We start from the raw sequence: 57,671 nt of genomic DNA, 5'->3' as shown, positions 1-57,671 counted from the left end.
TTTTAGCTGATAAACCAGATCCGCTAAGCACTTCCTCGATAGGAATTGGCTCTGCAAATTCGTTTTTATTTTTCTCAACAAATTCTGGTGTTCTGTTTAGTTCTTCTAAACCTTTCCAGTATTTTTTATTGCTGTCCATTTAAGCTATATAAACTGTAATGCTAAATTCTTTTTATTAATAGTGACACTTACCGCACTCGATACCACCTAACACGGCGGCTGTAACTTTCTCACCTTTCTTGATCTTATCGTGTGCAGCCAGGATGCTGTCATAGTAAGCATTGCCTTTACCGTTAACTTCGGTACGTTTGTGGCACTGGATACACCATTTCATGGTAAGCGGAGAGTACTGGTAAACCTCTTTCATTTCCTGTACCGGACCGTGGCATTGCTGACATTTAATACCACCAACTTTTACGTGTTGTGAGTGATTAAAATAAGCTAAGTCAGGCAGGTTGTGGATACGTACCCACTGGATTGGTTTAGCCTGAGTGCTGTCATACTTCTGTGTTTTTGGATCGTAACCCAAAGCGTCATAGATCTTATGTATCTCTTCCGACTCGGTTTTAACAACCTTATGGCAATTCATACATACGTTTAATGAAGGGATTGAAGCATTTTTTGACTTGTATGCACCTGAGTGACAGTACTGGCAATCAATTTTCATGATACCGGCGTGCAACTCATGCGAGTATTTAATTGGCTGTACCGGCTGGTAACCCTGGTGTACGTTAGTGTTCCACAAAGAAACCCAACCCCAGCTGCACATGGCAACTGTACCTGCAACCAATATAAAGAATACCAGTTTTTTGTTTTTAAGGATCTTCCTGATGAATTCCTTTTTAGCGTCAACTACAACAGCGCCTTCGGCAGTAACAACTTCGTCCTCAATAACAAGGTCTTTGTTTTTAAGTAGGATACGCTCTAAAGAACCTACTACCCTATTTAATACCAGGATAACGATGAAGGCGATAACGATGATACCGATCAAACCGAAAACAACCACTTCGCTTGGGCCGCTTTCAACTTTGGCACCAGGAGTTGCAGCACCTGCCGCAGGCTGAGACTTCATGTCTTTCCATGTAGTACGTACATAGGTTAAGATATTGCCTACGTCTGCATCGCTAAGATCAGCGAATACGGTCATGCCCGACTGGTTGTACTCATTATAAATTTTGAGTGCCTTAGGGTTTTTAGCAGCAATCAGCGCCTGGTTGTTCTGGATCCACTGGATAAGATATTTATCATCAGTTTCTTCAGTAAGTTGCGGGCCTAAAGCCGGACCAATTAAACGGGTGTCGATTTTGTGACAGGTAGTACATTTTGATTTGAAAATGGCCTCGCCTTTAGCAGCGTCAGTTTGCGCGAACGCAGTAGATAAACTCCAAAAAGCAAACCCGGCAATCAGTAAAACCGACCTTGAGAATTGTTTAAGAATCAATGAGAAACTTCTCATACAGTGTATTTATGCTAAATAATTTTTATATTAATGATTGAAACTGTTGTAAGATGTATGTTTCATCGGATATTTACAGGCACAAAAGTATAATTTTATACACTATCGGTGACACATAAATGACACCAACCTATAATTTATAATCGTTCTAAATAGTTAAAAAACCTCATTTAAACGCTGCTAAATGCATATTAATGTCATTTGACATTTTTTTAGAATAATTACAATCCAACTTTAATTATAAAATTTTATCTATTGTTTTAGTAACCAGGCAAAAATAAGCGGTGCAACAATGGTTGCGTCACTCTCTACTATAAATTTAGGGGTGTGGATATCAAGCTTACCCCAGGTTATTTTTTCGTTAGGAACAGCCCCAGAGTACGAACCGTATGAAGTAGTTGAATCAGAGATCTGGCAGAAGTAGCTCCAAAAAGGCACATCATGCATTTCCATATCCTGGTAAAGCATCGGCACAACGCATATTGGGAAGTCGCCGGCTATACCGCCACCTATTTGGAAAAAGCCAATGCCTTTGCCCGATGAGTTTTCAGTATACCATCCGGCAAGCCATGCCATATACTCGATACCGCTTTTCATTGTTGATGCCTTTAGCTCGCCTTTAATTACGTATGAAGCAAAGATGTTACCCATGGTTGAATCTTCCCAGCCCGGTACTACAATAGGCAGGTTTTTTTCGGCAGCAGCCAGCATCCATGAATTTTTTGGGTCAATTTCATAGTATTGCTCCAGCTCGCCGCTTAATAATATTTTGTACATATATTCATGCGGGAAATAACGCTCGCCGCTGTCATCAGCATCTTTCCATATCTTGTGGATATGTTTTTGCAAACGACGGAATGCTTCTTCTTCAGGGATACAGGTATCGGTAACGCGGTTATAGTGATTTTCGAGCAAATCCCACTCTTCCTGCGGGCTCAGGTCGCGGTAGTTAGGTACCCTTTTGTAATGTGAGTGCGCCACAAGGTTCATGATATCCTCTTCAAGGTTGGCGCCTGTACATGATATAATAGCAATTTTATCCTGGCGGATCATCTCGGCCAATGAAATACCCAGCTCGGCTGTACTCATGGCACCGGCCAAAGTTACCATCATTTTACCGCCTTCTTCAAGGTGTGTTTCATAGCCTTTTGCTGCGTCCATTAATGCCGCGGCGTTAAAGTGCAGATAATTTCTTTCAATAAACTGCGAAATAGGTCCTCTTGTAGTGCTCATAATATTTCAATAAAATTTCAGCCGCAAAAGTAGACATTTTAGTTAAATTGGATTTTAAATGGAACTTTATCTTTTTATAACCATTTCATCCCTAAAATTAACCTCACATCCCCCCTACCCCTCCTGGATTGTCATCATAATTTTAAAATACTGTCCACAGAACCTTATAAAGCAAAATGGGTTATATTAGCCACTGCAAACACCTATGAAAAAACTTGTTACCTTAATACTGTTCTGCGCTCTTTCAACCAGTGCCTTTTCACAAATATCCCGGGTTGTAAAGCGGATGTATTTTGATAAAGATACCACCCGCAAAAGCAGCTTTGTTATTTTGCCTGTTTTAAGTTCGGCCCCCGAAACCGGGCTTGAAGTTGGAGGTGCCGGTCTGCTGTCCTTTTACACCGATACTTCAAAACTCAACACCCGCGTATCCAACGTTTTTGGCTATGCTTCCATAACAACCAAAGGGCAAAGTCGTGTTAGCCTTACCAGCAGTTACTGGACTCCTGGAAATAAGTATCACCTTACTGCCGGCATTAGTTACATCAATTTCCCTTTTGACTTTTTTGGGATAGGTAACAACACATTAAAGGCCAATACTGACAGAATTGGCCAAAAACGCTTTAAAGTAAACGTTATAGCCGAAAAACGGATAACTAATAACCTATATGCAGGCATAAACGCCGGAGCCTGGGATTACAGCTTCAGGGACGATGACAAAACAGGCATATTTTATACGGATCCACGTGTTGAATACCGTGGCGGCGGCCCAAGCGCCTACATAGGCCCCACCATTGTATTTGATAACCGGAACAACAACACTTATACCACCAAAGGGCTCATCGTAAACACTTATTTCCAGGCCATACACGGCATGTTTGGCAATAACGATTATAAAGGCGGATTTTTCAACATTGAATATTCCCAGTTTTTTTTATTGGCGCCTAAATGGGTACTTGGCCTTGATGTACAGGAACAAAGCCTTACAGGCAGTACTTCACCATTCTATTTACTGCCCGATCTTGGCAGCGATGAGCTGATGCGGGGTTATTACAACGGCCGTTTCCGCGATAGGAATATGTTAGCCGGCCAGGCCGAACTCCGTTATCGTCTCAGCAACCGTATAGGCTTCGCTGGTTTTGTTGGCGGTGGTGAGGTTTTTAAAAGCAGCTTCAGTACTTCCGAACTAAAGCCGAACTATGGTGGTGGTATCCGTTACTTTTTTGATGTGGAAAAAGGACTGGCCGTACGTGTTGATTACGGCGTAGGCCAAAAGATCCCTAACGAAAAAAGGCTAACCGGCTTTTATATCGGGCTGGGACAGTCGTTTTAAGGTTGTCTGAATCAGAATTTGCAGAATTTTAGGATTCACAGAATTTCAAAGCTATCTAAATCACAGAGTCTGGAGGGTTCGCGGGATTCCCTATCAATGTTGACAGAGGTTTAAACATAGCATTATTTTATTCTGAAAATTCTAAAATCCTGTAAATTCTGATTCAGACCCGTTTAATACCTCACCCTAAAATCTTCCTTACTCATACCCTGCTTAAAAAACACCAGGCCAATATAAAACAGGTCAATAGTCACCCTAACGCGTTTATCAGCTTTCAACTGCGCCCAGACGTATTTTGTGTTTTGTGTGCGATGGATATTCGCAAGTATTACAACAGTATCGTCATGAATGGCCGGTATTAGTTTTTCAAGATAATTGGCAGGATCTTGCTTTAATACATCTGCCAAAATCATGTCAGCAAGGCCAACATCCGATAGTCCGGTCAACGCTATGCTTTGTGATTTGAGGGCCGCTTGTTTGATAACAAACTCTATGATATAATCTTTGTTATCAGCAACTACAACGCGTTCGGGCTTAAAATGAACAGCGAAACGATAAAGCAGCTTGTAGACTTTAAGCGGCATGGTTTTTATCATGCGCTTGTCAGGATGTTGTTTTTGGAGGGTGTTTTCAATCTCACGGTACACTTTTTGGTCATGATAATCGTAAATAACCGTATCAATCAGCTTGTAAACAAATGGAGAGTGTATGCCGTGCCTGTTGTTGGCCCCAAAACGGTGCCGCAGGTAATTAAGCCCATACCTTATATTATACATCGCTGTAAAAATAGAAAAGGTTTAGTATTTTAGCATTACAGCGTATGATAAATCCAACCGAAGTAAATTCACTGATCCGGCTGCTGGATGATCCGGACAGCGAGATCTTTGACCATGTGTATAACAAATTGTTTTCATATGGCGCCGAGGCTATAACCTACCTCGAATCGGCTTTTGAGCAGGCTTTTGACCCTATCCAACAGGAACGCATTGCCAACCTTGTGCATGAGATCCAGTTCAGCAACCTTAAAAACGACCTGAAGCTCTGGAACCAAAGCGGTGCGTTCGACCTGCTGCAAGGCATCCTGATCATTAACCGCTATCAATACCCTGATCTTGATGAACAAAAGGTTATAAACCAGATAGAGGCCATTAAACGCGACATATGGATACAAATGATCAACGAGGCCAGTCCGAAAGAACAGGTAAAGCTTATCAACCATGTATTTTACAATATTTACGGTTTCAGCGGTAATACCGCCAATCATCTCGATCCGCAAAACAGCTTCCTGAGCCAGGTATTGGAAACCAAAAAAGGCAACCAGATCTCGTTAGCCATCATCTATTCTATCATAGCACAAAAACTGGATATCCCGGTTTACGGCGTTAACCTGCCTCAGCATTTTATCCTCGCCTATCTTGACGAAAGCATGCACAGCGAGTTTGAAAGCGGCATTCTGTTTTACATTAACGCCTTTAACAAGGGGCTTTTGTTTGGCAGGCGTGACGTGGATATGTTCCTAAAGGGTCTTAATCTTAAGTTTGATAAACAATTTTACGAACCCTGCTCCAATACCGATATTATCAAACGTGTCATCCGCAACCTAATCAGCGCGTATGAAAACCTTGGCTCGGCAGAAAAAGTAAGGGAATTGAATGAGTTGTTAGAAATAATGGATGATGCACCCTCCGCCCCCTAAAGGGCTGACCTTGATTTGCAGGGTATTTTACCTCCAAATTGCAAACTATTGTCCCCCCTTTAGGGGGTAAGGCGCACTTCATCACACCGATCCTGTATTTCATCCCATTTATTTATTCAGTAGTATTGTGCATTATACCTTGCGGGCATAATTCAAAACACTATGAACGATCTGCTTAAAAAAAACCTTAACCTTCGCAAAATTGAATTTTGGGCCGCAACTGTTATTTATGTTTTTGCCGCAATATTATTGCTGGCCAAAGTAGCTAATAGCGGCGAGAGAGAAATCTGGACACCCTACAGGTATATGTTCAATAACTATCACCTGCATTACTCCTATTCTAAATATTACTTCTTCCCTCAAATTTTCAGGTACACCGGCTATTATGGCGCCTTTTTACTTTGGAACTTTGTCATCGTTCCTGCCTTAGCCGAGAAAAGGCGGGTTGCCTGGAACATCATTTTGGGATTAGCACTCCTTACAGCCCTTTGGGGTTTGTTCGGCATCACGGATACCTGGTTAAAAGGTTACCTGTTTTACCATAAATCGGCCGATTATGTATATAACCTTGTTTTTAAAACCAATGTGCTGTACGCGTTATGGGTGATGATGATGCTCACTCTTTACAGCATGATCAAATACTCGGCAAATTTCCTGTTAGGTAATGTGGATAAGATACAGGCAAAATACAGGGTGCTTACCCACGATTGTATCATCGCGATTGTAGTTTTTATGATTATTGCCTTTATGATGGCTCTTTCGGATCTCCCTGTTGAGCTGATCACGACTTTCATAGTAATAGCACCAGTAGCCATAGGCATTTATGCCTTATCATTTTATAGTTTAATACCACAAACGCTGGCCAAAAATCGAGGCATTTTTAATTATCTGCTCAAAATTGCAGGTATTATGTTGATGATCAGCCTACCAATAGGCATTTTAACAAACCTGATATTTGAACATTCGGATTCGATATTTATTATTGGCGGTTTTAATTGTGGCATACAATTACTTATTACAAGTCCGTTTGCATGGATCATTTATAAACGCAAACTGGCAGGTAACCAGGAAATCACGTATCTTAAAACCGCCCTTGGCCGCTCCACTGCCGATCTGGACTTTCTTCGATCACAAATCAATCCGCATTTTTTATTCAATGCTCTTAACACCCTGTATGGCACTGCCCTGCAGGAAAACTCCGAGCGTACCGCCGAAGGGATTCAGCGCCTGGGTGATATGATGCGTTTTATGCTACAGGAAAACATGCAGGAAAAGATCCTGTTGGTACGCGAGATCGATTATCTGAACAATTACATTGCCCTGCAAAAACTCCGCACCCAAACCTCGCCTGATATCAGCATCGTGCTGCAAATTGAAGACCACGTGAATGCCCTGCAAATTGCCCCAATGCTATTAATCCCCTTTATTGAAAATGCATTTAAACATGGCATCAGTCTGCGCGAACCATCACATATCAACATCAGCCTTCAAACCAAAGAGAATACGCTTTACTTTGATGTGCATAACAGCATCCACCCTAAAATTGCTAATGATACCGAGAAATATAACAATGGTGTAGGGCTGGAAAATGTTAAACAGCGGCTCGTTCTTTTGTACCCCAACAAACACGAGCTGGTGATCCGCGAAAGCGCCAAAGATTTTTTCATACATTTAACCATACAACTGCAATAAGCTTTGATTACTGCCATAGCCATTGATGATGAACCCATAGCACTTGATGTGATCCGCTCGCATGCTGCGAAGGTGCCTTTCCTTGATCTCAAGGCCGAATTTACCGATGCCTTTAAAGCAATGGATTACCTGCAGCGCGAGCCGGTAGACTTGCTGCTCCTGGATATTAAGATGCCCGATATTTCGGGCATCGACCTGTTAACCTGCCTCAACAAAAAACCGCTGGTAATATTTACCACTGCCTATACCGAGCATGCCGTTACCAGCTTTGAGCTTGATGCGGTTGACTACCTGCTAAAGCCATTCGCGCTTGCCCGTTTCATCAAAGCCTGTAACAAAGCGTATGAGTTATACAACTTCAGGAACACTGCCGATGTTAAGGATTACATTTTCCTAAAAACAGGTTATGAGCAGGTTCGTGTTAATTTCGACGACATTTACCACCTGGAAGCTACCGGCAACTACGTAAATTTTATTTTAAAGGATAGCAAGGTACTCACCCGCATGACCATTACCGAAGTTGAAGCCCTGCTACCGGCCGAAAAATTCATCCGCATTCATCGTTCGTTTATTGCTGCTGTAAGTAAAATTGATAAGATAGAACGCCACCAGGTAACCATTAATGGCTTTATGCTGCCCGTAGGTGGCGCTTATATTCAGAATTTGGGGATGATCAAATGATATTAGCCGGTCGTGGAGACACAATCGGGGGACATGGACTGTGGAGAATAGAAAGATTGTCCCCGTTGCCCGTGTCCTCACGGGCAGTTATATTTGTACTATGCAGCAACGTGAACTTATCATCAGCAATTATGTCAAAGCCTACAACAGCTTTGATGTTGAGGGCATGCTTAAAGACCTTGCCCCAACCATAAAGTTTGAAAACGTATCTAATGGCGATGTAAATATGGAGCTTGATGGCATCGAAGCCTTTCAAAAACAGGCCAAACAGGCAGCTCAGCTCTTTGAAAGCCGTGAGCAAATTATCCGCTCATTTAAACATACAGGTAACAAAACCGAAATAGCTATTGATTATAACGCCGTTTTGGCCGTCGACCTGCCTAACGGATTAAAGAAAGGTGATGAATTAAACCTGAAAGGACATTCCATTTTTACTTTTAACGGGGAGAAGATTGTTGGAATAATGGATATTAGTTAAGATAATAGGAGCATACAGAGTTAATCAAAACATTTGGTTTCAGAAGGAACGAGTACTTATCCAACACGTCATTGCGAGGCACGAAGCAATCCCTAATAAGCAGAGTAGCTATGCATATTCGGCCTCCAAAGTCGGGGATTGCTTCGTATCTTATAATGACGTGATTGTAAGTCATTGATTATTAAGTATGTTTTTTTGGATCAATTTTATAACATGGGCGTTGCCTGCGGCCCGGGCTTTCCGTTACAAGTCCTCGCTTTGCCTTCACACAAACCCGGCGCACGCTCCGGGCTTTTCACTGCAATCCCTAACGCGGCCCCCGCACACCGTAGCTAAAATATGTTTTATACGTCATCACGGTTTTTTCAGGGTTTCCCTGATGGTTACTCGCAATGACGCTTTTTTTTAATCTACTCTACTACCAATTTCTTCAGCGCGATCCCGATAGTAGCCGTTTTCCGTTTCACGGCCGGGCCATAGCTAAAGGCTATTTTATACATCTTTTTTGATTTGATCCAGTTGATAAATTTCGGGTCGCAAACCGCATTCAGTTTATAAACATACTGCTCGGGCTGGGGCTTGACTTCGGATACTGCTATGTATATCGAACCTGGTGTTTTACAATCGGCCGGGGCATCGGTATTGCCCTGTTGTTCGGCAACCAGGTATACTGCTATGTTAAGCGTTTTATGATCGGTATACACGTAACGCTTTTGCAGGTTATTTAAAACGTAGGCAAGGTCCTGGTTGGGTACGCTTTTGTATTTGATGGATTGGCCGATAACGTTAAAGCAGGCACCGGTGATGAGCAACACTGCTAACAGCATTCTTTTCAACATAAAATGATCATTAAGGTCGAACTTTGTACTTTCAAAAAAGACTGTTTACCTCAACAATAAAATTTGATTACTGTTTTATTGATCTGTTAAAAATCGTCAAGTCTTATTTCGGGCTATCTTCTATAATCTTAATGGCATCTGGGTGGTTGCCTTCTTTCGCAGCCGACAACACCGTATTTCCTTCTTTGTCTGTAAAATGGACATCAGCACCATTTTTTAACAGATAACTGATAATGTTTACATTGCCTTTGTTTGCCGCATACATTAAAGCCGTGCTGCCAAACCAGTCTTTCCAGTCAATTTCAACTTTATGATCAACCAAAAGTTTAACCATTTTAAATTGATCTTGCTGAACAGACAGCATCAGCAAACTCATATCGAAATTCATCACCTTGCGTTTGAAATTGACATCAGCGCCTTTATTGATTAAAGTTTCGGCCAGGGTTGTATCATTTGCATTTACGGCTTTGTACAATTGCTCGTTAATTGCTTGTGCCTTTACCCAAAAGCCCAATAAAATGAAGACCAGGAGCAGGATAAGTTGTTTCATTTATATCTATTTATTTCCCGCTCAAAAAGCCATTCTCTTCCAGCCATGAAGCAGCCCATTCAAACCATTTGCCCTTATTTTTAGAATTATTCATCCCAAAACCATGACCACCTTCCTGGAAAAGGTGCATCTCGGCTTTTACCTTATTTTTTAAAAGCGCGTCATAAAACAGCAGGCTATTTTGTACGGGTACAACATTATCATCCTCGGCGTGCACCAAAAAGGTAGGCGGCGTGTTGGCAGTTACTTGCTTTTCGTTTGAATATAGTTCTAACTGCTCTGCCGATGGGCTCTTACCTATCAGGTTTTCCCTTGAGCCTACGTGGGCATATTCGCCAAAAGAAATTACGGGGTAGATCAGCATCATAAAATCCGGGCGTACGCTGATGTTTTCTTTATCTTCAATAACCCGCTTATCAAAATGTGTTCCCTCGGTTGAAGCCAGGTGCCCGCCCGCCGAGAAACCTATAATACCTATTTTAGACGGATTAATATTCCATTCAGCTGCATTTTTACGTACGGTATATATAGCCATCTGCGCGTCCTGTAACGGGCCGATAGATTTATCGGCCATGATATCATCACTTGGCAAGCGGTATTTCAGCACAAAAGCCGTTACACCAATTTTGGCAAACTCCTGTGCAATTGCTTTGCCTTCATGATCCGAAGCCAGTCCGGAATACCCACCACCGGGGCAAACAACAATTGCAGCGCCGTTGGCTTCACCTTTTTCGGGCAGATAGGGGGTTAATGTTGGCTCCGTAACCAAGGTGATCCAGCTCCTGTCGTCTGTTTTTTCAACGTAATTCGCCGGGGCCTTTTTTGAGTTAGGCGCACCTTTAGGATAAAGCGGCATTGGTTTTTCCTGTGCGAAGGAAGCGAATGTTATAGCGGTCAAAACTAAGGCAGATAAGATGGTTTTCATATTTTTTAAAAGGCAAATTGGATCTGTCCAAAATACAATTAATCTCTTGAAAACAAAATGGAGTATCAGAAATGATACTCCATTTTTATACTATACCGTCATCCTGAACTTGTTTCAGGATCCCACTTGCATGGCCTACGCGTACTGCCGGGATACCGTGCGTGTGGGATGCCGAAATAAATTCGGCATGACCTTAATATTTCATGTCCCCTCGGGGTCTCTCGTAGAGGACCCTGAGGTTCACCGCGCTAAACATCTACAAAGACTATTCAGAATGGATAATCTGCATGGCGTATACCTCAGGGTCCTCTACGAGAGACCCTGTGAGCGCTTTTTGCTTTCTACGTTTTCGGTCCGCCAAATTCCATCAGGTAGGCTTTCAGGAAATCATCCAGGTCGCCGTCAAGCACTGCTGCGGCATTGGAGGTTTCATGATCGGTACGCAGGTCTTTCACCAGTTTGTACGGATGCAAAACGTAGTTACGGATCTGTGAGCCCCACTCTATCTTCTTTTTGTTGCCCTCAATAGCGTTGCTCAGCTCCATACGCTTGCGCATCTCAATTTCATATAACTGCGATTTAAGCAAACGGATAGCGTTATCCTTGTTCTGCAACTGTGAGCGCGATTCCTGGTTTTTGATAACGATCCCCGATGGTTTGTGGTATAAACGTACGGCGGTTTCCACCTTGTTCACGTTCTGCCCGCCGGCACCACCCGAGCGGAAGGTTTCAAACTCGATATCAGCCGGGTTTACCTCAATTTCAATAGTATCGTCAACCAGTGGATATACATACACCGAAGCAAACGAGGTATGACGCTTAGCGTTGGCATCAAAAGGCGATACGCGCACCAAACGGTGTACACCATTTTCTCCTTTTAAATATCCATAAGCAAATTCGCCTTCAAGCTGCAGCGTAACGGTTTTTACACCGGCCACGTCACCTTCCTGGTAATCCTGCTCGGTTACTTTGTAGCCGTTCTTTTCGCCCCACATAATGTACATACGCATGAGCATACCAGCCCAGTCGCAGCTTTCGGTACCACCGGCACCAGCTGTGATCTGGAGTACAGCATTCAGCTGATCCTCTTCGGCCGAGAGCATGTTCTTAAACTCAAGCTCTTCAACCACTTTTATGGCTGCATTATATTGTTCCTGCATTTCGGCCTCAGTGGCATCGCCACCCTGGTAAAATTCAAAAAGCACACCAGCGTCATCAACAGCAGCCACTACTTTCTGAAAGGCATCTGTCCATACTTTTTTTACTTTGATGGACGCCAGCACCTTTTCGGCCTCTTTAGGATGATCCCAAAAATGCGGACCTATGGTTATTTCCTGTTCTGCCTGCAATAATTCCAGCTTCTTATCAATGTCAAAGATGCCTCCTCAGGGAAGTTACTCTATCCCTTAAATCCTGAACTTGTTCTTTAGTCATGCGGCAAATATATATAATTTGAAAAATTGCTATAAATAAAAAGGCCTGCAAATTGTTTAACAATCAGCAGGCCATTCATTAGGCAGATGTAATAGTATGTTAGGCAACCATCAGGTTGTTCACAAGCGGGTTCAGATCAGTACGGTTACCGTTCAGTTTAGTTAGCATGGTTCCCAAAGCAAATTCTTTGGCTTCACCGCTTTTGGTTTCTTTAACCAGCTCATTCATTACAGCCGGGATCAAAGCTTTGGCAACCGCCAAAGCATGCGCCGGATCGATACTGTAAAAATTATTAAGCTTGTTGGCAAAACTGTAAGTTATGCTTGATACTAATGAATTGTTGTACTTACCCGAAAACTGAAAATATTTTATTAGCTCTTTCACCTTGCCACTTTCAAGCTGGCCTTTCAATACTTCAATAATGGAACTTGAAGCTTCATTGATCACTGCTTCATGATATTTAGCAGGAATTACCGGGTTATCAATAACAGCCGTCCCGGCGTTATCTTTTACAAGCAAAAACAGTTTTTCAAACATAGTATTACGTGTTTTTAAAGTAAATTTACAAATTGATGATAAATACCTCATTTGATTACCATCGACACAAATATATCAAATAAAAATTTTAAACTTCAAAATATATTTATAATTTCTTTGTAATATTCATAATTTTTAGGTGTAAAACAAACACTATGCCCGCCGTGTTTAATAAACACTAAGACAGACAATTATTTTATTTAACAAGCACCTTCCAATTAACTTTTTACTTTTGTTAAAAAACAACACAATTATGCTGCCAACTACCGATTTTACAACAACCCAGGCTTACAAATATCTTACAGATCATTACATTGATATTGTATCAAAAAGCCTTAAGGAAATGTTTGATGCTGATGACCAGCGATTTAATAAATTCTCGATCCAGTTTGAGGATATCCTGCTTGATTATTCAAAGAACCGTATCGACGATGAAACCATCGCTTTGTTGATACAACTGGCCAAAGAATGTTCACTAAAAGAGGCGATAAACGCCATGTATTCGGGCGAAAAGATCAACGTTACGGAAGGCCGGCCAGTACTGCACATCGCATTACGTAACCGCAGCAACACCCCTATTTATGTTGATGGTAAAGATGTTATGCCTGATGTAAATAAAGTGCTTGATCAGATGAAATCTTTCAGCGAGGCCATTATTTCGGGCGAATGGAAAGGTTACACGGGTAAAGCTATTACCGACGTAGTTAATATTGGCATTGGCGGCTCTGACCTTGGCCCGGTAATGGTTACCGAAGCGTTAAAAGCATACAAAAATCATTTAAACCTCCACTTTGTAAGTAACGTGGATGGTACACATATAGTTGAAACCCTGAAAGCGGTTGATCCTGAAACTACCCTTTTCCTGGTTGCTTCAAAAACTTTTACTACGCAGGAAACTATGGGTAATGCCCACAGTGCCCGCGACTGGTTCCTGGCCAGCGGTGCTACCGAAGCTGATGTGGCTAAACATTTCGCAGCCCTTTCAACCAATGCCGCAGCTGTTGAAAAATTTGGTATCGACACCAAAAACATGTTTGAGTTTTGGGATTGGGTTGGCGGCCGTTACTCTTTATGGAGCGCTATCGGCTTGTCAATTGCCCTGAGCATTGGCTTTGAAAACTTTGCCGATTTGCTTGCCGGTGCCCACGCTACCGACAATCATTTCAAATCTGCCGAGTTTGACCAAAACATTCCTGTTATAATGGGCTTGATCGGTATCTGGTATAACAACTTCTTTGAGGCCGAAACCAATGTGATTTTGCCTTACGATCAGTACCTGCACCGTTTTTCGGCCTATTTCCAGCAAGGCGATATGGAAAGTAACGGTAAACATGTTGACCGTAATGGTAAAGATGTTGATTACTCAACCGGCCCGATCATTTGGGGCGAGCCAGGAACAAACGGCCAGCATGCTTTTTACCAATTGATCCACCAGGGCACTAAACTGATCCCTGCCGACTTCATCGCTCCGGCACAGTCACACAACCCGCTTGGCGAGCATCACAACATGTTGCTTTCAAACTTCTTTGCCCAAACCGAAGCTTTAATGAACGGCAAAACCGAAGAGGTAGTTATTGAAGAATTGAAAGCAGCCGGAAAATCAGGCGAAGAAATTGCTAAGATCGCTCCTTTCAAAGTTTTTGAAGGCAACCGTCCAACAAACTCATTCCTGATCAAAAAGATCACTCCGTACACTTTAGGCGCACTGATAGCCGCGTATGAGCATAAGATCTTTACCCAAGGCATTATCTGGAATATTTACAGCTTTGACCAGTGGGGCGTAGAGCTTGGCAAGCAACTTGCCGGCAAGATCCTTCCTGAGTTAAAAGATAACGCTGAGATCAGCAGCCACGATTCTTCAACCAATGGTTTGATCAATCAATATAAAGCGTGGAGGTAATCGCTCCCCAGCCCCTTAAGGGGGAGTTTTATAGATAACAAGAAACGCCCTGAAAATAATCCAGGGCGTTTCTTGTTATATGCCTTTCGCTGCCGCTGGTTAGCCATAGTACACAAACGATCTATAAATAAAGATTTATTCTTTTGTTTCTGAATAAGTTTCTGTTGATGATGCATTTTGATCAGGGAACGGGCTTTTGTAATCGTAAGGATCAAATGGGTCGTTTACAGCCTTTGGATTTTCACCATATTGATTTTCGCCAGCCCTTCCTTCCTGAAATATCAGTACAAAAAAATAGAAGGGGATAAGCTGATACCAACCGCTATTGCCTAAATCGTGACAACGTTTGGCTCCCTGCGACCATAAAAACCAAAGCATTGGAACTAATGCAAGAATCCCTACCCCTGCAATTGCGCTTCCCGACTCCATAACAGCGCGCGTCAACACATAACAAATTGCGTAAATAATAAAGCTGATGCCGTATTCGGTTCTGCGAATGCGACCTTCGAAAGAGAATAAATTTCGGAACATGATTTAAATGATTAGGTTAGGATTAAAGATATATTGTTAGACATAAAGCTAAAAATAAAAATTATTTATTTATTGCTGGCTCAACGGTTGAAAGTTAAAATTTTTGCTCAGGCCAATTATAGCAACAACGGCCCGGAAATTCCGGGCCGTTGTTATAAATCCTTCTAAAAATCATAGTCCCCTTTCAGGGGTTAGTGGCTCAAGGGGCAGGTAAAAACTTAACCTGGTACAAATGCGGCCACTTTTTGCCGGTTACAAACAGACGCTTACCTTTTTCATCCCAGGCTATGCCATTTAACACGTTGTTGTTCCAATCCCTGTCTTGCGGGCGGCTGGCTACCGGGTAAATCTCCTTCATATCAATCTTCTGCTCAACCGCGCCGGTTTTAGGATTGATCACCAGTATGTCATCAGTTTGATATACGTTAGCGTATATTTTACCGTTGATATATTCCAGTTCGTTTATCGAATCTATCTGTTTTTTATCATCACATACATCAATGTGGCCTATCTGGCGGTAATTATTCTTATCCAGGAACCAGATGCGGTTAGTGCTATCATCCATGTACAATTTATTACCATCATAACACATTCCCCAGCCTTCCGGGCCAATGTTATTAGCAAAATTATTAAGCAGCTTCAATGTCTTTTTATCATATACAAAGCCTACTTTTTCCCTATAAGTTAATTGAACTACCTTATCACCAACAACCGAAAGGCCTTCGCCAAAGTACTGAGTGTCGAGCTTAGTTTCCTGTAAAACCTTACCGGTATTCAGATCAACCTTGCGAATAGTTGAATATCCTTTTTCACCCGTACTTTCAAACATGATGCCATCAACATATTGCAGGCCTTCAGTATAAGCAGCGGTATCATGCGGGAATACCTTTTCAACCTTATAAGTGTACCTGGCAGGAGCTTTCGCTGCCAGTAACAGAATATTGGTAGATACCTCATTGCTTTTACCATCTGCATAAACCCTGGCGGTGATCATCCTGATACCTAAGCCAATGGTATCTGTTTTAAGGCTGATGCCCGCGGTATCCTTACTGGAAGTGATCTTTGCCGAATCGAGCAGGTAAACTACCGAATCGACTTTACTGCCGGTTGGATAGCCTACTTTAATGTCAATTTTATCGCCGGCTTTGTAGTTAGCGCCGGCATCGGGGGTTATGGTATAATCTGTAGCCCCGCTATCAGGTTTGTGGTTACAGCTGCAGCCGAAAGCCGTTAGGGCAAGGGCGGCAAAAAATAGCTTTAATTTAGTATTATTCATAAGTGTTATGTGGCCGAAGGCCAAAACGCATCTTCTATATGGTTTAGTATATAATTTCCGCTGCGGTCAAACAATATCGCAATGATATCAAACCTCACTTCGCCCTGGTGGTTCATGAGGTATATGTATTCATCAGCTGCCCCGGCAAGGAGTTTCTGTTTACGGTTATCAACAAAGTCTTCCGGTTCGCCAAAGCCATTGCCCGTGCGGGTTTTTACTTCTGTAAATATAATAACCTTGTCTTTATAAGCAATGATATCTATTTCAGCTTTTCCGAAAGTCCAGTTTTCATCAAGGATCTCGTAGCCTGCTTTTTCGAGGTGGGTTTTGGCTAATGCTTCACCGGTACGGCCAAGTTCAAGATGCCGGGCCATTATTTAATAATTACAGAGCCTAAAAAGTCGGATATAGATTTTTCCACTTTTTTCATACGCATATACTGGTTAAGCAGTATTTCCTGGTCGGCCTCTGTATCGGCTTTTTGAAGCTGTGTACGCAGGTCTTCCAGCATCTTGCCAACCTTATGTTTTTTAAGGTGGAAGATAGCGCCGAGGATAGTTGCCTTCATATTTACCTGCTCATCATTCACGGTAATCTTGTGCATTTCATACCAGTTGTCACTGAGCGAATACTTGCTGGCCAGCATGTTAATGGTCAAATCAACTATAGCTTTATCCTTATGGTGAATAAAATAAGCCTCATCCGGCAACACACCGTTTTCTACTTCGCGGCGGTAAATTTCTGTTATCTGCTTGCAAACCTGGTGATCAAAGGTAACATCGCTTAATTCAGCTATAATGAACGGGCCTATGTAGGTATTGGCAATACCATCCCAGTCAATCATACGGCTGCCGTAATGGAGCAGCAAACGCACTATTTCCTTTTCCTGGAAAGCATCATCCTTGGCAATTTGAGGCTCCGGCTCTATCGGCTCATCAAAAAAATGAGGCTCGTCAGGCATTTCGGCAAACCTGTTGTTTTGCTGTTGGCGCTGCTGCTCTTCCTTTTTTGCTTTAGCCGTGCGCATTTTGTTAAGCTCGGATAAAAGGGCGCGCTCATCTATCTGCAATAACCCGCTGCATTCTTTTATAAATACCGATGCTTTAATACTATCAGGAATTTTAGCGATACTTTCAACCACCTCACGGATCACGTCGGCTTTCTTTATTGGGTCGTTCCCAACTTCCTTAAGCAGGATCTGGGTTTTATAGAGGATAAAGTCTTTCTTATTCTCCTCGATATGCTTTTTAAAGGCGCTTGAACCTTTCGACTGTACAAACGAATCCGGGTCGTGGCCATCGGGGAACAATACCACCTTAACATTAAGCCCCGCTTCCAGGATCATATCCAAACCACGCAGCGAGGCCTTGATCCCTGCAGCGTCGCCATCATATAATATAGTGATATTTTGGGTAAAACGGGCAATGAGCTTGATCTGCTCAGCAGTAAGTGATGTGCCTGATGAAGCCACCACGTTTTCAACCCCAGCCTGGTGTACCGAAAGCACATCCGCGTAACCTTCTACCAGGTAACAGTTATCCTGCTCACGAATGGCCTTTTTAGCAAAGTAAAGCCCGTAAAGTACGTTTGATTTATGGTAGATCTCCGACTCGGGCGAGTTAACGTATTTGGCTACGTTTTTATCTTTTTTAAGCGTACGACCACCAAAACCGATTACCCTGCCCGTAAAACTGTGGATCGGGAACATAACCCGGCCGCGGTACCTGTCAAACAGCGCGCCGTTATCCCGCTTTACTGACAGGCCGCTTTCAACCAAAAATTGCTCTTTATAGCCGTTCCGGATGGCCGCGCCGGTAAAAGCTTCCCATTGATCGGGCGAGTAGCCCAGCTCAAATTTTTTAATGGTATCAGCTGTAAAGCCACGTTCCTTAAAATAGCTGAGGCCAATGCTTTGACCTTCCTCCGTATCAAGCATGGTTTCGTGAAAAAACTTAGCGGCAAATGCCGATACGATCATGAGGCTTTCCCGGCGGAGCTCCTCCTCACGGTTTTCAGGCGCTTCGACAGTTTCTTCAACCTCGATGCCGTACTTTTTGGCCAGCCATTTCAAGGCTTCAGGGTAACTGAATTTCTCCAGCTCCATTAAAAATGTAACCGCCGAACCACCTTTGCCTGTAGAGAAGTCTTTAAAAATACCTTTTGCAGGAGATACCGTAAAAGAGGGCGTACGCTCATTAGCAAAAGGTGAAAGGCCTACGTAGTTAGCCCCGCGTTTTTTTAACTGCACAAATTCCCCTATCACCTCCACAATGTCGGTGGCTTCCATAATACGGTCGATAGTGGATTTTTGGATCATGAGTTAGCTGCAAATGTAGGGCAAAACCTTATTGGATAATTAACAATCGTTAAGATACGATTTTATTTGCCTGATTACGTGGCTTTAAAAATGTTACGGCTATGCCAGCCAAAACAATGGCGCTGCCAACAATTTCATTAAAACCCAAACGCTCATGAAGCAAAAAAGCAGCAAGCAGCCCCGCAAAAACTGTTTGACTTAGCAAAGCGATGGATACTTTGGTAGATTCAAGGTACCGCAGCGAGTAGTTGATTGTGAGCCAACCCGCTAACTGGCAAATCAACCCCATCCCTATAAAACAAAGCCACACTTTTAATGTAAGATGAACAATATCATTATGCATATATCCATTTATCATTAATAAAAAAATACTGGCGCTAAGCATGCTGTAAAACATAAAACTAAATACATCAATACCTGCCATAATATTTTTAGTGATCATGATATAGGTAGCATAAAAAAAGCTGGCTAATACGGCCAATAATATGCCGGTATTAAGTTCCATGTGCAGGATATGTTCATAGCCTACCAGTATCACCATACCTGCAATAGCTATGAGCGTACCTATCCAGAACAACAGCCCGGAGCGTTTTCTTAAAAACAGGAAGCTCATCAGGCCCACCCAAACCGGCGCAAGGTTGGCTATAAGTGTTGAAACGGTAGCGCTGATCTTTAACAGCGAAATATTCCACACGGCAATATCAAGCGCAAATACCATTCCCGCGGCTACAGAGATAAGCAGCTGCTTTCTATCTACCTTAAGTTTTCTTTTGAATAAACAAAAAGGCGCAAGGCATATCCAGGCTACAAATACCCGGTAAAATGCCGAACCAATTGGTGATACCCCGGCAAGCTTCACAAATATTGGCGAAAAAGAGATACATAAAATACCAATAACAAGGCTCACCCTGGGATTCATAACGCGGTAAAATTAAATGAGCGGCAAACTTACTGAAAGCCTGCATAATATGCCTTACTTTTAAATACCTTTATATTCCCTGTACAATTTGTTAACCTGTCATCAACAAAGCAATGAGATATCCCTGGTTTATGATAGCCATAGCCGTGATGCTGCTTTTTTCGGCCTGCAAGAAAAAGGACTGCTGTAATTTTCCAGTCGCGCCAGATTTTATGCTCGCGCAAAAAAATGATACCCAATGGGAGGCTGATCCGTCCGGTTCAAACTCATTAGGCGATACCATTACTGTTTCAGGAAAAACCAACACCGGAAGCGAGGAAGAGCAAGTAGGTTTTAAAATTGTATTTGACGGCGTTGGGTATTATACACTTAAAGCAAACGAAAACTTTTACCGCATTACAAAAAACGGAACCTTGTTGGTTGAATACAAGCCAGACCCAACCCATCTTAGCTCGGCAACCATAATTTCGTATAACCGGGCCGATAAAATATTACAAGGTTTTTTTGAACTTAAGTTTCTGAAAGTGAACGACAACCCGTCGGGAACCCTTCCGGATAAAGTTTCCTTTAGCAAAGGCAAGTTTAAAGTCAAATTTAAATATTAATTGAAACAAGCCTTATTTATTATTCGTATTAGTTGTAAATTTAGCATTATGAAAAAAGTTTTATTTACAGCTGCCGCATTATCATTGCTGTTATTTGCAGGTTGCCAGAAAAATGGCGTAGCGCCTAAACAGGATAGCGTTGGTACTAAAAAGAGCATCCTTGACCAGTCGTCGCTAAACAAAAGAAAAGACACAATCATGGTTGGTGGCCAGGCGGCACCAAGCTTAAACCGTCGTGACACCATTATGGTATCAGGCAGGTAAGCGTCAAAAAGCAATGGCCGGGAACACTAATATGTTTCCGGCTGTGTTTTGAATCACAGGTTTCCATTTCCCCATTCCCCTCTTTCCCGATATCTCCCTTCCAATTTAACCGGCTGATGTTTTTTAGCTGACGTTTCAAAGTGTGCTTTGATAATTAATTGTATTTTTGCGACTCTAAAAATTATACATGATATGAGTCAGCGAACTAAGATCAAAGCATTGCTGCAAAGCCAGCAAACCGAAATTGATGTAACAGTTAAAGGATGGGTGCGTGCATTCCGTTCAAATCGTTTTATTGCTTTGAATGATGGCTCAACTAATAATAACATCCAGATTGTTGTCGACTTTGAAAATACCGACCCGGCTTTGCTTAAACGTATCACTGTAGGCGCTGCACTTAGCGTTGAGGGTAAACTCATTGCTTCTTTGGGTCAAGGCCAAACTGTTGAAGTTGTAGCTACCGAAATTGAGATTTTAGGCGACAGTGACCCTGAAAAATACCCTATCCAGCCTAAAAAGCACAGTTTGGAGTTTTTGCGCGAGCATGCCCACCTGCGTTTCCGTACCAGTACATTTGGTGCCATTTTCAGGGTGCGTAACAGCCTGGCATTCGCGGTGCACCAGTTTTTCCAGGAGCGCGGCTTTGTTTACCTGCACACACCTGTAATTACCGCTTCAGATGCGGAAGGTGCCGGCGAAACATTTCACGTTACCAACTTCGACCTGGATAACATCCCGAAAACTGATACCGGCGAGATCGATTTCAAGCAGGACTTTTTTGGTCGTGCTACCAATTTAACCGTATCCGGTCAGCTGGAAGGTGAACTTGGTGCTATGGCCCTGAGCGACATTTATACCTTCGGCCCAACCTTCCGTGCTGAAAATTCAAATACCACACGCCACCTGGCCGAGTTTTGGATGATTGAGCCCGAAGTTGCCTTTAACGATTTGGTTGACAATATGGACCTTGCCGAGGACATGCTGAAATATGTGATCAAATACGCGCTTGATAAAAACGCCGATGATATTGAGTTTTTAACCCAGCGCTTAACCGAGGAGGAAAAAACCAAACCGCAAAACGAGCGCTCAGAAATGACGCTGCTTGAAAAACTGCAGTTTTGCTTAACTAACGATTTCGAGCGCCTTACTTATACCGAGGCCATCGACATCCTGAAGGAATCGACCCCGAACAAAAAGAAAAAATTTGTTTACCCTATTGAAGGCTGGGGAACAGATCTGCAAAGCGAGCATGAGCGTTATTTGGTTGAAAAGCACTTTAAAAAACCGGTGATCCTTACCGATTACCCTAAGGAGATCAAAGCATTTTATATGCGCCAGAATGACGACGGTACAACCGTACGCGCTATGGATATCCTGTTCCCGGGCATTGGTGAAATTGTGGGCGGTTCACAACGTGAAGAACGTTTAGATAAGCTTGAACAACGCATGAACGAAATGGGCATCCCTACCGAAGAGCTTTGGTGGTATTTGGACACCCGCCGTTTCGGTTCTTGTCCGCATGCGGGTTTTGGCTTAGGGTTTGAGCGTTTGGTACTGTTTGTTACCGGCATGGGCAATATCCGTGATGTGATCCCTTTCCCAAGGTTCCCTAAGAACGCGGAATTTTAACCGTTGATTATTTTTTGATTTTTATGATTACGCTGATTATTTGCAAAGCGTAGTACTATATTTAGGCTGTTGTTATACAACAGCCTTTTTTTATACCATATGCCGTCACAGATCCTGCTTGCTACCCATATCAACGCCCCGGTTGACAAAGTTTTTGATATAGCCCGCAACATCGATGTACATGTGGAATCAACCAAACACACCGGCGAGCAGGCCATTGCCGGGCGAACAAGCGGCTTGATTGAACTTGGCGAAACCGTTACCTGGCGGGCCAAACATTTCGGTATTTGGCAAAACCTTAGCTCAAAGATCACCGAGATGGAGTATCCTTATCACTTTACCGATATCCAGGTTGAGGGCGCTTTTAAAAGCTTTACACACGAGCATTACTTTTACCCTATTCTTAACCAAACTATGATGCGGGATATTTTCACGTTTGAATCTCCGGGCGGGATATTGGGCGAAGCGGTGAACTATCTGTTTTTATCAAAGTATATGACGAGGCTGCTATTAAAGAGAAATGAGGTTATAAAGCAAATCGCCGAAGCCGCCCAGCCCCCTAAAGGGGGAGCTTAGCTGCTTTAGCGTCCTTCGGGCGACTGTTTAAAAATCCATATATTGAGCTTTCAATTATTAGAGTATTAGCTTCTTATTGAAACCATGACTTTTAATTCTGACATTCTTATACTTCCAGGGCTGGGCAATTCAGGTCCGCAACATTGGCAAAGCATTTGGGAAAAGCGCTTTAACTTTGCCCGTGTTGAACAGCAGGACTGGGAAACACCCGTTTGTGCAGACTGGGTAAAAACTTTAAATGAATATGTAAACCGATACGATCCGGCAAATGTGATATTAGTTGGCCATAGCCTTGCCTGTGCCGCCATAGCCTATTGGGCTTCACAATATAACATCAGCATAAAAGGGGCACTATTAGTTGCACCCAGCGATACCGAAGCAGATAGTTACCCATCCGGCACAACCGGCTTTGCCCCTGTACCTTTAACCGGGCTGCCGTTCAAATCAATAACTGTAATTAGTAACAACGATTTCTACGTAAGCCCTGAACGAGCACGGCTAATTGCAAACAGCTGGGGAAGTGAGATAGCGGATATAGGCGCTGCCGGCCATATTAATGTATCAGCAGGCTATGGCGAATGGGATGCAGGCCTCGAAATGTTGAAAAAACTGGATGCGGGATATTGAACTCGTGGTAGTTTAACTAAAAATCGTCATTGCTGAGGTACGAAGCAATCCCCAGGCAGCAGAGTAACTAAGCATATACCTCTGTAAACAGGGGATTGCTTCGTACCGCAATGACGCCGGTTTTATTTAGGTTCAAACATTTTCCCGCCTCGTCAAACCAGTGTAAACATCAACTGCTAAAACATAATATCACCCTAATTTGTCGTATCTTTATGTAGATGAAAAGCCGAAAACATTTCCTAATCGGCACAATCATAAAACAAATCGGAGTAATCAAAAAATATGGAATACAATCAATTAACGCCCGATGAAGAGAGGGTAATATTATACAAAGGCACCGAAAGGCCATTCACGGGTTCTTTACTGAACAACAAGGCACAGGGCTTATACGTTTGCAAACGCTGTGATGCACCGCTCTACCGGTCAGAAGATAAGTTTGAATCGTTTTGCGGCTGGCCAAGCTTTGACGATGAAATTGAAGGAGCCGTACGCCGTGTGGTGGATGCCGACGGTCGCAGGGTGGAAATTCTCTGTGCCAATTGCGGTGCCCACCTGGGCCACGTGTTTGAAGGTGAGTATATGACCGCTAAAAACACCCGCCATTGTGTAAATTCAGTGTCGATGAAGTTTGTTCCGGTTGAGGAAGCAAAATAATTCGTAAAACTTTGAGGAATACGCCCGTAGGTTGATGACTTACGGGCGTATTTGTTTTCCACATACCTGCTTGCAAGGGTCTTTTAACCCAGCATTTACATATTGATACCGGTGTAAAGCAAAAGCATTTCGTTATTGGCAATAATTGTCGGTGTTAAGTCAAGTAATTTATAATGTTAAATTATCGTAATCCGCAAGTATAAAGGCCTCCAAATTTCAATCAAATTTTTAATTGACTGTTTTCAAGTCCATTAATTTTTAATCAATATAACAAGTACCGCTAAAGTGTGGATAACTCGGGTGTTTGTGAAAAACTATCATTCACAACTACACATCTCAAACATTAACTTTGCTCTACAAGGTAATAAAAAAGTATTCGGCCGACAGCCTGATGCACTCGTCATCCTCTAATTAAACACCTGGCTGTCAGAAAGTTACAAAATACAATTGCCAAAGGGCAACCTAAAGGCATCAAAATTTAAAGCTTTATTGAAAAGTAAGGCTCGATTTCGTGTCTGAATACGTGATTGAAGAAAAAATTAAAAAAAGGTAGACATCTATGAGTTTGGAAAACGAATTATTACTGCGGGAAAACAAGGACCGGTTTGTTATCCTTCCCATCAAGTATCCCGCAATTTGGGAGATGTATAAAAAAGCGGAGGCCAGCTTTTGGACTGCCGAAGAGATCGACCTTTCGGACGATCTCAAACATTGGGAAAATCTTAATTCGGGTGAAAAACATTTCATTTCACACATCCTTGCATTTTTTGCTGCAAGTGACGGTATCGTGAACGAAAACCTGGCGGTAAACTTCATGAGCGAAGTTCAATTACCCGAAGCACGCTGTTTTTATGGTTTCCAGATCATGATGGAAAACATCCACTCAGAAACCTATGCGCTGCTTATTGATACTTATGTAAAGGATCCGGCCGAAAAAGACCGCCTTTTCCACGCGATTGATACCGTACCATGTGTAGGAAAAAAAGCGGAGTGGGCATTGAAATGGATCAACAACGGCAATTTTGCCGAACGGTTGGTGGCTTTCGCAGCGGTAGAAGGGATCTTCTTTTCAGGTAGCTTCTGCTCCATATTCTGGCTTAAAAAACGCGGCCTGATGCCAGGCCTGACTTTCAGTAATGAGCTGATCTCGCGCGATGAAGGCTCGCACTGTGAATTTGCCTGCTTATTATATGGCATGCTCGAAAACAAACTGCCGCAGGAACAGGTTACCAAGATCATTACCGACGCCGTTGAAATTGAAAAGGAATTTGTAACCGACGCACTGCCGGTTAACCTGATAGGCATGAACGCAAAACTGATGAACCAGTACATTGAGTTTGTGGCCGACAGGTGGCTGGGCGAACTTGGTTACGACAAATTTTACGGCGCAACCAATCCATTCGATTTCATGGAAATGATTTCATTACAAGGCAAAACAAACTTTTTTGAAAAACGCGTAGGCGACTATCAAAAAAGTGGCGTACTAAACGCATCGGCCGAAAGCAAAAGCTTTTCGCTTGATGATGATTTTTAGGGTTAGAGAGATTAGAGACTGGAGATAAGAGATTAGGTAATCCTAAATCAGGAAATCCTCAAATCAAGAAAATCAAGGTTCAGAATAAAATAATCAAATCACAATAATATTAACTTAAAAAAGCTTCGCTTTTAACGGGGCAAAGGAGGGGGAAAATGTTCGTAGTAAAAAGAGACGGTAGAAGAGAGTCCGTAAAATTTGACAAGATCACCGCACGTATTGAAAAACTGTGCTATGGGTTTCAATTAGTTGACCCTATTGATGTAGCTAAAAAGGTAATTGAAGGTTTATTTGACGGCGTCACCACCTCCGAGCTGGATAACCTGGCTGCCGAAACCGCCGCTTCATTAACCACCAAGCATCCTGATTATGCTTTGCTGGCATCGCGTATCGCGGTATCAAACCTGCACAAAAACACCATCAAATCGTTTTCTGAAACCATGCGCCTCCTGCATGAATATGTTGACAAGAAAATAGGTAAAGATGCATCGCTTATTGCTGATGACGTTTGGGAAGTGATCCAGGAAAATGCTGAGCTACTTGACAGCACCATCATTTACGATCGCGATTTTGGTTTTGATTACTTCGGTTTTAAAACCCTTGAAAAATCATACCTGTTAAAAATAGACGGTAAAATTGCCGAGCGCCCGCAGCACCTGTTCATGCGTGTATCTGTAGGCATCCACAAACATGACATTGAAAGCGCCATTAAAACATATCATTTAATGAGCGAGCGCTGGTTTACACATGCTACACCTACTTTGTTCAACGCTGGCACACCAAAACCTCAAATGTCGTCATGTTTCCTGTTAACTATGAAGGATGACAGCATTGAAGGTATTTATGATACGCTGAAACAAACTGCCAAAATTTCGCAAAGTGCAGGCGGTATCGGTTTAAGCATCCACAATGTAAGGGCTACAGGTTCATACATCAGCGGCACTAACGGTACCAGCAACGGTATCATTCCCATGCTGCGTGTATTTAATGATACTGCACGTTATGTTGATCAGGGCGGCGGTAAACGTAAAGGCGCTTTCGCTGTTTATTTAGAGCCTTGGCATGCCGATATCTTCGAATTCCTTGACCTGCGTAAAAACCATGGTAAGGAAGAAATGCGTGCACGTGACTTGTTCTATGCCCTTTGGGTATCTGACCTGTTCATGCAACGTGTTGAAGCTAATGAGGACTGGAGCTTGTTCTGCCCGCACGAAGCACCAGGCCTGGCAGATTGCTGGGGTAAGGAATTTGAGGCTCTTTATACTAAATATGAAAAAGAAGGCCGCCAGCGCCGTATTGTAAAAGCACAGGAATTGTGGTTTGCAGTATTGGATGCACAGGTTGAAACCGGTACACCATATTTATTATATAAGGATGCTGCTAACGGTAAATCAAACCAGCAAAACCTGGGTACCATTAAAAGCTCAAACCTTTGCACCGAGATCATCGAGTATACCGATGCTAACGAAGTAGCTGTTTGTAACCTTGCATCATTAGCATTGCCACGTTACATCAACAACGGTGCGTTTGATCATGATAAATTGTATGAAGTAACTTACCAGGCCACCATCAACCTTAACCGTATTATTGATGGCAACTACTACCCTGTTAAAGAAGCTGAATATTCAAACTTAAGGCACCGTCCTATCGGTTTAGGTGTACAAGGTTTGGCCGATACCTTCATCCAACTGCGGATGCCGTTTGAAAGCGAAGAAGCTAAACAACTGAATATCGAGATATTTGAAACCATCTACTTTGCAGCTATGACAGCTTCAAAAGACATGGCAATTCAAGATGGCGCTTATGAAACATTCAAAGGCTCACCATTGTCACAAGGTAAATTCCAGTTTGATCTGTGGGGAGTAAAACCAGAAAGCGGTCGTTGGGATTGGGAAAACCTGCGTTTAGATGTAATGAACCACGGCGTACGTAACTCATTATTAGTTGCACCAATGCCAACTGCTTCAACATCACAGATCCTGGGTAACAACGAATGTTTTGAACCATACACTTCAAACATTTACACCCGTCGTGTATTAAGCGGAGAGTTCATTGTAGTGAACAAATACCTGTTGCGTGACTTAGTAAACCTTGGTTTGTGGAGCACCAGCATGAAAGATAAGATCATCAGCGCTAACGGTTCAATCCAGGATATAGCTGAGATCCCTGCCGATATCAAGGCATTGTACAAAACTGTTTGGGAGATCAAAATGCGCAGCATTATTGATATGGCTGCCGACAGGGGCGCATACATTTGCCAGTCGCAATCATTGAACCTGTTCATCAACTCACCAAATGCTTCTAAACTGACTTCAATGCACTTCTATGCATGGAAAAAAGGCTTGAAAACAGGTATGTACTACCTGCGTACACAAGCAGCGTCGCAAGCGGTTAAATTCACAGTTGAAAACCAGGGCGGCAAAAACATGGATCCGGTTATCCCGGCCGTTGTTGACGCCGTTGCTGACGAAATCCCTGCGGGCCCTTCATGCTCAATGGAAGAAGGCTGCGTGACTTGTTCGGCATAAGTTTTTTTGTAGTCGGAAAGTCCGTAAGTCGGATAAGTCCGAAAGACAAAGAACAATAGATTTAAAGTCCATAAGTTTTAGCTTATGGACTTTTTTGGTTTAGTGTTATTGCATTGACATTCAACATCCATTTTATCAATACCTTTACCCTTGCTTCCGGACTTATCCGACTTATTGACTTTCGGACTGAAAAAAAATGACCAAACACGAAATTATCCGTTGCGAACGTTGCGAAACACCTTTTGAATGTAAAGCCAATTCATTCACCAAGTGTCAGTGCAGTACCGTGCAGCTTACCCTTAACGAAGTGCAGTACGTAAGCGAGTTGTATGACGGGTGCCTGTGCGCTAACTGCCTGCTCATTATTCAGCAGGAATACAGAGAAAGCGTGGGGTTGGTTCGATTAATTTGAACATAATTTTTACAAACGTCATTTCCTTTAAATCGTATCTTAACAATATCTATGAAATACTTGTTATTATACCTTTTTATAACCTTATCCTTAGCAACGTCAGCCCAAACCGCACCAATTAGGCGAACTTTTCGGTTTAAAATGTTAAATGCACAAACGGGGCAGCCGATGGCCTCTAAATGGTGTAGGATATTAAAAAATGCTGACGAATATGTTGATTGGGCCCATACAGATGCCGAAGGCATAGGAACCTTTACCGCACTCAATTATGATTCTACTGCCACTTACCAGGTCGAGATCGGCAATAGGGCAAACAACTTCGTAAAACCCGGTTTATTTGATATTACAGGCATTAAAAATTCTGTGCCTGTAATTAGCGTTTCACCTGCAAAAACGTCTGCATATTACACCTGCGGCGAAGTATTGTATGGAGGATATTATCCCCTCGAACCCTATGATATAACAGATTTACCCAAATCTATACAAGCAAAAACAAAAGCCGTATTAATCAACAGGGTTGGATATAACTTTTATAAAAGGTTAGTGCTAAACGGCGGGCAAATAGTTGATCTGAAAAAATTTTACGAACGAAACCCGAAAGCAAAAGAAAATGGCTGGATACCGGCGGTTTATTCACTATGCTTTATGGTTTGGGATAGCGTTGCTAATAAAAACCTTTATAGCTTCAGCCTCAAACTCAATCAACAAGGCAAGCTCATAGGTATAGTTGAACTGCCAGACATTAAACACTCTCCGGCCAAGGCGAAGATCATTAGCGAGGAAGAGGCGAAGGCCATCGCCCAAAAAGAAAATTTCGGAAATTCGGACGCGCGAATTCAGTATTCGGCCATTGAGGGAGCAATTTTATGGAATTTTGAACATCATGATCCCGGTCCCGCCGATTCAACCACCGTTACAAACCTTTTCATAAATGCGCATTCAGGAAAAATAGTCAGTAAAACTAAAGCTCATCGTTTATTTATGTACTAGATCATTACACATTTACAATCTCCATTAATCCTTTTCCATTTGCATCAGTCATATATGTGTACATCTTCAATAAAGATGATGATTAAAGATTTTACACCATGAAAAGGAAATTTGTTGCTTTGGCACTATTAATATCAGCAGTAGTATCCGTAACCTCAGGCTGCGTGGTACGTGAAGATTATGGTCACCATCACAGGTACCGTAACGGATATAACAACGGTTATAATAATGGCTACAATAACGGTAATGATCATGGTCATTATCATGATCGCGGTTATTAAGATTGTTAATTTAAGTTTTCCATAAGTAGTTTTTGAGTGATGAAAGAGGGCGCCGGATTTTTACCCGGCGTCTTTTTTTTATATATCCTTCAATTAGCTGTCACCGAATTTTATTGTGCACTTTATCATATAATATAATAAATTCAAAATTAAAAACGATAAAAATAAAAATTAACAGAATTTAATTCTGAATATTTTGTATTTTCAAAATCATTTTTTGTAAGTTTGGGTCATACATTATAAACCTATTAAAAATGACCAGCATTAAAATAACTAAAAGCTATATATGCAGGTTCGCATTTATAGTTGCATTTACTTTACCAATTGCCCCTGGCACCTTCCCCGTTATTGCAAAAGCAGCACATTCAACAACAATTATTGCCGATACGCCACTCAAGGCATTTGAAGGCATTTACCAGCTAAAGGAAAATGAGTTTAGGGTTTATAAGCTGATTGTTGATGGCGATAAATTAGTAGCCCAACAACTTGGTGGAGATGAAAAACTAACCTTAAACCGCAAATCAGATCTTGAATTTGAGCTTTTAGATGGCGACGGAGATGAAAAGATCCCGGTTGTATTTTCAAAGAATGAAGCCGGGGAGATCAGCCAGATTTCTTTGGGCGGCAGACAAGTATTCACAAAGATAAAAAGTTATACACCGCCTACCAAGGTTCAACTGAAACCTGAACAGATAAAAGTTTTAGCAGGCAAATACCAATCGGACGAAAGAGCTGATCTTTTTCTGCAAATCACTGCAACGCCTGCAGGCTTAACACTCAAGCAATCATGGGATGGCAAAGAGATCCATTTCAAACCATTATCGGATGTACTGTTTTTAAATCAACCTTTCGGCTTTCCCTTAAAGTTCACCAAAGATGCAAGCGGCAACCCCACCAAGGTATTGGCTTTTAACCGCGATACCTGGAATAAGGTAAAAGAATAAGCTCCTGATTAAACCATTATATAAAGTATTAAGGGCCGGCCCGCTGTTTCCTAAACCAGGTCACATCGGTAACCGGCCCGTTTTTGTACCTGTGGGTATAATATTAATAGAAACGGATTTCGCAATAGGGATGGAAGTGGATACCGGCCAAAGAGCGTAAGGCCTGCAGGCGTATGAACGTACAGCCCGGGCCGCAGGTATTGCCCTAATTAGTGATTGGAGGATGGATGTTAGTTTGGACTTGGTGTCTGAACTTGAATTAAACAACTAAACCCAGACTTACGAAGTTTTAAAAACTTCGTAAGTCTTTAGCAGCTCTTTTCAGCCTTCATTTGCCCATACTTGTTCAAATTCCTCACTGCTGATTTCAAATTCCGCAAATTCGTTCAGCTCCAGTGGCGCTTCTGAGAGTCCGTACAGATCTTCCTCATGATTTTCATCGTATTTTAAAACAGTTCCATTACTGTAAACCTCTATCTGCCTTACCACATAATCATCTTCGCCGCATTCAAAGTACCATAATGAAGCACCCCAGAAATCAAATTCATCTCCTCTTGATTCGTCTCAATTTCGTTTGTAATATTTCATCGTCTTAATAACTCATTCTAAATATCGCATTTATCAGCAAAACAAATGAGTTATATCAATCACACCCTCAATATCTTCCCTTCAAAAAAACTTTCACACAACTACTTGAAAATCAAAAATAATGTTCGTACTTTTGCAGTCCCGAAATGCGGGATAAAATTATTAGACAAAAAAGCAAGAAATGCCTACTATTCAGCAATTAGTTAGAAAAGGTAGAGTAGCTCTGGTTGACAAGAGTAAGTCACCAGCGTTGGACAGCTGTCCACAGCGAAGAGGCGTATGCACACGCGTGTATACCACTACCCCTAAAAAACCAAACTCAGCAATGCGTAAAGTTGCCCGTGTGCGCTTAACCAACGGAAAAGAAGTAAACGCTTACATCCCAGGTGAAGGTCACAACTTACAGGAGCACTCTATCGTTTTGATCCGCGGTGGTCGTGTTAAAGACTTACCAGGTGTACGTTACCACATCATCCGTGGTGCACTGGATACATCAGGTGTAGCTGGCCGTAACCAACGTCGTTCAAAATATGGTACCAAACGTCCTAAACCAGGTCAGGTAGCAGCAGCGCCAACAAAAGGTAAAAAGAAATAATTAAGGAGGATAGAAAGCAATGAGAAAGTCAAAACCAAAAAAGAGAATTATCCTTCCTGATCCAAAGTTCAATGATACTTTGGTAACAAGGTTTGTAAACAACATGATGTATGATGGTAAAAAATCAACCGCATACGCCATTTTTTACAACGCTGTTGAAATTGTTGAGAAAAAAACAAGCGAAAACGGCTTAGAAACCTGGAAAAAAGCTTTAAACAATGTTATGCCTGCTGTTGAAGTAAAAAGCCGCCGTGTAGGTGGTGCTAACTTCCAGGTACCTACAGAGGTTCGTCCGGAGCGTAAAATAGCTTTAGGTATGAAATGGTTGATCAGCTATGCACGTCGTCGTGGTGAAAAAACCATGATGGAGAAATTAGCAGGTGAGATCATATCAGCAGCTAAAGGCGAAGGTGCCGCTGTTAAGAAGAAAGAAGATACGCACAAAATGGCTGAGGCTAACAAAGCGTTCTCACACTTCAGGTTCTAATTAAGGATTACACCGATATAAAAGGATTACACCGATTATATATTAAGATTATATTGTTTTACTATGATTGCGCCTTTTAGGCATAATCGCAATAAATCAGTGAAATCATAACATAATCGGTGTAATCATAAAAAAACAAAAATGTCAAGAGATCTAAGATATACAAGAAATATAGGTATTGCCGCTCACATTGATGCTGGTAAAACTACCACTACCGAGCGTATCCTTTACTATGCTGGTGTAAGCCACAAAATTGGTGAGGTTCACGAAGGTGCCGCTACCATGGATTGGATGGCACAGGAGCAGGAACGTGGCATTACCATTACATCGGCTGCTACAACCGTTAACTGGAAATACAGGAACCACAACTATCATATGAACATCATTGATACCCCGGGTCACGTGGACTTTACCGTAGAGGTAAACCGTTCATTACGTGTACTTGACGGTTTGGTGTTCCTTTTCAGCGCGGTTGACGGTGTTGAGCCTCAATCTGAAACCAACTGGAGGCTTGCTAACAACTATAACGTTGCCCGTATCGGTTTCGTTAACAAGATGGACCGTTCTGGTGCCGATTTCTTGAACGTTGTTAAACAGGTTAAAAGCATGTTGGGCAGCAACGCTGTTCCGCTTCAGTTACCTATCGGTGCCGAAGAACACTTTAAAGGTGTTGTTGACCTGATTAACTGGAGAGGTATCGTTTGGAATGAGCATGATAAAGGTATGACCTTTACTGAAGTGCCTATTCCTGAGGATATGATTGAAGAAGCTACCGAGTGGAGAGAGAAATTGCTTGAATCAGTAGCTGAGTATGACGAAAGCCTGATGGAAAAATTCTTTGATGCTCCTGAAACTATCACTGAGCGTGAAGTGCTTGACGCTTTACGTAAAGCAGTTTTGGACGCTAAGATCGTTCCTATGGTTTGCGGTTCATCATTCAAAAACAAAGGTGTACAAACCATGCTTGATTATGTGATGGAATTATTGCCATCACCTATGGATGTTGAAGGTATCATTGGTACTAACCCTGATACTGGCGAAGAGATTTTACGTAAACCGGATGTTAAAGAGCCATTTGCAGCTTTAGCATTTAAAATTGCAACCGATCCTTTCGTAGGTCGTTTGTGCTTTATCCGTGTTTACTCAGGTAACCTTGAAGCCGGTTCATACGTTCACAACATGCGTTCAGATAACAAAGAACGTATTTCACGTATCTTCCAGATGCACGCTAACAAGCAAAACCCTATCCCTAACGTAGGTGCAGGTGATATTGCTGCGGTAGTAGGCTTTAAAGATATCAAAACAGGTGATACCCTTTGCGACGAGAAACACCCGATCATCCTTGAGTCAATGAACTTCCCTGAGCCGGTTATCGGTTTAGCGATTGAGCCTAAAACTCAGGCAGACGTTGATAAATTAGGTATGGCTTTAGGTAAATTAGCCGAAGAGGATCCAACCTTCCGTGTAAACTCTGACGAAGAAACCGGCCAGACCGTAATTTCAGGTATGGGCGAGCTTCACTTGGATATCATCATGGACCGCTTAAAACGTGAGTTTAAAGTTGAGGTTAACCAGGGTGCTCCACAAGTAGCTTACAAAGAGTCTATCACAGGTACTATCCAACACCGCGAAACATACAAGAAACAAACCGGTGGTCGTGGTAAATTTGCTGATATCCAGGTTATCCTTTCACCAAATGATGAAGGTAAAGAAGGCTTACAGTTTGTGAACGAGATCAGCGGTGGTTCAATCCCTCGTGAGTTTATCCCATCTGTACAAAAAGGCTTCGAAGCTTCAATGGTAAATGGTGTATTAGCCGGTTATCCGTTAACAAGCTTAAAAGTACGTTTAATTGATGGTTCATTCCACGCAGTCGATTCGGACGCGCTATCTTTCGAGTTAGCTGCTAAGATGGCTTACCGCGAGGCATTGCCAAAATGTAAACCTGTATTGCTTGAGCCGATCATGAAAATCGAGATCCTTACCCCTGAAGAAAACATGGGTGATGTTATCGGTGACATGAACCGTCGTCGTGGCCAGCTTTTAGGTATGGATTCACGTGCAGGTGCACAGGTTATTAAAGCAACTGTACCACTTTCAGAAATGTTTGGTTATGTAACCCAGTTACGTACCATTACTTCTGGCCGTGCTACTTCAACCATGGAGTTTGATCACTATGCTGAAGCACCACGCAACGTACAGGACGAAGTAGTAGCTAAAGCAAAAGGCAAAAAAGCTGCAGGTAATAACTAAAAAATCAGAGAATAGTTGATTGGTGATTAGAGAATAGTTGCCAATCAGCTTTTCAAAATAATAAACCGGCGGGTTATAATTAATAGCTCTTATAATCAGCCATAATAACAAACAAAAATGAGCCAAAGAATCAGGATCAAATTAAAATCTTACGATTACAACCTGGTAGATAAATCTGCTGAGAAAATCGTAAAAACAGTAAAGCCGACAGGCGCTGTAGTTAGCGGACCACTTCCGTTACCAACCGAAAAGAAAATCTTCACCGTATTACGTTCACCACACGTAAACAAAAAAGCACGTGAGCAATTCCAACTTTGCTCATACAAGCGCTTATTAGACATTTACAGCTCTAACTCAAAAACTGTAGATGCCCTGATGAAGCTTGAATTGCCAAGCGGTGTTGAGGTTGAGATCAAAGTTTGATAGACGACCGGCCCACTGAAAGGTGTGGGATCAAAAAATAAAAAGACCATTTGCGTAAGCCGATGGTCTTTTTTTATGGGTATATAATCGCCAGAACCGTCATTCCTGTAAGGGTACGAAGCAATTTTCACCAACCGTCATTGCGAGGTACGAAGCAATCCCCGACTTTACAGAGCAGCTAAGCAGATCCTCCCTGTACAGTTCGAGATTGCTTCGTACCTCGCAATGACGTCAGTTTTAACAATTATTTAGACACGCTGCTTAGGCGTTACCTGCGGCCCGGGCTGTACGCTCATACTGCGCAAGGCCTTAACCACATGGCCGGTATCCGCTTCCATCCCTAACGCAAAATTCGTCTGAATCAAAATTTTCAGAATTTAAGAATTAACAGAATTTCCTTGTTCGACATTTCTCAAAGTGCACTAAACTCAAGAAATCCTTAAATCAAGTGTATCAGGGTTCATAATCAACGGTTATCTTTGCCCCTATGCTGATATCCCCATCTACCCTACGCACATTCACCGAAGATATATTCAAAGCCATAGGCTGCAGCCATGAACATGCAGTATTAGCTGCCGATGTGCTGCTCAAGTCTGATCTGCGGGGTATCGACTCGCATGGCGTGGCCCGCCTGAGCGGCTATGTGCGCCTGTGGGAGAAGAAACGTATCAACCCCACACCCAATATCCGGATAGTACATGAAACGCCCACAACAGCCACAATAGACGGCGACGCAGGCCTCGGCCTCGTAGTTGCTCCCTTCGCAATGGAAGTAGCTATTAAAAAAGCCGAATTATATGGATCAGGATGGGTATCGGTACGTAATTCCAACCACTTTGGTATTGCAGGTTATCATGCACTAAAGGCTGTTGAAAAAGATATGATCGGCTTTGCCATGACTAATGCCAGTCCGTTGGTGGCACCAACTTTTTCCAGCGAGCGGCTATTGGGTACCAACCCTATGTGCTATGCCTTTCCGGCAGGTAAATACCCGCCGGTAATTGTTGATATGGCTACCTCCGCCGCCGCCAATGGCAAACTTGAAATAGCACAGCGTTTAGGCAAGCAAGTTCCTGAAGGCTGGATCCAGGATAAAGAAGGCAACTACACAACCGACCCGCATGCCCTAAAAACCGGAGGCTCCCTCCTGCCCCTTGGCAGTGATCGCGACCATGGTAGCCATAAAGGTTTTGGCTTGAGCGCTACGGTTGATATATTATCAGCAGTATTATCAGGTGCAAACTACGGCCCCTGGGTTCCGCCATTTGTAGCTTTTCTCGATCCGCCGAATGATCCGGTTGGTGCTGGTATAGGCCATTTTTTAGGGGCGATGCGGGTGGATGGCTTCCGCCCGGTTGATGAGTTTAAAGATCATTTAGATAATTGGGTAAGCCGGTTCAAATCATCAGCTACTGTTGATCCCACACAAAAAGTCGTTATCCCCGGCGAACCGGAACTGGAGGCAGAGGCCGATAGAATGGCTAATGGGATCCCGTTAGTTGATGCTGTTGTTGAAGATTTGAATAAACTGGCGGAGAGGTTTGAAATAGATAAACTATAAACTGCCGCGGGTTTAGCGTAGCGTAACCCGTGGGTGCCATCATGTAAGCTTTCAGCTTACACAACCCGCAGTTCAGCTGAAAGCTGAAACCATGGTAAACCACGGGCCGGAAGCCCGCGGCAGCATATACATTAAAGCACAAGGCCTGTTTTGCTTCGCAAAACAGGCCTTGTGCTAAAGTTCCCCATTTAGTGGGTTAGGGGCGTCGCCTAATGGATCACGTTAAACAACCTGCTCCAGCGGATCTTGTGAATGAAAGAGGAAGCGTTATCATCAACACTCATCCAAATGAACAATGCTTTACCCACAATATGATCTTCCGGAACAAAGCCCCAGAAACGTGAATCTTCCGAATTATGACGGTTATCACCCATCATAAAATAGTAGTTCATTTTAAAGGTATAGCTATCAGCTTTTTTGCCGTTGATCAGGATCTCGTTTCCGTTTACCTCCACTTTGTTGCCTTCGTATACCGCTATCGCGCGACCATAGATCGGGAATGTTAAACTATCCAGCTTTACTGTCCAGCCCTTTTTAGGCACAATGATCGGTCCGAAGTTATCCACATTCCATTTATAATCAGGGATGTTAGCCCCTATTTTGTAATTGGAGAAAATGGCAGGATAAACAGGGTTAAGCGGATCAGATGCCCCCCTTGCCGTTAACCTTGGGGTAACCGATTTAATATTTGAATATCCGCGTAAAGCCTTTGCCGATTCTTCGGTAGTATTGGTAATAAACTCGGTGTTATTTATTGACGAGATATCAGATAAATGCAAATCAGTTGCTATCTGCGGGTTAAGCTCATTCCCATCCGTTTTAACGTTATAAGTGATCTCACCGTTTGGCGGCGTAATAGCAGCCTTACTATTTATAAACACTTGGGCATTAACAACGCTCAGCGTATCGCCCGGGGTACCCTGGCAGCGTTTAATATAGTTTTCGCGTTTATCAACAGGCCTGAAATAAGGCGAATCGGCATCCATAGGATAATTAAATACCACCACATCACCTTTTTTAATATCGCTTAAACCTGGCAAGCGGTAATATGGCAGTTCAATACCATCCCAGTAAGCTTTGGTATTAATAAGCGGCATGGTATGATGTGCAAAAGGGAATGCAACGGGCGTCATGGGTAAACGTGCGCCGTAGTTAACCTTACTTACAAACAGGTAATCGCCAATAAGCAATGAGCTTTCCATCGAGGCACTGGGGATCACATAAGCTTCTATAAATAATGTACGGATCAACGTAGCAGCAATCACTGCGAAAATGATAGCATCAGCCCATTCGCGTGCCTGGGTTTTCTTAAGCGCAAGCTTATACTTCTGCCTAAACTCGGGACCTGCCGAGGGGCCAAAATATTTGGTAGTTTTATCATTACCCCATTTAGGGAAATAAATAAAAGGCAGGATCACTCCCTGTACATGTTCAACAAAAGTGAATTTGCCGTATGATTTCAAAAAATCAACTATCAGGCCCAGAGCTACCAAAAAGTTTAAGCCCGGAATCAATAACAAAATGAACCACCATGCCGGCCGGCCGGTTAACTTAATGATGATAAAAAAATTATAGAGCGGTACAACGCCTTCCCAACCTGGCCTACCTGCTTTTTCAAACAGTTTCCATAAACCGGCAAATGGTAATACTATAAAAAGAACAAATGCAATCAATAATCCTATTCCGTTCACTTCAGTGTTTTTATATTTTCAATTAATGTATACCCCTGAACAACCTGTTCCACCTTATTTTATCAAAGAAAGAGGCAGTACTGTCAATACTCATCCAGGTAAATAAAGCTTTACCTACTACGTGATCTTCGGGAACAAAGCCCCAAAAGCGCGAATCTTCCGAATTATGACGGTTATCGCCCATCATAAAATAGTAGTTAAGCTTAAAGGTATAAGTATCGGCTTTTTTTCCGTTAATCATGATATCCTTACCTACAACATTTACTTTATTGTTTTCGTACAGTTCAATAGCACGACCATAAACCGGGAAAGTTAGGCTATCCAATTTAACGGTCCATCCCTTTTTGGGGATAATGATAGGCCCGTAGTTGTCAACATTCCATTTTAAATCGGGAAAATTAGGGGTGATCTTATAACGTGGGTATTTGGCAGGATAAACCGGGTTCAGCGGATCGCTTGTACCTCTAAGTGTTACTGCCGGTACAACTGATTTTACGTTTGAATAGGTTTTCAAAGTAGCTGCCGATTCCTTTCCCATCATCATTTCGTAACGGTTACCAGTATTCCCCCTGATATCAATCTTGAGGTCATTTAAAATAGCGGGGTTAAATTCCTGTCCGTTAGTCTCAACAAAATAACCTTCTTTACCTCTTTCAGGATCAGGGGCAGCCTTGCCGTTGATATACACATGTGCATCAACTACACTCAAAGTGTCGCCGGGGGTGCCCTGGCAACGTTTGATGATATTTTCACGCTTATCTACAGGCCTGAAATAAGGCGAATCGGCCTCTATCGGCGCATTAAAAACCACGATATCGCCCTTTTTTATATCACTTAAACCCGGCAAACGGTAGTACGGCAATTTTACCCCACCCCAGTATGCCTGGGTGCCCCAGGGCGTAGTGTGGTGCATAAAAGGAAACGAAACGGGAGTTATCGGCATCCTTGCACCATAGTTAACTTTACTTACAAACAGGTAATCACCTATTAAAAGCGAATTTTCCATCGAGCCACTGGGAATCACGTAGGCCTCAATAAACAGCGTACGGATCAGGGTAGCGGCTATTACTGCAAATATGATAGCGTCGCCCCATTCACGAAGCGCGCCCTTTTTCTTTTTTACTTTACTTGTATCTTTCTTTTTCCAGAATTTCCAGTTCATATGATGTATCGAATGTGCAAATTTCAGATGTGCAAATGTGCAGATTTTTTAATGTTTATATTTTATGTATAAGATATATGTTACACGTTATATGTTACGCTCCTCAATAATAATTAAAAGATGCCAATCAAATCATTCGTCTACAAATTTTCCAATCATCTGCACATCTGAAATCTGCAAATCCGCATATCCTCTCTTATCTGCACATCTTCTAATTGATCCTCCTGAACACCTTGTCCCACCTGATCTTACACCATGACGGCGAATTGACATCCCAGCTCATCCAAACAAATACGGCCTTCCCTACAATATGATCTTCGGGCACAAATCCCCAAAACCTTGAATCTTCCGAGTTGTGACGATTATCGCCCATCATCCAGTAATAGTTCAGTTTAAAGGTATAACTATTGGTTTTGCTCCCGTTAATTATGATGTTATTGTCTTTAACCTGCACTTTGTTATTTTCATATACCTCAATGGCGCGGCGATAAAAAGGCATGGTCAAACTGTCGAGTTTAACCGTCCAACCCCTTTTAGGAATGATGATCGGCCCTAAATTATCTTCGTTCCATCTGAAGCGCGGATCATGTGGAAAAATCTCCGGATCGTATACTCCCCTTAACTTAATATCTGGCTTTACAGCTTTAATGTAGGGAAATGCCTTTAGCTTTTCAGCCGATTGAGCTGTTGTGTTTACCGTAAAGTCGACCTTGGTAAATTGCTGAAGATCCTCCAGGTGAAGATCATAGCGCGTATGCGGGCCAAATCCGCTTACCGAGCCATCCGTTCGTACCCGGTATTCCATTTCTGCATTTGGCGGCGCAGCCATCGGTTGGTTATTTATATACACCTGCCCGTACTCCAGTTTTATGGTATCGCCGGGAGTACCCTGGCATCGTTTGATATAATTTTCCTGCTTATCTACCGGGCGGTAAAATGGGGAATCAGCATCCATTGGGTAGTTAAACACCACAGCATCGCCTTTTTTAACTTCGCCAAAACCCGGCAGGCGATAATAGGGCAGCTTTATCCCATCCCAATAAGCTTTGGTACCCGTAAGGGGCAAGGTATGGTGTGCGAAGGGAAATGCAACGGGGGTCATGGGCAGGCGTGCGCCATAATTGATCTTACTTACAAATAAAAAATCGCCCACCATTAATGAGCTTTCCATTGATGATGAAGGGATGGTAAAAGCTTCGAGGAAAAGCCCGCGGATAACAGTTGCCGCAATTACAGCGAACAGAATGGCTTCCGTCCATTCCCGCACGGGTGATTTACCGAGGTCGCGATATTTTTCCCTGAAATCGTCACTCGCCGATGGACCAACATAGCGGGTACTTTTATCAAAGCCCCATTTTGGGATAAAAATGAAAGGCAGCAATACCGATACAGTGATCTGCCCGATTCCTACCTTACCGAACGATTTTATAAAATCAATGAGGATCCCGATGCTTATAATGAAGTTTATGCCCGGTATTAAAAGCAGTAAAAGCAACCACAGCGGCCTTTGGCTTAATTTGAGCATAATATAAAGGTGGTAAACCGGGATAAGTGCTTCCCAACCCGGACGACCGGCCTTTTCAAAAAGTTTCCAGTATCCGGCCAGTATTAAGATCAATAGCGGGCTTATCATGATATAAAACCCAATATAGCCCGCTATTGCCATTTATATTAAAGCTATTAGCTGTTAAAATCAAACATGGCCTCTACAGAGTAAAAACCTTTTTTATCGTGCAGCCACTCGGCAGCCAGCACCGCGCCCAAAGCAAAACCATTACGGTTATGTGCAGTGTGCTTAAATTCGATACTATCCACCTCCGAATCATAAATAACAGTATGCGTACCCGGCACGCTGTCTATCCGCAACGATTCTATGAGCAGTTGGTTCGGAGCCACATTAGCATCGTCATCGTTGTCATCGGTAGTTAATACATTAATCCATTCGTTTTTAGTATCGGTATTGTTAATGATACCTTCGGCAATAGTTATGGCTGTACCGCTTGGCGAATCCATTTTTTGAGTATGGTGGATCTCTTCAACCTGCACCTCATAATAAGGGTACCTGTTCATTACTTTAGCCAGCAGTTTATTAACATGGAAAAACACATTAACACCTACGCTAAAGTTTGAAGCCCATAATAGTGATTTATTCCCGTCAACGCACTGTTGCTTCACTTCCGGTAATTTCTCGTACCAGCCGGTAGTACCAACAACAATAGGCACATTGGCATTAAAGCACTGCTCAATATTTGACAACACCGATGCCGGCGTGGTAAATTCAATTACAACATCTGCTTTTTGCAGGTTTTCGGGAGTAAGGTCATGAAGGCTTTCATGATCAATGGTAAGTACAATTTCATGCTTGCGGCTAAGGGCTATCTTTTCGATGATCTTGCCCATTTTTCCGTAGCCAAGTAACGCTATCTTCATTTCAGGTATGCTGGTTTTCCTTATTAAAACGTAAATGTAACTTTTAAACCCGGAATATAAGCATTATTAGCCCCTTGTGCATACAACGGTTGATTAATTAGCCCCGGAGTTACTTTGAACGACAGGTTATTATCAACCGTGTACGAATGGATGAATTTGGCATCGATATAAGCATCAATAGCCTGGATACCCCATACAGCCAGGAAACCAAAAATACTTAAATCACGGTTACGCCTTGAATTTTCGCGCGCATCGCTCAGGTTAGCATCAGGTACATCTTTATACAGGAAATACTCGTTATAATAAGGATCGCCGGGATTAGGCGGGTTGCTTTGCCGGTACCTCGATAGTACCAGGTATTCATGATAATAATGCTGATTATAAATAATGGCCGACGTTAATAAGCCTAAACCACCGTAAATCAAGGGCACTTTCCACCACCTGTGGTTATACACCTGGCCCCAGCCCGGTATCATTAACGAATGTATTACTGCTTTATGGGGGATATGGGTACTATCCGGGTGATAGATCTTTTCTTTAGCAGGATCGATCTTTGGGGCAAATGACCCCGAGGAGGTTTTGACAGGTTGCTTTACTTTCAGCGTATCACTTTTTTTATTCTCCGTACTATCAACTATTTGAGCCTGCGCGGCAAAAACAAAAAAAGTGAATACACCTAAAAAAAACAGGAATTTATACATTTTTTAAATTAACAATTACCAATCAAGCATTTCAAGGATGCGGCCCAGATCATCTTCCGAAAGGAAAGGGATCTCAATAACACCGCTTCCGCGGTTGCCAACTTTTAGCTTTACCCTTGTACTAAATTTTGAAGCAAGATCATCCTGGATCTTTTGCAACTGATATGATACCGGTTCAGGCTGTTTGCCCTCTTTTTTTACCGGCGATTTTTGCATATCCCTTACCAGTTCCTCAACCTTACGAACGGATAAACCTTCCTTTATAATATGCTGATGTATAAATAATTGTTTTGCAGGGTCTGTTAAGGTTAAAATAGCTTTGGCATGCCCCATGGTAAGCTCGCCATCACGAATAGAGGCCTGGATAACCGGCGGCAGCCTTAACAGGCGCAGGTAATTGGTCACCGTCGAGCGGTTTTTACTCACCCTGTCGCCCAGTTCTTCCTGCTTCAGGTTACACTCCTCAATCATACGCTGAAAACTAAGGGCAACCTCAATAGCGTTCAGGTTTTCACGCTGAATGTTTTCAATGAGTGCCATTTCCAGCATTTGCTGATCATTGGCCGTACGCACATAGGCCGGGATCTGGGTTAACCCAGCCAGCTTTGATGCACGAAAACGGCGCTCGCCAGATATCAGCTGATATTTATGCGCACTTATTTTCCGGAGAGTTATTGGCTGAATTAAACCCTGCAGCTTGATCGACTCCGAAAGCTCTATTAGCGCCTGCTCGTCAAAATCGGTACGGGGCTGAAACGGGTTAACCTCAATTTCGGCCAGTTTTATTTCATTAACCGAACCAAGGTCATTAACCTCGGCCGGACTTGCAGTTTCCTTATTTCTGTTTTGGTATGGTTGTACGTTAGGCGTGTCGTTCAATAGCGCACTCAGTCCCTTGCCCAGGGCATTTCTCTTTTCACCACTCATTTACTATACTGTTGCTGTAGCTGTTGCCGATTCACCCTTAACCAGTCCGTTTTTTTCCAAAATTTCGCGGGCAAGGTTTAAATAATTAATTGCACCCTTACAGGTAGCATCATGCATAATTACCGATACGCCAAAGCTTGGCGCTTCGCTTAAACGGGTGTTACGCTGTATAATGGTATCAAAAACCATATCCTCAAAGTGGGTCTTAACCTCATCAACCACCTGGTTGCTCAGGCGTAAACGCACATCATACATGGTTAACAGGATACCTTCAATCTCCAGCTGCGGGTTCAGGCGCGATTGAACAATTTTAATGGTATTTAACAATTTACCCAAACCTTCTAACGCGAAATACTCACACTGTACCGGTACAATTACCGAGTCGGCAGCGGTTAAAGCGTTAATGGTGATCAAACCCAACGAAGGCGAACAATCGATAATAATAAAATCATATTCGTCACGCACCTTGTCAAATACCTGCTTCATTTTAAACTCGCGGCCGGTTAAATTGATCATTTCAATTTCGGCACCTACCAGGTCAATATGTGCAGGTAATAAATCAAGATTAGGGGTTTCAGTTTTTTGAATGGCCTCATGAGGGTCAACCTCATTGATGATACATTCATAAATACTGTTTTTTATATTGCGGGGATCAAAGCCAATGCCCGAGGTTGAATTAGCCTGCGGGTCGGCGTCAACCAACAAGGTTTTATAATCTAATACGGCTAAACTTGCTGCCAGATTTATAGATGATGTAGTTTTCCCTACGCCGCCTTTCTGGTTGGCTAAAGCAATTATTTTACTCATTCTATAGTTTAAAAAAATTTATAGTTCTGTGATTTATAACAACGTTAAATAGAAACAGAAATTTCTACTTTCGTAAAGTTTTTATCCGGTGATAAAGATACGGAATTAAATAATGTAGAATTCCACAGCTTTTGCCTATTTACAAACAAAATTGATCAATTAGTGAATTATCAGCTTAACAATTTGATGGATATTATTGCTTAAATCATATTTAATATTAAAGCACTCATTCACAAAAAATTAGCAGGCAAACCAGTGCCGATAATACTGATCTGATCAGTCAGCAACTTACCAATAATAAATGATAACCATAATATCGTCAACCAACAGGCCCGGAAGTTCAACACTTAAACTTGCCAACGTCTATCAGCAAAAACTGCGCGAAAAAGGTGTGGAAGCCGGCATTTTATCACTTGCCCAACTGCCGCCAAATGTTATTGAAACAGACCTTTATAAGAAACGCAGCCCAGAGTTTGAAGTTATCCAGCAGATAGTTACCAATACCGATAAATTCATATTCCTTATCCCCGAATATAACGGCAGCTTCCCTGGCGTACTCAAGGTTTTTATCGATGCCTGTAGTTTTCCTGAAAGCTTTTATGATAAAAAAGCGGCTTTGGTAGGCTTATCATCGGGTAAATACGGTAATATTCGCGGTGTTGACCATTTTACCGGCGTTTGTCACTACCTGCACCTGAACATCATGGCGCTTAAATTGCACATAGCAGCCATACACAAGGAGTTTGACGAAGAAGAAAACCTGTTTAAACCTGATACCATAAAATTTGTAGACGAGCAGATTGAAAAGATCATTAGGTTCTGATTTTTTGGATTGCACCGATTGTTTTTTGATTGAGCTTGTGGTCGGTGTTACCATTGTCTGAACTCGAATTAAACGAATTATTAGAATTTATTGAATTTGCCTATCATTCTGTTTATTCCTTAATTCGTTTAATTCCAGTTCAAACAAAAAACCTGATCTCTAACCTCTAATCCCGCCAATGGCGTTGCCTGCGGCCCGTGCTATCCGCTCATACTGCACAAGGCATTATCCGTTGGCTAACGGGTGGTATCCGCTACTATCACTAACGCGGCCCCCCGCACACCATCGCTGAAAAACATATATCGAGCCTGCGGTTAGTGAAATCAAAAAACAATCAGTGTAATCCCCCAAAACTATCTCATCAAAAACACCCAGCCCGAGATCCTTTTGGTGCCGATTTTAAGATCAATTACGTAGTAGTAAGTTCCGGTATCAAGGAAGGTTCCGTTGCGCGTGCCGTTCCAGGGGGTGTTATAGCCAATGCTTTTAAAAACAATTCCTCCTCCACGGTCATAAACAGTTAACTCACAACCAGTATAAGCATCAAGGTTGATGATATTCCATACATCGTTAACCCCATCGCCGTTTGGTGAAAACGCGGTTGGGATGGTTAATTTAGGGGCGCTTGTTATAAACTCGATATCATCAAGCAGCAGATCATTGCCAGGCCCGCCGGGTGCCCGGTTACTTATTTTTAAAACAAGGCTGCTTACGTTATCGGGCGTTTTAAAGATCAGGTTATACTTTTTCCAAACGGGGCCCGAAGTTGCGGGAATTGGCCCTGTACGCAATGTTTCAAGTACCTCCCCTGTTGTTGTTTCGATAGAAAAAAGAATATCCGGCTGCTGCACCGTTGGCCCAACAACGGTATTTTTGAGCAGGTTAAGGATATAAGCCGAAAATTCATAAGTTGTAGCCGGGCAAAGAGAGGGCACCATGCGGGTATAAAACGTACTTGGCTCATTTGATGCATTAATCATCATCATATAGCCGTTATTATTGCCCGTGTGATCGTGCTTTACATTATGCCAGGATTCTTCAGCACATCCCTCAGATGCATTAACAAGTGTATAAAAGCCATCGGCCGGGCAATACGGTGTATAAGCCATATTGGTAACGGCTGCCGGTAATGCAGGCCCATGTCCGGTACCCGAACCAAAATCTTCCGTAAACAGCCAATGACCCAACTTGCCGGTACAATCCATACTTTGCGCATAGGCATCCGTAAAAAACACAAACAATATCAACAGTAAAAAAATCGGGGAAAGACGCGCCTGCATGACCGGATCAACACTTAAAACCTTAAAGGTAAGTTGAAACGCCGCGTTTAAGGCAGCAGTCAACGGTCAGTTTTGTACCGATAAACTATAGGGCTAATAACGGAACAATAAAGCAGCGCAAATCAATGTACAATAAGTACCCAGCCTGATAATAACGGTGCACCGCTTTTCAGATCGATCACATAGTAATAAGTGCCCGATGGCAAGATATAACCTTTATAGGCACCATTCCAGGGTTTATCGTAACCTGTTGAGGTGTATACTTTTTGCCCGCTTCGGCTAAAAACATTCATTGTACTTTGCGGATAGGTTGATAAAGCGTCGATATTCCAATAATCGTTTAAACCGTCACCATTAGGCGAAAACGAGGTTGGGATGACAATTTTTTTATAAACCCGTACAAAAACAGAAACATTAACAAATCCACAGCCAATGCCCGATGATGCCTTTAGGGTATAGGTAATATCATCGGTAGGATTGGCAACGGGGTTCAGCTTGGTAGGATCGTCAAGCCCGTCGGCCGGGGTCCATAAATAAGTATCGGCATATTTTGCCTGCGCATCCAGCACTACCGATTGCCCCTCAAAGATCTTTTTTTGCGGACTTACACTTACCTCAGGTACAGGCATAACTGTCACGGTTACCGTTTGGGTAGCTGTACAACCCTCATTACTGGTTACAGTTACGGTATAAGTAGTGGTTTCGGCAGGCTTGGCAGCGGGACTTGCCGCGGTTGGATCGGATAACCCGGTAACCGGCAACCAGCTATAGCTTTTGGCATTGGGCGTAGTTTCATTGAGAATAGTGGCACTGCCCTTACAAATTGGAGCAGGGGTAATAACCGGTATCACAGGTTTTAAATTGACAATCCCCTTTACTTTATCCGATGGGGTTGAACATCCACCAGCCGAAACTACAGTAACCCGATAGTCACCTACTGCTGCAACAGTAGCATTATCAATAACTAAAGGATTTTGGGCTTTATTAGCAGCCGTAACTCCGGGACCAGTCCATTCATAGCTCACCGCCCCAGGTGCATTTGCTGTAAGCGTAAGCGCATCCCCTTCACATACCGGCGGGGCCGTAACAGAAGGTTTGTCCAGGTAAGCATTAACGGTTACAGTGCGCACATCTGAATAAACGCGGCAACTAGGCGAGTTTATATTATCCCCCGCGGCAGCAGCCATCCTATACAGGTAAGTGCCAACCGGTTTATTTGTACCAAATTGAAATGAGTAACTGAGGTTTGTTTCTCCGGCTATATTTACCCAGCTAATACCACCGTCGGTACTGCTTTGCCATTGCACTTTGGGATTGCTGTAACCATTATTCAGATCGGCTACAAGGTTATAGCTTTGAACCTGCCCTTTACAAGTGTTTTGCGGTTCGGTGTTGCCGGTTGTGGTAAATCCCACCTTGATAGTAGGCCCACAGGCCCTGAATTCTATATCATCAAGCAGCAGATCATTTCCATTGCCACCAGGACCATTATTTGAAATTTCCAATACAATTTGAGTAACACCGGCGCCTGTTGAAAATGGCATACTATATTTATTCCATTCGGGGCTGGCGGTAGGTTGTATGGTATTTGTATCATACTGTGCCAGGATTGTCCCGTCAGGCTTTTTTATCGTAAATAATAAATCGGGCTGCCTGATACTTGCATCGCTTGCTGAAAGCTTCATCAGGTTAAGCACATACGCCGAAAACTCATAAGTTGTATTCTCACAAAGATTAAGGTCCTTTGCTTCGGTAAAAAAAACACTCGGATCATATGACGCATTCACAAGCATCATGTAGCCGCCGGCATTTCCTGTATGATCATGAAGGACAGTATGCCAGGTGTCATGGCACGAAGTTTGGCTGCTTACTATTGAATAATACGTATCATTTGGGCAATCAGAAACATAGTTCATATTTGTAATGCCTGCAGCCAGTGGGGGGCCGGTATGATTAACTCCCGATCCAAAATCAAGCTTTACCACCGGGTCGCCATAACTTCCGTTACAAACAGCCGTCTGCCCTTTAACTTGCATACAAGTATTTGCAAACAATAGCAACAGAAATAATTTAATGGGATTGAAACGCATTAACCGGTTGAGAAATATAAACATCGAATTACCAAAAATATATTTTTTTGGCTACGCTGATGCATAAAAACCAGTTAAACCATGAATATATTACACACTGCAAAACAATCACTTATTCCAAACAATCCCCGCCTCTAAAAAGTTAACTATTAGTATATAACCCCCCGCCAAAATGAAAAACAAGCTCATTATATTTCCTTTTACTATCGGCATAATACTTTTAGCCTGCAAACACAAAAAGCCAGCTAATTATAATTATGCGGATACAGTTATCAATAAAAGTGACCAGGAAGTTAAGCTGCCCGCCCCTTATGAAACTAAAGCTGTAAAAAACTACTGCGAAGTAATTGGCTGGCACAATGGCAAAACCCCCGTTGCCCCGGCAGGCTTTACGGTGAGTCTTTATGCCGAAGGCCTGGATAACCCGCGTAATATTTACGTGGCATCAAATGGCGATATTTTTGTATCTGAAGCCAATACGGAAGTTACCGGTCTGAAAAAGATAGGTGCCAATATTATTGGTATAAGCAAATCGCAGCATTTGGGTAAAAGTGCCAATAAGATACTGTTATTCAAAGATACAAACGGAGACGGCCTCCCAGATTCAAAAACTGTTTTTTTGAGTGGATTGAACCAACCTTACGGGATGCTCATTGCAGGCGACTGGTTTTATGTAGCCAATACCGATGCGCTTTGGCGTTACCCTTACAAAATGGGCGAATTGAAAGTAACCGGCAAAGGCATTAAAATATTAGACTTACCCGCAGGCGGCTACAACAATCACTGGACCCGTAACCTGCGCCTAAGCGCCGATGGCAACAAAATCTACATTTCGGTAGGATCGGGCACAAACGTAGCCGAACATGGCATGGATGTGGAAAAACGTCGTGCCGATATATTAGAAATTAACCCCGATGGCAACGGTGAACGTATTTACGCTTCAGGCTTGCGCAACCCGGCCGGTATCGACATTCAACCGGGCACAGGCGTTTTATATGCAGCCGTAAATGAACGTGATGATCTCGGAGATAAACTTGTCCCTGATTACCTGACAAGTGTTAAAGAAGGTGGCTTTTACGGCTGGCCCTGGGCCTACTTCGGACAGCATGAAGACCCGGTGCTGAAACAAAAGAACCCGAACCCCGAAATGGTTAAAAAATCAATAGTGCCTGATATTGCCCTTGGTGCCCATACCGCATCATTAGGTTTAGCCTTTTACAACAGCACAAGCTTTCCGCAGGAGTATCATAACGGAGCCTTTATCGGCCAGCACGGTTCATGGAATAGTTCAAAACTGGTAGGCTATAAGGTTGTTTTTGTTCCATTCAGTAATAATAAGCCAACCGGCCAAACAAGAGATTTTTTAACCGGCTTTATTGCCGATAGCGCCAAACAAAAAGTTTATGGCCGCCCGGTTGGTGTGGCTGTGGCAAAGGATGGATCATTGTTGGTAGCAGATGACGCTGGGAATAAGATCTGGCGGGTAAAGCATTAAACGTCATGCAATCAAACTTGTAGCCGCCGCTCAACTACAGAATACAAAAAAAGCCATGTCATTGCGAGCGATAGCGTGGCAATCGCACGCTATACAGGGCGGCCGTGCTTACGTGCGATTGCTTCTTACCTGGCAATGACGTGGCTTTTTTAACGTTACCCCCTAAAATCATTCCCCCTTTAGAGGGTTAGGTGGCTTCTACTCCTTCTTATAATCCTTATGCACGATCAAAAAACTGGCACGTTCTTCTTTATGGAAGGGGATGTTCCAGTTGCCCTGGTAGGTGATTTTGGTAGGTAGCGGTTCGCCTTGAAAGTTATTGAGTTCGATGTTCATCTGCACATTAAAATCAAAGAACATGTTACTGAATTTCATATCAATATACCGGCCAAGGATCTGGAAAGTACGCTCGTCAAATATGGTGGTCATTTCCTTGATCATGGTATCGCTGTCGGATGTGCTGGGTTTGCATCTCACCTTAAAGCGATAAACGGGAATAGTATCGAGGTATTTACCGCGGGCAAATTCATAATAGTAATACTGGCGCATATCGTTGCCAAATATTTCTGTTTTGCTGCTGATGAAGGGAATCCCGTTCACCTTACGGCCCGGCGTAAAGATCAGCGTTTTGAGCTTGCTTTTGTACGATTCATTTTTACCTCCCGAACCTGGCAGCGCATCGCCTTTGGTAAAATCAGAGTTATAGGCGTTCATGAAAATAAAATCAAACATCTCAACAGTGTACAACTGATACTTGCCGTTCTTTTTGTAAACGCTGCCACTATCCTTTTTGGCTATGTATTCAATTTTATGTTTTCCGGCCGCATTGCTGTGGAGTATTTTACGGTAGATGCGTCCGTTTACCTTATTCTTGTTATCATAAGTAAAAATGCGGTTTTCGGCAGTAAAGCCGAAGCTTTTCATATTCTGAAAAGCTTTGTAAAAACCGGTATCGGCCAATACGGCATCAATAAAATCCTGTGCGTTGAGCTTGTGCGAGCGGATATCAACCAGCGAATCTATCACAATAGTACGGATGGTATCCGGGTTAAAGCGGTTGATCTGCTGGGCTTTTGCAAGCAGGCCGGTGGTAGTAAGGATAAGGATCAGGAGTAGTTTTTTCATAGTAAAATTAGGTGAAAGGTTAAAGGCGAAAGGTTAAAGGTAGCTGCACCTTTTGCCTTTCGCCTTTTACCTTTTGCCTCAAAAATTAATTCCCTAACTGTTTCACCGCCAAATAAGCCATCAAACCGGTACTTACCTTAAATGCATCTTCCTCCACATCAAAAGTTGGTGTGTGTACCGACGAGGTAATTCCACGGGCTTCGTTACGGGTGCCGAGACGGTAGAAACAGCTGCTGGCGGCCTGCGAGTAATAAGCAAAATCTTCGGCTGCCATCCAGATATCAAGGTCGAGAACATTTTCTTTACCTAAATAATCTTCGGCGTGCCCACGGGTGGCGCGGGTTAATTTCTCTTCGTTAATAAGGAAGGGATAACCACGCATGATGTTGAAATCGCAGCTTCCGCCCATGCTTTCGGCAATGCCCTCTGCCATTTTTTTCATGCGTTTGTGGGCCTCCCCGCGCCAGTTTTCGTCCATCGTGCGGAAAGTGCCTTCCAGATACACCTCATTAGGGATCACGTTGGTAGCACCGTTGGCAATCACTTTGCCAAACGACAGTACTGATGGACTTTTAGGATCGGCAAAACGGCTTACTACCTGCTGCAGGGCTGTTAATATATGAGCGGTAATAATTACCGGGTCGATATTTTGCTGTGGCTGCGCACCGTGGCCGCCTTTACCTTTAACGGTAACATAAAGCTCGTCAGTTGAGGCCATGTATTTACCTGCACGGAAACCTACTTTACCGGCATCGATCAAAGGCATCACATGCTGGCCCAAAACGGCAGCAGGTTTGGGGTTTTCCAAAACACCTTCTTTGATCATGAGGCTTGCACCGCCAGGCAGCTTTTCCTCTGCCGGCTGAAAGATCAGTTTTACAGTACCCGCAAACTGGCTTTTCAGCTCGGTTAATATTTTGGCTGTACCTAATAATGATGAAGTGTGCGCATCATGACCGCAGGCATGCATCACCCCCGGGTTTTGTGATTTGTACGGAACATCATTAGCTTCCAGTATCGGCAGGGCATCCATATCGGCACGCAATGCAACTACGTTGTTTGCATCTGATGGCTTTTCACCTTTGATAAGGGCTACCAAACCTGTATCGGCCATTTTATGGTACTCCAGACCCAGCTCTTCAAGCTTGTTAGCTACAAACACCGAGGTTTGCAGTTCATGAAATGAAAGCTCGGGATTGGCATGCAGGTGACGGCGATTGGCCACTACCTCGTTGAATATTTTTGCGGATAATTCCTGTATTTGCTCTTTAATCATTATTAGGATCCGTTTTAGGGAGATTTATTTTTTCGGAAATTATGAATATGCTCGAAAATGACGAACGCAGTTCCTGTACCAGTTTTTCGGCTTCGAGCCGGGTACGGAAGTCGCCTGCTTTAACTTTAAAATTAGGCTCGCGGTAACTGATATAGGTACGTAGTTCCGGGTATTGTTGCTGTAAGCGGTTTTGTGCGTTGTAGGCATCCTTGCGGTTTGAGCCGCTGAAAAACTGTACCCGGTAACCGTATGATGAATAACCGGCTGCATCGGTGCCGGTTGCACCACTCAGTGAAAACCTTTTGGCTATCAGACTATCCACCAATGGATCTTTTATTACCTCAACTTTGCCACGGGTTTGGGCAAAGGTTTGGGTTGATGCAAGCAGCAATAAAACAAAAAAGCAGTATCTGATGATGGCTGGTTTAGCTTGATGATCAAATACTGCTTTTTTCATTTGGTAAATTCTCTTTTAAACAGTCATGCCGAACGGAACAAACTAACATCGTAAAAAAAACAGCCTTTGTCATCCTGAGCGATAGCGAAGGATCTTCTTCGATAAGCCGAGGCGCTGTACAGGGCGAAGAAGATGCTTCGTACCTCAGCATGACAAAACTTTTTAATTGTCGTTAGCAGAACGAAGCAATCTCCTGAAACCGGCAGGTTGACCTACCAATTGGGGATTGCTTCGTACCTCGCAATGACGTGGTTGTTGCAGCCCGCTTTCGCGGGCCTTATTTTAATTCTGCCCTACGCCGTGGCAGTTTTTGTATTTTTTACCGCTACCGCAAGGGCAAGGGTCGTTACGGCCTATTTTAGGATCAACCCTTATTGGGGTGATCTTTTGCGGCTCCTGAGGGAAATCGTCCATAGGTACGCCATTGCTTTCGCTAACTACTTCGGCCTTGGTGGTTTTCATTTTGCGCAGGTCAAGCTTTGGTTCGGGCTTTGCTTCCCTTACCTCTTCGGCCTGTTGCTGAACCGGGATGCCACCGCGGAACAGGAAGCTTACGATTTCCTTGTTCACATTAGCTAACATACCCCTAAACAGTTCAAACGCTTCAAACTTATAAACCAATAACGGATCCTTTTGTTCGTAAACCGCGTTTTGTACCGATTGTTTTAACTCGTCCATTTCGCGCAGGTGCTCTTTCCAGGCATCATCTATCAGGTATAGGGTAACGTTTTTCTCGAAAGATTTGAATACCTCATGACCGTGATTTTCAACCGCTTTTTTAAGCGGAACAGCTACCTGGATGCCGTGAATACCATCGCTGAAAGGAACAACAATGTTTTCAACGTACTGACCGCGGGTTTCATAAACGTCTTTAATAACCGGAAAAGCCTGTTGTGCTACTGCTTCCTGTTTACGTTTATAAAATTCCATTACCGTTTGGAAGGTCAGATCGGTTAATGCCGGAATTGCTTTTGCAGTAAATTCATCAGCGCTAAGCTCAATGTCAACCGAGAATAAACGGATCACTTCTAAGGTAAAACCTTCGTAGTTGGCGCTTTCTTTATACTCGGTAACGATATCCTCAACCACATCAAAAATGGTATTGCTCAGGTCAACATCCAAACGCTCGCCAAACAGGGCATTTTTACGTTTAGTATAAATCACCGTACGCTGTGAGTTCATCACGTCGTCATACTCCAGCAAGCGTTTACGGATGCCGAAGTTGTTTTCTTCTACTTTCTTTTGTGCACGCTCTATTGATTTGGAGATCATAGAGTGCTGGATCACTTCGCCTTCTTCAATACCCATACGTACCATCAGGCTTGAAATCCGCTCTGATCCGAATAAACGCATCAGGTTATCCTCTAACGATACGAAGAACTGTGAAGAACCCGGGTCTCCCTGACGACCGGAACGACCGCGTAACTGCCTGTCAACACGGCGCGACTCATGGCGCTCGGTACCCACAATGGCTAAACCGCCGGCATCTTTAACACCGGGGCCTAATTTAATATCCGTACCACGGCCAGCCATGTTGGTAGCAATGGTCACTGTGCCTGCTTTACCTGCTTCGGCCACAATATCGGCTTCTTTCTGGTGCATTTTGGCGTTCAGTACGTTATGCTTGATGCCGCGCAACTTAAGCATACGGCTTAGTAATTCAGAGATATCAACAGATGTTGTACCCACCAGTACCGGCCTGCCGGCTTCTGTAAGTTTTACGATCTCTTCGGCTACTGCATTGTATTTTTCACGTACGGTGCGGTAAACCAGATCCTGCATGTCTGAACGGCTTGCCGGGGTGTTTGTCGGGATCTCAACCACATCCAGCTTGTAGATCTCCCAGAACTCACCCGCTTCAGTAACAGCAGTACCGGTCATGCCGCAAAGCTTGTGGTACATCCTGAAATAATTTTGCAAGGTAATGGTTGCAAAAGTTTGGGTAGCATCCTCAACTTTTACGTTTTCTTTAGCCTCAATAGCCTGGTGTAAGCCATCAGAATAACGGCGGCCATCCAATACACGACCGGTTTGCTCATCAACTATCTTTACTTTACCTTCGTCAAGGATGTATTCTGTATCTTTTTCAAACAGCGTATAAGCTTTCAATAACTGGTTAACCGAGTGGATACGTTCCGATTTGATGGAGAAATCGCGCATCAGCTCATCCTTACGGGCAATCTTTTCTTCGGTTCCCAGGTTTGATTTTTCAATCTCAGCAATTTCGGTACCTACATCAGGCATCACAAAAAAGTGAGGATCTTCGCCGGAAGCAGTAATCAGCTCAATACCTTTTTCAGAAAGCTCAACGGAATTGTTTTTCTCATCAATAACGAAGAAAAGTTCAGAATCAACCTTTGGCATTTCTTTGCCCTGGTCCTGCATGTAATGGTTTTCCACTTTTTGCAGTACAGTACGGTTACCGCCTTCGCTCAGGAATTTGATCAGCGCTTTGCTTTTTGGCAAACCACGAAAAGCACGTAATAAAGCCAGGCCACCACCATCAACATCTGTATTCCCATCGTTAATAGCTTTTTTGGCTTCGTTTAATACGCTGTTAACATAGTTTTTTTGCGCATTAACCAAACGCTCAATGCGTGGTTTCAACTCGTAAAACTCATGCTCATCTCCGCGTGGAATAGGACCTGATATAATTAAAGGTGTACGGGCGTCGTCAATTAAAACGGAGTCAACCTCATCCACCATGGCATAATGCAGTTTGCGTTGTACCAACTCTTCGGGGCTGCGTGTCATATTGTCACGCAGGTAATCAAAACCAAATTCGTTGTTAGTACCAAAAGTAATATCGGCCAGATAAGCGGCACGGCGCTGCTCAGAGTTTGGCTCATGTTTGTCGATACAATCAACTGATAAACCATGGAACTCATATAGCGGACCCATCCACTCACTATCCCTGCGTGCCAGGTAATCATTCACTGTTACGATGTGAACACCTTGTCCGGCTAATGCATTCAGGTATGCAGGCAGCGTGGCTACCAGCGTTTTACCTTCACCTGTGGCCATTTCTGATATCTTACCCTGGTGCAGTACGGTACCGCCAATCAGCTGTACATCATAATGAACCATATTCCAGGTAACTTCATTACCGGCTGCTATCCAGGTGCTGCTATGAAAAGCTTTATCGCCTTTAATAGTAACGTTGGGTTTGCGGGCCGCAAGCTCACGGTCAAACTCAGTAGCAGTAACTTCTATTGATTTATTGGCCGACAGGCGGCTTGCAGTTTCTTTTACAACACCAAATGCTTCCGGCAATATATTCATCAATATATCTTCAAGCTCTTTGTTGCGGTCTTTCTCAAGCTTATCAAGCTGAGTATAAAGCTCAACCTTTTCAGCTACATCCATATCAAGTTCGTTTTCTGTACGATCTTTAATGGCTTGTATTTCACTGTCGATGCCTGAAAGGCCTTCGGCAATGGTTTCTTTAAAATATATGGTCTTAGCCCTAAGCTCATCATTACTCAGGGAGCCAAGTTTTGCATATTCAGCCTTAATTTTCTCAACTATAGGCTGTATACTTTTTACATCCCGTTCTGATTTGCTTCCGAAAAGCTTACTGATAAAATCTAACATATTATTTTATTATGATACAACCCGGTTCAACAATTGCGCCATAGCGACCGATAGAGCCAAATTGACAGGCAAATGTAAGGTTTTGCGCCGAATGGCGAAAGGATAAAGGCTTAAAGCGCTGTGCGGGGTGTAAGATTGACATTGTGGTGTTTGTATTTGTTATCGAATTGTCTAAACTCGAATTAAACGAATTAAAGAATTTTTGGAATTTGCCTGGCATTCTGTTAATTCATTAAATTCTATAAATTCAGGTTCAGACACTCCCCCCGTTGCCATGAGGACACGGCAACGGGGTAAAAGTTTCATTTATCATCATTGTTTTTATCGTCGTCCTTTTCATCGTTATATCCTTCTTCATCGTCAAAATCATCGAAGTTGCCCAAGTCTTCCTCATCTTCGTTAAATTCGCCAAAAAAGCGGTCTTCGTCAAACATCAGTTCTTCCAGTTTTTCCTGTTCGGGCGTACTAGTATCAAAGCGGATGGCCCAGTTATCGGGGATATCGTAGGTTTTATCAAATCCCCTGATCCATTCTACAAAAACCAGGCGAAACTCCTCTACTTTTTCACGCATCAACTGCACGTAGTCTTCCTCATTGATTTTTACCATCGATGCAAAAGAAACCGCGTTGAACATGTCCTGCACGGCCAGTTTAATAAGCACTGCATTCTGCATACGTAATGAGTACAGGCTGCCACCTTCGGCGCCGGCTATTTTTGCCTGGATGAGGGCGGCATTACTGCACATCTGTATGGCCAGATGTTCCTTCATGCTGTCCTCCTTTAATGATTCGGCAATTACATCTGCCAGGTCAAATAATTCCTGCGATTTTTGGTATACCGGGAGCTTTTCAAACTTTTCGAGTCTACGGGCCATGGGGTAAATTTACTACTTATAACACAAGTAGCCTCATATATAGTATTAAAGCCTTGTTAAAAAAACTATCTTTGCCGCATGAACATCCTGATTCTTGGTTCGGGCGGAAGGGAAAGTGCCTTCGCCTGGAAAGTAGCCCAAAGCCCAAAATGCGAAAAACTTTTTATCGCTCCCGGCAATGCCGGTACCA

General features: G+C 42.9%; 54 protein-coding genes and 1 pseudogene (2 of these 55 running past the window's edge). 26 read left to right on the top strand and 29 right to left on the bottom strand.

The genetic code is table 11. The features are described 5' to 3' along the window. From AC1DUD_RS02865 to AC1DUD_RS02855, 3 genes are all read right to left on the bottom strand, one after another. A protein-coding gene (locus tag AC1DUD_RS02865) for a TAT-variant-translocated molybdopterin oxidoreductase (RefSeq protein ID WP_477371386.1) crosses the window boundary here: on the bottom strand, window positions 1-139 show its beginning. Its footprint begins 2,924 nt before the window's first position; the window shows 139 of its 3,063 coding nt (coding positions 1-139); its start codon is at window positions 137-139; its stop codon lies beyond the left edge, outside the window. Window positions 140-175: 36 nt separating this feature from the next. Beyond that, window positions 176-1,456 (bottom strand): c-type cytochrome, encoded by a 1,281-nt coding sequence (locus AC1DUD_RS02860; RefSeq protein ID WP_477371383.1) that lies wholly within the window; start codon window positions 1,454-1,456, stop codon window positions 176-178. Window positions 1,457-1,708: 252 nt separating this feature from the next. Then, on the bottom strand, window positions 1,709-2,689 hold the full coding sequence (locus tag AC1DUD_RS02855) for a deoxyhypusine synthase family protein (RefSeq protein WP_477371380.1): 981 nt from the start codon (window positions 2,687-2,689) through the stop codon (window positions 1,709-1,711). 205 nt (window positions 2,690-2,894) lie between these two features. On the opposite strand from AC1DUD_RS02855, the gene AC1DUD_RS02850 reads away from it, so the two are divergent. Then, window positions 2,895-4,022 (top strand): BamA/TamA family outer membrane protein, encoded by a 1,128-nt coding sequence (locus AC1DUD_RS02850; protein WP_477371377.1) that lies wholly within the window; start codon window positions 2,895-2,897, stop codon window positions 4,020-4,022. A gap of 173 nt (window positions 4,023-4,195) precedes the next feature. Here the strand turns inward: AC1DUD_RS02850 and AC1DUD_RS02845 are convergent, their stop codons facing one another. Beyond that, window positions 4,196-4,798, bottom strand: coding sequence for a hypothetical protein (locus AC1DUD_RS02845; RefSeq protein WP_477371373.1), 603 nt, complete (start codon window positions 4,796-4,798; stop codon window positions 4,196-4,198). A gap of 44 nt (window positions 4,799-4,842) precedes the next feature. On the opposite strand from AC1DUD_RS02845, the gene AC1DUD_RS02840 reads away from it, so the two are divergent. The 4 genes from AC1DUD_RS02840 to AC1DUD_RS02825 all read left to right on the top strand — a co-directional run bounded on the left by AC1DUD_RS02840 (window position 4,843) and on the right by AC1DUD_RS02825 (window position 8,569). Further along, window positions 4,843-5,718, top strand: a complete 876-nt coding sequence (locus AC1DUD_RS02840) for a transglutaminase-like domain-containing protein (protein WP_477371370.1) — start codon at window positions 4,843-4,845, stop codon at window positions 5,716-5,718. Between the two features lie 162 nt (window positions 5,719-5,880). After that, window positions 5,881-7,410: a sensor histidine kinase gene (locus AC1DUD_RS02835; protein ID WP_477371366.1), complete on the top strand. Its 1,530-nt coding sequence runs from the start codon at window positions 5,881-5,883 to the stop codon at window positions 7,408-7,410. 3 nt (window positions 7,411-7,413) lie between these two features. Beyond that, on the top strand, window positions 7,414-8,091 hold the full coding sequence (locus AC1DUD_RS02830) for a LytR/AlgR family response regulator transcription factor (RefSeq protein WP_477371363.1): 678 nt from the start codon (window positions 7,414-7,416) through the stop codon (window positions 8,089-8,091). Window positions 8,092-8,191: 100 nt separating this feature from the next. Further along, window positions 8,192-8,569: a nuclear transport factor 2 family protein gene (locus AC1DUD_RS02825; protein WP_477371360.1), complete on the top strand. Its 378-nt coding sequence runs from the start codon at window positions 8,192-8,194 to the stop codon at window positions 8,567-8,569. A gap of 410 nt (window positions 8,570-8,979) precedes the next feature. On the opposite strand, the gene AC1DUD_RS02820 is transcribed toward AC1DUD_RS02825, so the two are convergent. From AC1DUD_RS02820 to AC1DUD_RS02800, 5 genes are all read right to left on the bottom strand, one after another. Then, the gene (locus AC1DUD_RS02820) at window positions 8,980-9,408 is read right to left on the bottom strand and encodes a hypothetical protein (protein WP_477371357.1); all 429 of its coding nucleotides are present in this window, start codon (window positions 9,406-9,408) and stop codon (window positions 8,980-8,982) included. A gap of 103 nt (window positions 9,409-9,511) precedes the next feature. Next, window positions 9,512-9,958, bottom strand: coding sequence for an ankyrin repeat domain-containing protein (locus tag AC1DUD_RS02815; protein ID WP_477371354.1), 447 nt, complete (start codon window positions 9,956-9,958; stop codon window positions 9,512-9,514). Between the two features lie 10 nt (window positions 9,959-9,968). Then, window positions 9,969-10,883, bottom strand: a complete 915-nt coding sequence (locus tag AC1DUD_RS02810) for an alpha/beta hydrolase (protein WP_477371351.1) — start codon at window positions 10,881-10,883, stop codon at window positions 9,969-9,971. A 341-nt stretch (window positions 10,884-11,224) separates the two neighbouring features. Beyond that, window positions 11,225-12,317, bottom strand: a protein-coding gene (gene prfB, locus AC1DUD_RS02805) for a peptide chain release factor 2 (RefSeq protein WP_477371348.1) whose coding sequence is annotated in 2 segments (ribosomal slippage) — window positions 11,225-12,256 and window positions 12,258-12,317 — 1,092 coding nt in all. Because the reading frame shifts where the segments join, the coding sequence is not laid out codon by codon here. 99 nt (window positions 12,318-12,416) lie between these two features. Beyond that, complete coding sequence (locus AC1DUD_RS02800) at window positions 12,417-12,854, bottom strand: hypothetical protein (protein ID WP_477371345.1); 438 nt, start codon at window positions 12,852-12,854, stop codon at window positions 12,417-12,419. A gap of 253 nt (window positions 12,855-13,107) precedes the next feature. On the opposite strand from AC1DUD_RS02800, the gene pgi reads away from it, so the two are divergent. After that, a complete protein-coding gene (pgi, locus tag AC1DUD_RS02795; protein ID WP_477371342.1) occupies window positions 13,108-14,754 on the top strand; it encodes a glucose-6-phosphate isomerase in 1,647 nt (548 codons plus the stop codon). A gap of 135 nt (window positions 14,755-14,889) precedes the next feature. On the opposite strand, the gene AC1DUD_RS02790 is transcribed toward pgi, so the two are convergent. From AC1DUD_RS02790 to AC1DUD_RS02770, 5 genes are all read right to left on the bottom strand, one after another. Beyond that, window positions 14,890-15,285: a DUF805 domain-containing protein gene (locus AC1DUD_RS02790; protein ID WP_477371339.1), complete on the bottom strand. Its 396-nt coding sequence runs from the start codon at window positions 15,283-15,285 to the stop codon at window positions 14,890-14,892. 199 nt (window positions 15,286-15,484) lie between these two features. After that, entirely contained in the window at window positions 15,485-16,561 is a 1,077-nt protein-coding gene (locus tag AC1DUD_RS02785; protein ID WP_477371336.1) for a glutaminyl-peptide cyclotransferase, read from the bottom strand. 5 nt (window positions 16,562-16,566) lie between these two features. Then, on the bottom strand, window positions 16,567-16,935 hold the full coding sequence (locus AC1DUD_RS02780) for a YraN family protein (RefSeq protein WP_477371332.1): 369 nt from the start codon (window positions 16,933-16,935) through the stop codon (window positions 16,567-16,569). Next, entirely contained in the window at window positions 16,935-18,878 is a 1,944-nt protein-coding gene (dnaG, locus tag AC1DUD_RS02775; RefSeq protein WP_477371328.1) for a DNA primase, read from the bottom strand. The genes AC1DUD_RS02780 and dnaG overlap by 1 nt, the downstream gene beginning before the upstream one ends. 49 nt (window positions 18,879-18,927) lie before the next feature. Further along, a complete protein-coding gene (locus tag AC1DUD_RS02770) occupies window positions 18,928-19,797 on the bottom strand; it encodes a DMT family transporter (protein ID WP_477371325.1) in 870 nt (289 codons plus the stop codon). A gap of 113 nt (window positions 19,798-19,910) precedes the next feature. Between AC1DUD_RS02770 and AC1DUD_RS02765 the strand changes: the two genes are divergently transcribed. From AC1DUD_RS02765 to AC1DUD_RS02710, 12 genes are all read left to right on the top strand, one after another. Continuing rightward, on the top strand, window positions 19,911-20,402 hold the full coding sequence (locus AC1DUD_RS02765; protein WP_477371322.1) for a hypothetical protein: 492 nt from the start codon (window positions 19,911-19,913) through the stop codon (window positions 20,400-20,402). Between the two features lie 48 nt (window positions 20,403-20,450). Next, window positions 20,451-20,666 carry a hypothetical protein gene (locus AC1DUD_RS02760; RefSeq protein ID WP_477371319.1) on the top strand — a complete coding sequence of 72 codons (216 nt, stop codon included), beginning with the start codon at window positions 20,451-20,453 and terminating at the stop codon, window positions 20,664-20,666. A gap of 192 nt (window positions 20,667-20,858) precedes the next feature. After that, window positions 20,859-22,295: an asparagine--tRNA ligase gene (gene asnS / locus AC1DUD_RS02755; protein ID WP_477371316.1), complete on the top strand. Its 1,437-nt coding sequence runs from the start codon at window positions 20,859-20,861 to the stop codon at window positions 22,293-22,295. 99 nt (window positions 22,296-22,394) lie between these two features. Further along, window positions 22,395-22,871 carry an SRPBCC family protein gene (locus tag AC1DUD_RS02750; RefSeq protein ID WP_477371313.1) on the top strand — a complete coding sequence of 159 codons (477 nt, stop codon included), beginning with the start codon at window positions 22,395-22,397 and terminating at the stop codon, window positions 22,869-22,871. An 84-nt stretch (window positions 22,872-22,955) separates the two neighbouring features. Continuing rightward, window positions 22,956-23,498 (top strand): RBBP9/YdeN family alpha/beta hydrolase, encoded by a 543-nt coding sequence (locus AC1DUD_RS02745; RefSeq protein ID WP_477371310.1) that lies wholly within the window; start codon window positions 22,956-22,958, stop codon window positions 23,496-23,498. A 282-nt stretch (window positions 23,499-23,780) separates the two neighbouring features. Next, window positions 23,781-24,152, top strand: a complete 372-nt coding sequence (locus AC1DUD_RS02740; protein ID WP_477371307.1) for a methionine-R-sulfoxide reductase — start codon at window positions 23,781-23,783, stop codon at window positions 24,150-24,152. Between the two features lie 559 nt (window positions 24,153-24,711). Continuing rightward, window positions 24,712-25,686, top strand: coding sequence for a ribonucleoside-diphosphate reductase small subunit (locus AC1DUD_RS02735; RefSeq protein WP_477371304.1), 975 nt, complete (start codon window positions 24,712-24,714; stop codon window positions 25,684-25,686). Window positions 25,687-25,841: 155 nt separating this feature from the next. Beyond that, the gene (locus AC1DUD_RS02730) at window positions 25,842-28,214 is read left to right on the top strand and encodes a ribonucleoside-diphosphate reductase subunit alpha (protein WP_477371301.1); all 2,373 of its coding nucleotides are present in this window, start codon (window positions 25,842-25,844) and stop codon (window positions 28,212-28,214) included. A gap of 196 nt (window positions 28,215-28,410) precedes the next feature. Next, the gene (locus tag AC1DUD_RS02725; protein ID WP_477371298.1) at window positions 28,411-28,626 is read left to right on the top strand and encodes a cysteine-rich CWC family protein; all 216 of its coding nucleotides are present in this window, start codon (window positions 28,411-28,413) and stop codon (window positions 28,624-28,626) included. 141 nt (window positions 28,627-28,767) lie between these two features. Continuing rightward, a complete protein-coding gene (locus AC1DUD_RS02720) occupies window positions 28,768-29,616 on the top strand; it encodes a hypothetical protein (protein ID WP_477371295.1) in 849 nt (282 codons plus the stop codon). A 98-nt stretch (window positions 29,617-29,714) separates the two neighbouring features. Next, window positions 29,715-29,897 (top strand): hypothetical protein, encoded by a 183-nt coding sequence (locus AC1DUD_RS02715; protein ID WP_477371292.1) that lies wholly within the window; start codon window positions 29,715-29,717, stop codon window positions 29,895-29,897. Window positions 29,898-30,151: 254 nt separating this feature from the next. Next, complete coding sequence (locus tag AC1DUD_RS02710) at window positions 30,152-30,841, top strand: hypothetical protein (RefSeq protein WP_477371289.1); 690 nt, start codon at window positions 30,152-30,154, stop codon at window positions 30,839-30,841. A gap of 321 nt (window positions 30,842-31,162) precedes the next feature. Here the strand turns inward: AC1DUD_RS02710 and AC1DUD_RS02705 are convergent. Continuing rightward, window positions 31,163-31,348: pseudogene (locus tag AC1DUD_RS02705) on the bottom strand (DUF6881 domain-containing protein); the annotation flags it as partial. 262 nt (window positions 31,349-31,610) lie between these two features. Between AC1DUD_RS02705 and rpsL the strand changes: the two are divergent. The 5 genes from rpsL to AC1DUD_RS02680 all read left to right on the top strand — a co-directional run bounded on the left by rpsL (window position 31,611) and on the right by AC1DUD_RS02680 (window position 36,748). After that, window positions 31,611-32,024, top strand: coding sequence for a 30S ribosomal protein S12 (gene rpsL / locus AC1DUD_RS02700; protein WP_073405808.1), 414 nt, complete (start codon window positions 31,611-31,613; stop codon window positions 32,022-32,024). Window positions 32,025-32,043: 19 nt separating this feature from the next. After that, window positions 32,044-32,511, top strand: coding sequence for a 30S ribosomal protein S7 (gene rpsG / locus AC1DUD_RS02695; protein ID WP_121231910.1), 468 nt, complete (start codon window positions 32,044-32,046; stop codon window positions 32,509-32,511). Window positions 32,512-32,652: 141 nt separating this feature from the next. Beyond that, window positions 32,653-34,764 (top strand): elongation factor G, encoded by a 2,112-nt coding sequence (gene fusA, locus AC1DUD_RS02690; RefSeq protein WP_330862784.1) that lies wholly within the window; start codon window positions 32,653-32,655, stop codon window positions 34,762-34,764. 117 nt (window positions 34,765-34,881) lie between these two features. Further along, window positions 34,882-35,187 (top strand): 30S ribosomal protein S10, encoded by a 306-nt coding sequence (gene rpsJ, locus AC1DUD_RS02685; RefSeq protein ID WP_022830652.1) that lies wholly within the window; start codon window positions 34,882-34,884, stop codon window positions 35,185-35,187. Window positions 35,188-35,674: 487 nt separating this feature from the next. Continuing rightward, window positions 35,675-36,748 carry an Ldh family oxidoreductase gene (locus AC1DUD_RS02680; protein ID WP_477371282.1) on the top strand — a complete coding sequence of 358 codons (1,074 nt, stop codon included), beginning with the start codon at window positions 35,675-35,677 and terminating at the stop codon, window positions 36,746-36,748. A gap of 209 nt (window positions 36,749-36,957) precedes the next feature. Here AC1DUD_RS02680 and lepB (AC1DUD_RS02675) read toward each other — a convergent pair whose 3' ends face one another. The 7 genes from lepB (AC1DUD_RS02675) to AC1DUD_RS02645 all read right to left on the bottom strand — a co-directional run bounded on the left by lepB (AC1DUD_RS02675) (window position 36,958) and on the right by AC1DUD_RS02645 (window position 44,466). Then, on the bottom strand, window positions 36,958-38,439 hold the full coding sequence (gene lepB, locus AC1DUD_RS02675) for a signal peptidase I (protein ID WP_477371278.1): 1,482 nt from the start codon (window positions 38,437-38,439) through the stop codon (window positions 36,958-36,960). Between the two features lie 22 nt (window positions 38,440-38,461). Next, entirely contained in the window at window positions 38,462-39,601 is a 1,140-nt protein-coding gene (gene lepB / locus AC1DUD_RS02670; RefSeq protein WP_477371275.1) for a signal peptidase I, read from the bottom strand. Between the two features lie 211 nt (window positions 39,602-39,812). Beyond that, window positions 39,813-41,267 (bottom strand): signal peptidase I, encoded by a 1,455-nt coding sequence (gene lepB, locus AC1DUD_RS02665; RefSeq protein WP_477371272.1) that lies wholly within the window; start codon window positions 41,265-41,267, stop codon window positions 39,813-39,815. Between the two features lie 14 nt (window positions 41,268-41,281). Further along, the gene (gene dapB / locus AC1DUD_RS02660; RefSeq protein WP_477371269.1) at window positions 41,282-42,031 is read right to left on the bottom strand and encodes a 4-hydroxy-tetrahydrodipicolinate reductase; all 750 of its coding nucleotides are present in this window, start codon (window positions 42,029-42,031) and stop codon (window positions 41,282-41,284) included. A 23-nt stretch (window positions 42,032-42,054) separates the two neighbouring features. Then, window positions 42,055-42,732: a DUF5683 domain-containing protein gene (locus AC1DUD_RS02655; RefSeq protein ID WP_477371266.1), complete on the bottom strand. Its 678-nt coding sequence runs from the start codon at window positions 42,730-42,732 to the stop codon at window positions 42,055-42,057. Window positions 42,733-42,747: 15 nt separating this feature from the next. Next, the gene (locus tag AC1DUD_RS02650) at window positions 42,748-43,659 is read right to left on the bottom strand and encodes a ParB/RepB/Spo0J family partition protein (RefSeq protein ID WP_477371263.1); all 912 of its coding nucleotides are present in this window, start codon (window positions 43,657-43,659) and stop codon (window positions 42,748-42,750) included. Window positions 43,660-43,662: 3 nt separating this feature from the next. Next, window positions 43,663-44,466 carry a ParA family protein gene (locus AC1DUD_RS02645; protein WP_121231926.1) on the bottom strand — a complete coding sequence of 268 codons (804 nt, stop codon included), beginning with the start codon at window positions 44,464-44,466 and terminating at the stop codon, window positions 43,663-43,665. A gap of 301 nt (window positions 44,467-44,767) precedes the next feature. Between AC1DUD_RS02645 and AC1DUD_RS02640 the strand changes: the two genes are divergently transcribed. Continuing rightward, complete coding sequence (locus AC1DUD_RS02640) at window positions 44,768-45,289, top strand: NADPH-dependent FMN reductase (RefSeq protein ID WP_477371258.1); 522 nt, start codon at window positions 44,768-44,770, stop codon at window positions 45,287-45,289. A gap of 353 nt (window positions 45,290-45,642) precedes the next feature. Here the strand turns inward: AC1DUD_RS02640 and AC1DUD_RS02635 are convergent, their stop codons facing one another. Then, window positions 45,643-46,632 carry a gliding motility-associated C-terminal domain-containing protein gene (locus AC1DUD_RS02635; RefSeq protein ID WP_477371255.1) on the bottom strand — a complete coding sequence of 330 codons (990 nt, stop codon included), beginning with the start codon at window positions 46,630-46,632 and terminating at the stop codon, window positions 45,643-45,645. A gap of 59 nt (window positions 46,633-46,691) precedes the next feature. Next, the gene (locus AC1DUD_RS02630) at window positions 46,692-48,605 is read right to left on the bottom strand and encodes a gliding motility-associated C-terminal domain-containing protein (protein ID WP_477371252.1); all 1,914 of its coding nucleotides are present in this window, start codon (window positions 48,603-48,605) and stop codon (window positions 46,692-46,694) included. A 226-nt stretch (window positions 48,606-48,831) separates the two neighbouring features. Here AC1DUD_RS02630 and AC1DUD_RS02625 point away from each other — a divergent pair, with 226 nt between their 5' ends. Continuing rightward, window positions 48,832-50,154 (top strand): PQQ-dependent sugar dehydrogenase, encoded by a 1,323-nt coding sequence (locus tag AC1DUD_RS02625; protein WP_477371249.1) that lies wholly within the window; start codon window positions 48,832-48,834, stop codon window positions 50,152-50,154. Window positions 50,155-50,352: 198 nt separating this feature from the next. Here AC1DUD_RS02625 and AC1DUD_RS02620 read toward each other — a convergent pair whose 3' ends face one another. The 5 genes from AC1DUD_RS02620 to AC1DUD_RS02600 form a co-directional block, all read right to left on the bottom strand. Beyond that, window positions 50,353-51,279 carry a hypothetical protein gene (locus AC1DUD_RS02620; RefSeq protein ID WP_477371246.1) on the bottom strand — a complete coding sequence of 309 codons (927 nt, stop codon included), beginning with the start codon at window positions 51,277-51,279 and terminating at the stop codon, window positions 50,353-50,355. Between the two features lie 85 nt (window positions 51,280-51,364). Beyond that, the gene (locus AC1DUD_RS02615; protein ID WP_477371243.1) at window positions 51,365-52,555 is read right to left on the bottom strand and encodes a M20 metallopeptidase family protein; all 1,191 of its coding nucleotides are present in this window, start codon (window positions 52,553-52,555) and stop codon (window positions 51,365-51,367) included. Further along, entirely contained in the window at window positions 52,548-53,012 is a 465-nt protein-coding gene (locus AC1DUD_RS02610) for an SPOR domain-containing protein (RefSeq protein WP_477371240.1), read from the bottom strand. The genes AC1DUD_RS02615 and AC1DUD_RS02610 overlap by 8 nt, the downstream gene beginning before the upstream one ends. A 282-nt stretch (window positions 53,013-53,294) precedes the next feature. Next, window positions 53,295-56,606, bottom strand: a complete 3,312-nt coding sequence (gene secA / locus AC1DUD_RS02605) for a preprotein translocase subunit SecA (protein ID WP_477371237.1) — start codon at window positions 56,604-56,606, stop codon at window positions 53,295-53,297. Window positions 56,607-56,908: 302 nt separating this feature from the next. Then, complete coding sequence (locus AC1DUD_RS02600; protein ID WP_477371234.1) at window positions 56,909-57,481, bottom strand: hypothetical protein; 573 nt, start codon at window positions 57,479-57,481, stop codon at window positions 56,909-56,911. A 78-nt stretch (window positions 57,482-57,559) separates the two neighbouring features. Here AC1DUD_RS02600 and purD point away from each other — a divergent pair, with 78 nt between their 5' ends. Beyond that, window positions 57,560-57,671 carry the start of a phosphoribosylamine--glycine ligase gene (gene purD / locus AC1DUD_RS02595; protein WP_477371231.1) on the top strand. The gene runs 1,163 nt beyond the window's last position, so 112 of the gene's 1,275 nt are visible here — the first part of the coding sequence; its start codon is at window positions 57,560-57,562; its stop codon lies off the right edge, out of view.

It is taken from the genome of Mucilaginibacter sp. P4_A11 (assembly GCF_056402535.1).
Note: the sequence above shows the minus strand (reverse complement) of the source record. Positions and strands in the feature narration are given on the sequence as shown.

Excerpts from the sequence above, each read along its gene's own strand:
- AC1DUD_RS02860 (WP_477371383.1), bottom strand. The coding sequence starts at position 1,456 with ATGAGAAGTTTCTCATTGATTCTTAAACAATTCTCAAGGTCGGTTTTA.
- AC1DUD_RS02855 (WP_477371380.1), bottom strand. The coding sequence starts at position 2,689 with ATGAGCACTACAAGAGGACCTATTTCGCAGTTTATTGAAAGAAATTAT.
- AC1DUD_RS02850 (WP_477371377.1), top strand. The coding sequence starts at position 2,895 with ATGAAAAAACTTGTTACCTTAATACTGTTCTGCGCTCTTTCAACCAGT.
- AC1DUD_RS02845 (WP_477371373.1), bottom strand. The coding sequence starts at position 4,798 with ATGTATAATATAAGGTATGGGCTTAATTACCTGCGGCACCGTTTTGGG.
- AC1DUD_RS02840 (WP_477371370.1), top strand. The coding sequence starts at position 4,843 with ATGATAAATCCAACCGAAGTAAATTCACTGATCCGGCTGCTGGATGAT.
- AC1DUD_RS02835 (WP_477371366.1), top strand. The coding sequence starts at position 5,881 with ATGAACGATCTGCTTAAAAAAAACCTTAACCTTCGCAAAATTGAATTT.
- AC1DUD_RS02825 (WP_477371360.1), top strand. The coding sequence starts at position 8,192 with ATGCAGCAACGTGAACTTATCATCAGCAATTATGTCAAAGCCTACAAC.
- AC1DUD_RS02820 (WP_477371357.1), bottom strand. The coding sequence starts at position 9,408 with ATGTTGAAAAGAATGCTGTTAGCAGTGTTGCTCATCACCGGTGCCTGC.
- AC1DUD_RS02815 (WP_477371354.1), bottom strand. The coding sequence starts at position 9,958 with ATGAAACAACTTATCCTGCTCCTGGTCTTCATTTTATTGGGCTTTTGG.
- AC1DUD_RS02810 (WP_477371351.1), bottom strand. The coding sequence starts at position 10,883 with ATGAAAACCATCTTATCTGCCTTAGTTTTGACCGCTATAACATTCGCT.
- AC1DUD_RS02800 (WP_477371345.1), bottom strand. The coding sequence starts at position 12,854 with ATGTTTGAAAAACTGTTTTTGCTTGTAAAAGATAACGCCGGGACGGCT.
- pgi (WP_477371342.1), top strand. The coding sequence starts at position 13,108 with ATGCTGCCAACTACCGATTTTACAACAACCCAGGCTTACAAATATCTT.
- AC1DUD_RS02790 (WP_477371339.1), bottom strand. The coding sequence starts at position 15,285 with ATGTTCCGAAATTTATTCTCTTTCGAAGGTCGCATTCGCAGAACCGAA.
- AC1DUD_RS02785 (WP_477371336.1), bottom strand. The coding sequence starts at position 16,561 with ATGAATAATACTAAATTAAAGCTATTTTTTGCCGCCCTTGCCCTAACG.
- AC1DUD_RS02780 (WP_477371332.1), bottom strand. The coding sequence starts at position 16,935 with ATGGCCCGGCATCTTGAACTTGGCCGTACCGGTGAAGCATTAGCCAAA.
- dnaG (WP_477371328.1), bottom strand. The coding sequence starts at position 18,878 with ATGATCCAAAAATCCACTATCGACCGTATTATGGAAGCCACCGACATT.
- AC1DUD_RS02770 (WP_477371325.1), bottom strand. The coding sequence starts at position 19,797 with ATGAATCCCAGGGTGAGCCTTGTTATTGGTATTTTATGTATCTCTTTT.
- AC1DUD_RS02765 (WP_477371322.1), top strand. The coding sequence starts at position 19,911 with ATGAGATATCCCTGGTTTATGATAGCCATAGCCGTGATGCTGCTTTTT.
- AC1DUD_RS02760 (WP_477371319.1), top strand. The coding sequence starts at position 20,451 with ATGAAAAAAGTTTTATTTACAGCTGCCGCATTATCATTGCTGTTATTT.
- asnS (WP_477371316.1), top strand. The coding sequence starts at position 20,859 with ATGAGTCAGCGAACTAAGATCAAAGCATTGCTGCAAAGCCAGCAAACC.
- AC1DUD_RS02750 (WP_477371313.1), top strand. The coding sequence starts at position 22,395 with ATGCCGTCACAGATCCTGCTTGCTACCCATATCAACGCCCCGGTTGAC.
- AC1DUD_RS02745 (WP_477371310.1), top strand. The coding sequence starts at position 22,956 with ATGACTTTTAATTCTGACATTCTTATACTTCCAGGGCTGGGCAATTCA.
- AC1DUD_RS02740 (WP_477371307.1), top strand. The coding sequence starts at position 23,781 with ATGGAATACAATCAATTAACGCCCGATGAAGAGAGGGTAATATTATAC.
- AC1DUD_RS02735 (WP_477371304.1), top strand. The coding sequence starts at position 24,712 with ATGAGTTTGGAAAACGAATTATTACTGCGGGAAAACAAGGACCGGTTT.
- AC1DUD_RS02730 (WP_477371301.1), top strand. The coding sequence starts at position 25,842 with ATGTTCGTAGTAAAAAGAGACGGTAGAAGAGAGTCCGTAAAATTTGAC.
- AC1DUD_RS02725 (WP_477371298.1), top strand. The coding sequence starts at position 28,411 with ATGACCAAACACGAAATTATCCGTTGCGAACGTTGCGAAACACCTTTT.
- AC1DUD_RS02720 (WP_477371295.1), top strand. The coding sequence starts at position 28,768 with ATGTTAAATGCACAAACGGGGCAGCCGATGGCCTCTAAATGGTGTAGG.
- AC1DUD_RS02715 (WP_477371292.1), top strand. The coding sequence starts at position 29,715 with ATGAAAAGGAAATTTGTTGCTTTGGCACTATTAATATCAGCAGTAGTA.
- AC1DUD_RS02710 (WP_477371289.1), top strand. The coding sequence starts at position 30,152 with ATGACCAGCATTAAAATAACTAAAAGCTATATATGCAGGTTCGCATTT.
- rpsL (WP_073405808.1), top strand. The coding sequence starts at position 31,611 with ATGCCTACTATTCAGCAATTAGTTAGAAAAGGTAGAGTAGCTCTGGTT.
- rpsG (WP_121231910.1), top strand. The coding sequence starts at position 32,044 with ATGAGAAAGTCAAAACCAAAAAAGAGAATTATCCTTCCTGATCCAAAG.
- fusA (WP_330862784.1), top strand. The coding sequence starts at position 32,653 with ATGTCAAGAGATCTAAGATATACAAGAAATATAGGTATTGCCGCTCAC.
- rpsJ (WP_022830652.1), top strand. The coding sequence starts at position 34,882 with ATGAGCCAAAGAATCAGGATCAAATTAAAATCTTACGATTACAACCTG.
- AC1DUD_RS02680 (WP_477371282.1), top strand. The coding sequence starts at position 35,675 with ATGCTGATATCCCCATCTACCCTACGCACATTCACCGAAGATATATTC.
- lepB (WP_477371275.1), bottom strand. The coding sequence starts at position 39,601 with ATGAACTGGAAATTCTGGAAAAAGAAAGATACAAGTAAAGTAAAAAAG.
- lepB (WP_477371272.1), bottom strand. The coding sequence starts at position 41,267 with ATGGCAATAGCGGGCTATATTGGGTTTTATATCATGATAAGCCCGCTA.
- dapB (WP_477371269.1), bottom strand. The coding sequence starts at position 42,031 with ATGAAGATAGCGTTACTTGGCTACGGAAAAATGGGCAAGATCATCGAA.
- AC1DUD_RS02655 (WP_477371266.1), bottom strand. The coding sequence starts at position 42,732 with ATGTATAAATTCCTGTTTTTTTTAGGTGTATTCACTTTTTTTGTTTTT.
- AC1DUD_RS02650 (WP_477371263.1), bottom strand. The coding sequence starts at position 43,659 with ATGAGTGGTGAAAAGAGAAATGCCCTGGGCAAGGGACTGAGTGCGCTA.
- AC1DUD_RS02645 (WP_121231926.1), bottom strand. The coding sequence starts at position 44,466 with ATGAGTAAAATAATTGCTTTAGCCAACCAGAAAGGCGGCGTAGGGAAA.
- AC1DUD_RS02640 (WP_477371258.1), top strand. The coding sequence starts at position 44,768 with ATGATAACCATAATATCGTCAACCAACAGGCCCGGAAGTTCAACACTT.
- AC1DUD_RS02630 (WP_477371252.1), bottom strand. The coding sequence starts at position 48,605 with ATGCAAGTTAAAGGGCAGACGGCTGTTTGTAACGGAAGTTATGGCGAC.
- AC1DUD_RS02625 (WP_477371249.1), top strand. The coding sequence starts at position 48,832 with ATGAAAAACAAGCTCATTATATTTCCTTTTACTATCGGCATAATACTT.
- AC1DUD_RS02620 (WP_477371246.1), bottom strand. The coding sequence starts at position 51,279 with ATGAAAAAACTACTCCTGATCCTTATCCTTACTACCACCGGCCTGCTT.
- AC1DUD_RS02615 (WP_477371243.1), bottom strand. The coding sequence starts at position 52,555 with ATGATTAAAGAGCAAATACAGGAATTATCCGCAAAAATATTCAACGAG.
- AC1DUD_RS02610 (WP_477371240.1), bottom strand. The coding sequence starts at position 53,012 with ATGAAAAAAGCAGTATTTGATCATCAAGCTAAACCAGCCATCATCAGA.
- secA (WP_477371237.1), bottom strand. The coding sequence starts at position 56,606 with ATGTTAGATTTTATCAGTAAGCTTTTCGGAAGCAAATCAGAACGGGAT.
- AC1DUD_RS02600 (WP_477371234.1), bottom strand. The coding sequence starts at position 57,481 with ATGGCCCGTAGACTCGAAAAGTTTGAAAAGCTCCCGGTATACCAAAAA.